56 protein-coding genes, 1 other RNA gene and 1 pseudogene (2 of these 58 running past the window's edge) are annotated in these 55,107 nt (G+C 69.7%); 25 read left to right on the top strand and 33 right to left on the bottom strand.

The genetic code is table 11. The features are described from left to right. From AC2SGK_RS02335 to AC2SGK_RS02290, 10 genes and pseudogenes are all read right to left on the bottom strand, one after another. Positions 1-1,674, bottom strand: partial view of a M10 family metallopeptidase C-terminal domain-containing protein gene (locus AC2SGK_RS02335; protein ID WP_488321992.1) — the 5' portion only. The gene continues 396 nt to the left of window position 1, outside the view; 1,674 of the gene's 2,070 nt are visible here — the first part of the coding sequence; it begins with the start codon at positions 1,672-1,674; its stop codon lies off the left edge, out of view. Positions 1,675-1,689: 15 nt separating this feature from the next. After that, positions 1,690-2,022 carry a hypothetical protein gene (locus AC2SGK_RS02330; protein ID WP_488321991.1) on the bottom strand — a complete coding sequence of 111 codons (333 nt, stop codon included), beginning with the start codon at positions 2,020-2,022 and terminating at the stop codon, positions 1,690-1,692. Positions 2,023-2,124: 102 nt separating this feature from the next. After that, positions 2,125-2,811, bottom strand: a complete 687-nt coding sequence (locus AC2SGK_RS02325) for an ABC transporter ATP-binding protein (protein WP_488321990.1) — start codon at positions 2,809-2,811, stop codon at positions 2,125-2,127. Then, positions 2,811-2,939 carry an ABC transporter ATP-binding protein C-terminal domain-containing protein gene (locus AC2SGK_RS02320; RefSeq protein WP_488322200.1) on the bottom strand — a complete coding sequence of 43 codons (129 nt, stop codon included), beginning with the start codon at positions 2,937-2,939 and terminating at the stop codon, positions 2,811-2,813. Before AC2SGK_RS02320 ends, AC2SGK_RS02325 begins: the two co-directional genes overlap by 1 nt. A gap of 99 nt (positions 2,940-3,038) precedes the next feature. Further along, positions 3,039-3,482: pseudogene (locus AC2SGK_RS02315) on the bottom strand (ATP-binding cassette domain-containing protein); the annotation flags it as partial. A gap of 65 nt (positions 3,483-3,547) precedes the next feature. Further along, a complete protein-coding gene (locus AC2SGK_RS02310; RefSeq protein WP_488321989.1) occupies positions 3,548-4,504 on the bottom strand; it encodes a branched-chain amino acid ABC transporter permease in 957 nt (318 codons plus the stop codon). Continuing rightward, entirely contained in the window at positions 4,501-5,418 is a 918-nt protein-coding gene (locus AC2SGK_RS02305; protein WP_488321988.1) for a branched-chain amino acid ABC transporter permease, read from the bottom strand. Before AC2SGK_RS02305 ends, AC2SGK_RS02310 begins: the two co-directional genes overlap by 4 nt. Before the next feature lie 4 nt (positions 5,419-5,422). After that, entirely contained in the window at positions 5,423-6,586 is a 1,164-nt protein-coding gene (locus AC2SGK_RS02300; protein ID WP_046000169.1) for an ABC transporter substrate-binding protein, read from the bottom strand. Between the two features lie 176 nt (positions 6,587-6,762). Continuing rightward, complete coding sequence (locus AC2SGK_RS02295) at positions 6,763-7,503, bottom strand: MipA/OmpV family protein (RefSeq protein ID WP_488321987.1); 741 nt, start codon at positions 7,501-7,503, stop codon at positions 6,763-6,765. Positions 7,504-7,645: 142 nt separating this feature from the next. Then, entirely contained in the window at positions 7,646-9,499 is a 1,854-nt protein-coding gene (locus AC2SGK_RS02290) for an ABC-F family ATP-binding cassette domain-containing protein (protein ID WP_488321986.1), read from the bottom strand. Between the two features lie 102 nt (positions 9,500-9,601). Here AC2SGK_RS02290 and AC2SGK_RS02285 point away from each other — a divergent pair, with 102 nt between their 5' ends. The 4 genes from AC2SGK_RS02285 (at position 9,602) to AC2SGK_RS02270 (ending at position 12,763) form a co-directional block, all read left to right on the top strand. After that, complete coding sequence (locus AC2SGK_RS02285) at positions 9,602-10,816, top strand: GTP-binding protein (protein WP_488321985.1); 1,215 nt, start codon at positions 9,602-9,604, stop codon at positions 10,814-10,816. After that, on the top strand, positions 10,813-11,433 hold the full coding sequence (locus tag AC2SGK_RS02280) for a DUF1826 domain-containing protein (RefSeq protein WP_488321984.1): 621 nt from the start codon (positions 10,813-10,815) through the stop codon (positions 11,431-11,433). The genes AC2SGK_RS02285 and AC2SGK_RS02280 overlap by 4 nt, the downstream gene beginning before the upstream one ends. Continuing rightward, positions 11,427-11,687, top strand: a complete 261-nt coding sequence (locus AC2SGK_RS02275; RefSeq protein WP_488321983.1) for a DUF6525 family protein — start codon at positions 11,427-11,429, stop codon at positions 11,685-11,687. Before AC2SGK_RS02280 ends, AC2SGK_RS02275 begins: the two co-directional genes overlap by 7 nt. A gap of 98 nt (positions 11,688-11,785) precedes the next feature. Continuing rightward, positions 11,786-12,763, top strand: coding sequence for a zinc-binding dehydrogenase (locus AC2SGK_RS02270; RefSeq protein ID WP_488321982.1), 978 nt, complete (start codon positions 11,786-11,788; stop codon positions 12,761-12,763). Here the strand turns inward: AC2SGK_RS02270 and AC2SGK_RS02265 are convergent. Together AC2SGK_RS02265 and AC2SGK_RS02260 are read right to left on the bottom strand one after the other, a co-directional pair. Further along, entirely contained in the window at positions 12,753-13,118 is a 366-nt protein-coding gene (locus AC2SGK_RS02265; RefSeq protein WP_488321981.1) for a YigZ family protein, read from the bottom strand. The two genes, AC2SGK_RS02270 and AC2SGK_RS02265, sit on opposite strands and share 11 nt — an antisense overlap. Further along, entirely contained in the window at positions 13,118-13,534 is a 417-nt protein-coding gene (locus AC2SGK_RS02260; protein ID WP_488321980.1) for a Fur family transcriptional regulator, read from the bottom strand. The genes AC2SGK_RS02265 and AC2SGK_RS02260 overlap by 1 nt, the downstream gene beginning before the upstream one ends. Positions 13,535-13,631: 97 nt before the next feature. Between AC2SGK_RS02260 and AC2SGK_RS02255 the strand changes: the two genes are divergently transcribed. The 11 genes from AC2SGK_RS02255 to AC2SGK_RS02205 all read left to right on the top strand — a co-directional run bounded on the left by AC2SGK_RS02255 (position 13,632) and on the right by AC2SGK_RS02205 (position 23,714). Then, positions 13,632-14,507 carry a metal ABC transporter substrate-binding protein gene (locus AC2SGK_RS02255; protein WP_488321979.1) on the top strand — a complete coding sequence of 292 codons (876 nt, stop codon included), beginning with the start codon at positions 13,632-13,634 and terminating at the stop codon, positions 14,505-14,507. Beyond that, complete coding sequence (locus tag AC2SGK_RS02250; RefSeq protein ID WP_488321978.1) at positions 14,500-15,354, top strand: manganese/iron ABC transporter ATP-binding protein; 855 nt, start codon at positions 14,500-14,502, stop codon at positions 15,352-15,354. The genes AC2SGK_RS02255 and AC2SGK_RS02250 overlap by 8 nt, the downstream gene beginning before the upstream one ends. Positions 15,355-15,421: 67 nt before the next feature. Next, complete coding sequence (locus tag AC2SGK_RS02245) at positions 15,422-16,279, top strand: metal ABC transporter permease (protein ID WP_488322199.1); 858 nt, start codon at positions 15,422-15,424, stop codon at positions 16,277-16,279. Then, on the top strand, positions 16,276-17,091 hold the full coding sequence (locus AC2SGK_RS02240; RefSeq protein WP_488321977.1) for a metal ABC transporter permease: 816 nt from the start codon (positions 16,276-16,278) through the stop codon (positions 17,089-17,091). The genes AC2SGK_RS02245 and AC2SGK_RS02240 overlap by 4 nt, the downstream gene beginning before the upstream one ends. Before the next feature lie 59 nt (positions 17,092-17,150). Further along, entirely contained in the window at positions 17,151-18,464 is a 1,314-nt protein-coding gene (locus AC2SGK_RS02235; protein WP_488321976.1) for a GH1 family beta-glucosidase, read from the top strand. A gap of 74 nt (positions 18,465-18,538) precedes the next feature. Further along, positions 18,539-18,703: a hypothetical protein gene (locus AC2SGK_RS02230; RefSeq protein WP_488321975.1), complete on the top strand. Its 165-nt coding sequence runs from the start codon at positions 18,539-18,541 to the stop codon at positions 18,701-18,703. After that, a complete protein-coding gene (locus AC2SGK_RS02225; RefSeq protein WP_488321974.1) occupies positions 18,703-19,884 on the top strand; it encodes a vWA domain-containing protein in 1,182 nt (393 codons plus the stop codon). The genes AC2SGK_RS02230 and AC2SGK_RS02225 overlap by 1 nt, the downstream gene beginning before the upstream one ends. Beyond that, entirely contained in the window at positions 19,881-20,462 is a 582-nt protein-coding gene (locus AC2SGK_RS02220; RefSeq protein WP_488321973.1) for a DedA family protein, read from the top strand. Before AC2SGK_RS02225 ends, AC2SGK_RS02220 begins: the two co-directional genes overlap by 4 nt. A 5-nt stretch (positions 20,463-20,467) precedes the next feature. Continuing rightward, positions 20,468-21,154 (top strand): M48 family metallopeptidase, encoded by a 687-nt coding sequence (locus AC2SGK_RS02215; RefSeq protein ID WP_488321972.1) that lies wholly within the window; start codon positions 20,468-20,470, stop codon positions 21,152-21,154. Between the two features lie 71 nt (positions 21,155-21,225). Further along, the gene (locus AC2SGK_RS02210) at positions 21,226-22,389 is read left to right on the top strand and encodes a hypothetical protein (RefSeq protein ID WP_488321971.1); all 1,164 of its coding nucleotides are present in this window, start codon (positions 21,226-21,228) and stop codon (positions 22,387-22,389) included. After that, positions 22,386-23,714, top strand: coding sequence for a cytochrome P450 (locus AC2SGK_RS02205; RefSeq protein WP_488321970.1), 1,329 nt, complete (start codon positions 22,386-22,388; stop codon positions 23,712-23,714). The genes AC2SGK_RS02210 and AC2SGK_RS02205 overlap by 4 nt, the downstream gene beginning before the upstream one ends. Here the strand turns inward: AC2SGK_RS02205 and AC2SGK_RS02200 are convergent. The 11 genes from AC2SGK_RS02200 to AC2SGK_RS02150 form a co-directional block, all read right to left on the bottom strand. Beyond that, the gene (locus tag AC2SGK_RS02200; protein WP_488321969.1) at positions 23,711-24,811 is read right to left on the bottom strand and encodes an ABC transporter ATP-binding protein; all 1,101 of its coding nucleotides are present in this window, start codon (positions 24,809-24,811) and stop codon (positions 23,711-23,713) included. The two genes, AC2SGK_RS02205 and AC2SGK_RS02200, sit on opposite strands and share 4 nt — an antisense overlap. Before the next feature lie 14 nt (positions 24,812-24,825). Next, positions 24,826-25,638: an ABC transporter permease gene (locus AC2SGK_RS02195; RefSeq protein ID WP_488321968.1), complete on the bottom strand. Its 813-nt coding sequence runs from the start codon at positions 25,636-25,638 to the stop codon at positions 24,826-24,828. Beyond that, complete coding sequence (locus AC2SGK_RS02190) at positions 25,635-26,507, bottom strand: ABC transporter permease (protein ID WP_488321967.1); 873 nt, start codon at positions 26,505-26,507, stop codon at positions 25,635-25,637. Before AC2SGK_RS02190 ends, AC2SGK_RS02195 begins: the two co-directional genes overlap by 4 nt. An 82-nt stretch (positions 26,508-26,589) precedes the next feature. Then, positions 26,590-27,360 carry a squalene/phytoene synthase family protein gene (locus AC2SGK_RS02185; RefSeq protein ID WP_488321966.1) on the bottom strand — a complete coding sequence of 257 codons (771 nt, stop codon included), beginning with the start codon at positions 27,358-27,360 and terminating at the stop codon, positions 26,590-26,592. Beyond that, positions 27,360-28,826, bottom strand: coding sequence for a cysteine--tRNA ligase (gene cysS / locus AC2SGK_RS02180; protein WP_488321965.1), 1,467 nt, complete (start codon positions 28,824-28,826; stop codon positions 27,360-27,362). The genes AC2SGK_RS02185 and cysS overlap by 1 nt, the downstream gene beginning before the upstream one ends. Positions 28,827-28,855: 29 nt before the next feature. Continuing rightward, a complete protein-coding gene (locus tag AC2SGK_RS02175) occupies positions 28,856-30,079 on the bottom strand; it encodes a glycosyltransferase (protein ID WP_488321964.1) in 1,224 nt (407 codons plus the stop codon). Then, positions 30,076-31,710 (bottom strand): ABC transporter ATP-binding protein, encoded by a 1,635-nt coding sequence (locus AC2SGK_RS02170; protein WP_488322198.1) that lies wholly within the window; start codon positions 31,708-31,710, stop codon positions 30,076-30,078. Before AC2SGK_RS02170 ends, AC2SGK_RS02175 begins: the two co-directional genes overlap by 4 nt. A 65-nt stretch (positions 31,711-31,775) precedes the next feature. Continuing rightward, positions 31,776-32,879, bottom strand: a complete 1,104-nt coding sequence (locus AC2SGK_RS02165) for an ABC transporter permease (RefSeq protein ID WP_488321963.1) — start codon at positions 32,877-32,879, stop codon at positions 31,776-31,778. Next, on the bottom strand, positions 32,879-33,961 hold the full coding sequence (locus AC2SGK_RS02160; RefSeq protein WP_488321962.1) for a microcin C ABC transporter permease YejB: 1,083 nt from the start codon (positions 33,959-33,961) through the stop codon (positions 32,879-32,881). The genes AC2SGK_RS02165 and AC2SGK_RS02160 overlap by 1 nt, the downstream gene beginning before the upstream one ends. 102 nt (positions 33,962-34,063) lie before the next feature. Beyond that, on the bottom strand, positions 34,064-35,920 hold the full coding sequence (locus AC2SGK_RS02155; protein WP_488321961.1) for an extracellular solute-binding protein: 1,857 nt from the start codon (positions 35,918-35,920) through the stop codon (positions 34,064-34,066). Positions 35,921-36,059: 139 nt separating this feature from the next. Continuing rightward, positions 36,060-36,593 (bottom strand): c-type cytochrome, encoded by a 534-nt coding sequence (locus AC2SGK_RS02150; protein WP_488321960.1) that lies wholly within the window; start codon positions 36,591-36,593, stop codon positions 36,060-36,062. A gap of 121 nt (positions 36,594-36,714) precedes the next feature. Here AC2SGK_RS02150 and AC2SGK_RS02145 point away from each other — a divergent pair, with 121 nt between their 5' ends. Beyond that, on the top strand, positions 36,715-37,563 hold the full coding sequence (locus tag AC2SGK_RS02145; protein WP_488321959.1) for a prephenate dehydratase: 849 nt from the start codon (positions 36,715-36,717) through the stop codon (positions 37,561-37,563). Here AC2SGK_RS02145 and AC2SGK_RS02140 read toward each other — a convergent pair. Continuing rightward, positions 37,554-38,012 (bottom strand): hypothetical protein, encoded by a 459-nt coding sequence (locus AC2SGK_RS02140; protein WP_488321958.1) that lies wholly within the window; start codon positions 38,010-38,012, stop codon positions 37,554-37,556. The two genes, AC2SGK_RS02145 and AC2SGK_RS02140, sit on opposite strands and share 10 nt — an antisense overlap. A 362-nt stretch (positions 38,013-38,374) precedes the next feature. Here AC2SGK_RS02140 and AC2SGK_RS02135 point away from each other — a divergent pair, with 362 nt between their 5' ends. Beyond that, positions 38,375-40,234, top strand: a complete 1,860-nt coding sequence (locus AC2SGK_RS02135) for a bifunctional 2',3'-cyclic-nucleotide 2'-phosphodiesterase/3'-nucleotidase (RefSeq protein ID WP_488321957.1) — start codon at positions 38,375-38,377, stop codon at positions 40,232-40,234. 47 nt (positions 40,235-40,281) lie between these two features. Continuing rightward, positions 40,282-40,378: signal recognition particle sRNA small type (gene ffs / locus AC2SGK_RS02130), an RNA gene on the top strand. A 7-nt stretch (positions 40,379-40,385) separates the two neighbouring features. Here ffs and chrA read toward each other — a convergent pair. The 4 genes from chrA to AC2SGK_RS02110 all read right to left on the bottom strand — a co-directional run bounded on the left by chrA (position 40,386) and on the right by AC2SGK_RS02110 (position 43,247). Then, positions 40,386-41,588 carry a chromate efflux transporter gene (chrA, locus tag AC2SGK_RS02125; RefSeq protein ID WP_488321956.1) on the bottom strand — a complete coding sequence of 401 codons (1,203 nt, stop codon included), beginning with the start codon at positions 41,586-41,588 and terminating at the stop codon, positions 40,386-40,388. Positions 41,589-41,718: 130 nt separating this feature from the next. Beyond that, positions 41,719-41,970, bottom strand: a complete 252-nt coding sequence (locus AC2SGK_RS02120; RefSeq protein ID WP_488321955.1) for an HAD hydrolase-like protein — start codon at positions 41,968-41,970, stop codon at positions 41,719-41,721. Further along, entirely contained in the window at positions 41,948-42,592 is a 645-nt protein-coding gene (locus AC2SGK_RS02115; protein WP_488321954.1) for a hypothetical protein, read from the bottom strand. Before AC2SGK_RS02115 ends, AC2SGK_RS02120 begins: the two co-directional genes overlap by 23 nt. A gap of 40 nt (positions 42,593-42,632) precedes the next feature. Beyond that, positions 42,633-43,247 carry a hypothetical protein gene (locus tag AC2SGK_RS02110; protein WP_488321953.1) on the bottom strand — a complete coding sequence of 205 codons (615 nt, stop codon included), beginning with the start codon at positions 43,245-43,247 and terminating at the stop codon, positions 42,633-42,635. 276 nt (positions 43,248-43,523) lie between these two features. Here AC2SGK_RS02110 and AC2SGK_RS02105 point away from each other — a divergent pair, with 276 nt between their 5' ends. From AC2SGK_RS02105 to recR, 6 genes are all read left to right on the top strand, one after another. Then, positions 43,524-43,985 carry a putative pterin-binding protein gene (locus tag AC2SGK_RS02105; RefSeq protein WP_488321952.1) on the top strand — a complete coding sequence of 154 codons (462 nt, stop codon included), beginning with the start codon at positions 43,524-43,526 and terminating at the stop codon, positions 43,983-43,985. Positions 43,986-44,346: 361 nt separating this feature from the next. Beyond that, a complete protein-coding gene (locus AC2SGK_RS02100) occupies positions 44,347-46,269 on the top strand; it encodes an ATP-binding protein (RefSeq protein WP_488321951.1) in 1,923 nt (640 codons plus the stop codon). A 107-nt stretch (positions 46,270-46,376) separates the two neighbouring features. Further along, the gene (locus AC2SGK_RS02095; protein WP_488321950.1) at positions 46,377-46,769 is read left to right on the top strand and encodes a LuxR C-terminal-related transcriptional regulator; all 393 of its coding nucleotides are present in this window, start codon (positions 46,377-46,379) and stop codon (positions 46,767-46,769) included. 73 nt (positions 46,770-46,842) lie between these two features. Continuing rightward, complete coding sequence (locus AC2SGK_RS02090; protein ID WP_488321949.1) at positions 46,843-48,630, top strand: DNA polymerase III subunit gamma/tau; 1,788 nt, start codon at positions 46,843-46,845, stop codon at positions 48,628-48,630. Positions 48,631-48,633: 3 nt separating this feature from the next. Next, positions 48,634-48,978: a YbaB/EbfC family nucleoid-associated protein gene (locus tag AC2SGK_RS02085; RefSeq protein WP_488321948.1), complete on the top strand. Its 345-nt coding sequence runs from the start codon at positions 48,634-48,636 to the stop codon at positions 48,976-48,978. 5 nt (positions 48,979-48,983) lie between these two features. Next, on the top strand, positions 48,984-49,583 hold the full coding sequence (gene recR, locus AC2SGK_RS02080) for a recombination mediator RecR (RefSeq protein WP_488321947.1): 600 nt from the start codon (positions 48,984-48,986) through the stop codon (positions 49,581-49,583). 100 nt (positions 49,584-49,683) lie between these two features. Here the strand turns inward: recR and AC2SGK_RS02075 are convergent, their stop codons facing one another. From AC2SGK_RS02075 to AC2SGK_RS02060, 4 genes are all read right to left on the bottom strand, one after another. Next, entirely contained in the window at positions 49,684-50,136 is a 453-nt protein-coding gene (locus AC2SGK_RS02075) for an Hsp20 family protein (protein ID WP_488321946.1), read from the bottom strand. A gap of 114 nt (positions 50,137-50,250) precedes the next feature. Continuing rightward, positions 50,251-51,546, bottom strand: a complete 1,296-nt coding sequence (glcF, locus tag AC2SGK_RS02070; protein WP_488321945.1) for a glycolate oxidase subunit GlcF — start codon at positions 51,544-51,546, stop codon at positions 50,251-50,253. Continuing rightward, positions 51,546-52,583: an FAD-binding protein gene (locus tag AC2SGK_RS02065; RefSeq protein WP_488321944.1), complete on the bottom strand. Its 1,038-nt coding sequence runs from the start codon at positions 52,581-52,583 to the stop codon at positions 51,546-51,548. Before AC2SGK_RS02065 ends, glcF begins: the two co-directional genes overlap by 1 nt. Further along, positions 52,573-54,030, bottom strand: coding sequence for an FAD-linked oxidase C-terminal domain-containing protein (locus AC2SGK_RS02060; protein ID WP_488322197.1), 1,458 nt, complete (start codon positions 54,028-54,030; stop codon positions 52,573-52,575). Before AC2SGK_RS02060 ends, AC2SGK_RS02065 begins: the two co-directional genes overlap by 11 nt. Positions 54,031-54,122: 92 nt before the next feature. Here AC2SGK_RS02060 and AC2SGK_RS02055 point away from each other — a divergent pair, with 92 nt between their 5' ends. Further along, positions 54,123-54,884 carry a DUF599 domain-containing protein gene (locus AC2SGK_RS02055; RefSeq protein WP_488321943.1) on the top strand — a complete coding sequence of 254 codons (762 nt, stop codon included), beginning with the start codon at positions 54,123-54,125 and terminating at the stop codon, positions 54,882-54,884. Here the strand turns inward: AC2SGK_RS02055 and AC2SGK_RS02050 are convergent. Continuing rightward, positions 54,802-55,107, bottom strand: partial view of an MFS transporter gene (locus AC2SGK_RS02050; RefSeq protein ID WP_488321942.1) — the 3' portion only. Its footprint extends 882 nt past the window's final position; the window shows 306 of its 1,188 coding nt (coding positions 883-1,188); its start codon lies beyond the right edge, outside the window — the gene reads right to left on this strand; the stop codon is at positions 54,802-54,804. The two genes, AC2SGK_RS02055 and AC2SGK_RS02050, sit on opposite strands and share 83 nt — an antisense overlap.

Genomic DNA, 55,107 nt, shown 5'->3' with positions numbered 1-55,107 from the left:
GCGCAGCAGGTCGTCTCCCGCACCGCCCAGCAGCAGGTCGCTGCCGCCGCCCGCCAGCATCACGTCATGGCCCGCATCGCCGCGCAGCGTGTCCCGTCCGGCTCCGGTGACCAGCAGGTCGTTGCCCAGGCCGCCCGACATCCAGTTCTCGCCCAGCATGTCCGACAGGCGGTCGTCGCCCGCCTCGCCCGACAGGCGGTCGTTGCCCAGCCCGCCGTTCAGCACGTCGGTGCCCGACCCGCCGAACAGCCGGTCGTCGCCCGTCATCCCGTCCAGCCGGTCGTTGCCCGCATTGCCGCGCAGGACGTTGGCGGCCGCGTTGCCCGTCACCCGGTCGTGTCCGCTGCCCGCGGCATAGGCCTCAATCACGGTGCCCGGACCGATCTGCAGGTTGCCGCGCAGCCCGTAGATGTCAGAGGCCGCCCCCGCCCGCAGATCGACGCGCTGCGCAGCGCGGTCGTTGGCGAAGTTCAGCAGATCGAACCCACCCGCGTCGTGAATGGTGATCGCGATCTCGCGCGCGTCGCGCACGCTGCCCTGCGCCACGCCGTTCTGGGCCGAGAAGATCCGCCCCAGCCAGCTGTCGCCCAAGGTATGCCCGACGCCGTAGGTGGTGTTGCCCGCCGTCAGCGACCCCGCCCCCGCCGCGCCGTAAAGGCGCTGGATCGCCAGGATGTCAGCCGGCATCAGCGTGCCTAGATAGGCGCGGTCGGCGGCAATGTTGGGATTCTCGTCCTGTCCGAAATAGGACATGACCGAAGCCTGCCAGCTGTCGTTCGAGAAGCGCGCGTCCCATTCGAAGCTGCCGCTGCCGTTGTAGTTGCCCTGATGGCCCAGCCCCAAGGCATGCCCGATCTCATGGACATAGACCTGGAAGGAGTAGGTGCCGATCTGGACGCCGTCCATGTTCAGCCAGTCGCGATCGACGTTGATGTCGGACCGCAGGATCCGCCCGTCCATGAGCGTCGACTGCGCGAAGGCGCCGTCCAGATGGTCCGAGAAGGTGATGTCGGCATTGCCGCGCCGCTCGACGAAGTCCAGGTCGGCGACGGCCTCCCAGGCCTGCATCGCGTCGCGTGCCAGCCGCCGTCCCGCCGCGTCCAGCCCCGACAGATCGACGGTGACGACGCCGTCCGCGCCCACGTCGAAGCGGCGCTGCGACTGGCCACGATCGTCCCAGTAGCCGCGCACCAGATAGTCGGCCAGCTGGGCCATGGGCGCCGCGGCGGGCGGGCGCACCAACTCGGCGGTAAGCTGATAGGAGCCGGTGCCGGAGGCGAATGCGCCGGCCGACAGGTAGTAGACGCCGTCCCGCGTCGGCGTGAAGGTCAGCAGGCTGTCGAAGCCGAGACCGCCGTCATCGTTCAACGCCAGAAGGCCGCCCTGCGGACCATGGAGCCGCAGCAGCGGGTCCGAGAGCGTGCCGCCGACCAGGTCGAACCGATAGGTCTGCCCGGCCTGCAGCCGGATGCCCACCCAGTCCTGATCGCCGGGCTGCCCGATCACGCCGAGAAAGCCGTCGCCCGGCGCGATGCGATAGGGGGTCCAGCCCCCGGTGGGCGCATCGCCCCCCTCGCGCAGCGTGGCGCGCAGCATGTCGATGCCGCTGCCCGAGAGCCCGTCCAAGGCACAGGACTTGTCCTGCGGCCGCAATGCCGCGCAAACCTGACACATGAATGTAATCCTTCCCTAATCGACCAGCCCGAACCGCAGAAGATCGCGGGCGAAGCTGCTGAAATCATCCGGTCGCAACGACCGGTCCGTCATCGTGAAATCCAGTCGCGGCCCGAAAGCGCCGGTTCCCCGCGCGATGCGTGCCGACAGCATGTCCGGCCCGGTCGCGATCACCTCCAGCCGGACCGCCTGCTCCCACGCCGCGTCGCGCAAGGCGGCGCAGAGGCGTTTGGACAGGGCGGCATCGGCACCCGGCCGCGTCGTGCAGGCGGGTCCCGCCGGTCGGTCGGCCGCGGCCAGGGTCATGGCCGACAGGCCGAGGCCGATGATCCGGGTAGTCAGGCGCATGGGCATATCCGCGGTCGATGCATGTGGTGGAACCGGCCCCGGCGGGCCGTCGCACAACCTTACCGGGACGGGGCCGGTCCGGTAAAGCGTCCGGATGCAGGATCAGACGCCCAGATGCCGTTCCGCAACGTCAGGATCGCTCAAAAGCTGTGCATTGTCGCCGGACCAGACGGTGCGGCCCTTCTCGATCACCACATGGCGGTCCGCAAAGCGGGTCAGGGCGGACAGGTTCTTGTCCACGATCAGGATCGCCTCGCCCTGATCCTTCAGGCGGGTCAGGCAGGACCAGATCTCGTCGCGGATCAGGGGGGCCAGGCCCTCGGTCGCCTCGTCCAGCACGATCAGGCGGGGGTTGGTCATCAGCGCCCGGCCGATGGCCAGCATCTGCTGTTCGCCCCCCGACAGCTCGCTGCCCTTGTGGCCCATGCGTTCGGCCAGGCGCGGGAACAGCTCCAACACGCGTGGCAGGGTCCAGTAGCCGGGGCGCGCGGTGGCGATCAGGTTCTCGCGCACGTCCAGGGTGGGAAAGACCTGCCGCCCCTCGGGGACGAGGCCCAGGCCCGCGCGCGCGATGCGGTGCGGCGCGGCCCGCGTCACGTCGCGCCCGTCGATGCTGACCCGCCCGCCCCGCGCCGCCAGCAGGCCGAATATCGTGCTGATCGTCGTCGTCTTGCCCATGCCGTTGCGGCCCAGCAGGGTCACCACCTGCCCCTGCCCGACCGACAGGTGGATGTCGTGGAGGACCTGCGCCTCTCCGTAACCGGCCTGCAGCCCCTCGACGACCAGCATCACGCATCCCCCAGATAGGCGGCGCGCACCGCCGGATCGGCGCGGACCTGATCGGGCGTGCCGGTCGCGATGATCCGGCCATAGACCAGCACGCTGACCCGGTCGGCCAGCGCAAAGACCGCGTCCATGTCATGTTCGATCAGCACCAGCGTCACCTGCCCCTTCAGGCCCGCCATGACCTGGACCAGGCGCTCGGCCTCGGCCCCGCTGGTCCCGGCCAGGGGCTCGTCCAGCAGCAGCAGGCGCGGGCGTGTGGCCAGCGCGATGGCCAGTTCCAGCGCGCGCTTCTCGCCGTGCGACAGGCTGCCCGCGCGGGTGTCGGCGCGGTCGGCCAGACCCACGCGGGACAGCGCGTCGCGCGCCTGCGCGTTCAGGTCCGCGTCTCGCGCGACCGGGGCGAAGAAGCGGAAGCTGCTGCCCGCATGGGCCTGCACGGCGGTGGCCACGTTCTCCAGCACGGTAAAGCCCGGCAGGATCGAGGTGATCTGAAAGCTGCGCGACATGCCCGCCCGGACCCGCGCGGGCATGGGTCGGCCCATCATCTCGGCCCCCGCAAAGCGGACCGAGCCGGCATCCGACCCCGCCTGCCCCGAGAGCTGCGCGATCAGCGTGGATTTCCCCGCCCCGTTCGGGCCGATGACAGCATGCAGCTCGCCCTCGCGCACCTCCAGGTCCAGATCGTCGGTGACCTTCAGCGCGCCATAGGCCTTGCGCAACCCGCGCACGGAGAGAAGGCTCATTTCCCGCGCCCCCCGGACAATCCCTTGAACAGCCCCGTCAGCCCGTCGCGCGAGAACAGCACGACCAGGATCAGCAGCGCGCCGAAGATCAGCCGCCAATGTTCGGTAAAGAGCGCCAGCCATTCCTCCAGCAGCAGCGCCAGCGTGGCCCCGGCGATGGCGCCCAGCAGGTTGCCGATGCCGCCCAGGACGACCATCACCACCAGCTCGCCCGAGCGGTGCCAGTTCATGTAGGAGGGCGAGACGAAGCTGGCCTGATTGGCCAGGATCACCCCGGCGATGGCCGTCATCGCGCCCGAGATGACGAAGGCCGTCAGCTGGAACCGGAAGGGGGTGAAGCCCACCGCCTGCATCCGCAGCGGGTTCTCCCGCGCGCCCGTCAGTACCCGTCCGAAGCGCGACCCGGTGATCGCAACACACAGCAGATAGAGCCCCGCCAGCATCGCCAGCGCCGCGTAGTATAGCACCCGGTCATCGGCCAGCCAGTCCCGCCCCAGCACGGTGGACCGCGCCGTCAGCGTCACCCCGTCGTCGCCCCCATAGGCCGACAGCGAGACGAAGAAGAAATAGGCCATCTGCGCGAAGGCCAGCGTGATCATGATGAAATAGATGCCCCGCGTGCGCAGGCTGATCGCCCCGGTGACCAGCGCGAACAGCGCGCCCGCGACCACCGCCACGCCCAGATGCGCGCCCAGATCGGTGATGCCCGCGCGGCTGAGGATCGCCACCGCATAGGCGCCAATGCCCAGATAGGCCGCGTGGCCGAAACTGACCATGCCGCCATAGCCCAGGATCAGATCCAGCGCCAAGGCCGCCATGGCGAAGGCCAGGATGCGCGTCGCCACGACGACCAGATAGGGGTCCCCCGTTACCGCCGCGATCAGCGGCAGGATGGCGAAACCGCCGAAGATCGCCCAGGCCGCAACCCGGCGGCGCATCAGCCAGCGGGTCATGGGCGCGCTCCGAACAGGCCCTGCGGCCGGGCGGCCAGGATCGCGGCCATCAGCACATAGACCAGCATCGGCGCCAGCACCCGCCCGGTCTGGGCGGCGGCCGAGGGCTCCATCACCGCGCGCAGGATGATCGGGCCGAAGCTGCGGCCCAAGGTGTCGACGATCCCCACCAGCAGCGCGCCCGCGAAGGCGCCCTTGACCGAGCCGATACCGCCAATGACGATCACCACGAAGGCCAGGATCAGCACGCTTTCCCCCATCCCCGGATCGACCGACAGGATGGGTGCCACCATCGCCCCCGCGAACCCCGCCAGCATCGCGCCGAAGGCGAAGATGACGGTGAACAGCCGCCCGATATCGACGCCAAGCGCGCCCACCATAGCGCGGTTGGTGGCGCCCGCCCGCAGGCGCATGCCGATGCGGGTCCGCGTGATGACCAGCCACAGCCCCACGGCGACCGCCAGCCCCGCCGCGATCACCACCAGCCGGAACACCGGATAGCGCAGCGCGCCCACCAACGGCACCGACCCCGACAGCGCGTCGGGCGGCAGAATCGACAGCGGCGACTGGCCCCAGATGATCTTGACCAGCTCCGTCACCACCATGACCAGCCCGAAGGTCGCCAGCACCTGATCCAGATGCGGGCGGTCATAAAGGCGGCGAAAGATCAGCGCCTCCAGCATCAGCCCGATGACCAGCGTCGCGGGAAGGGTCAGCAGGAGGCCCAGCCCGTAGCTGCCGGTCATGGACGCGAACATCACCACCAGATAGGCGCCGACCATGTAAATCACGCCATGGGCCAGGTTCACGAAATCCATGATCCCGAAGACCAAGGTCAGCCCGGCGGCGATCAGGAACAGAAGGACCCCCAGCTGCACCCCGTTCAGCAGCTGCAGCAGGAACAGGCTGGTCATCGGTTCAGTTCATCTGGCAGTTGGCGGCGTAGTTGTCCTGATAGTCGTCGAAGATCTTTTCCACAACCGAGGTGGCGAACTTGCCGTCCTCGCGCTGCACGACCGTGGTCAGGTAGAAATCCTGGATCGGGAAGTGGTTGGGACCAAAGCTGAAATCGCCGCGGACCGAGGTGAAGGGCGCCCCCTCCAGCGCCGCGATCAGCGCGTCGCGGTCGGTGCCGCCCGCCTCGCGCAGCGCGCCGTCGATCAGGCGGGCCGCGTCATAGCCCTGCATCGCATAGACGCCGGGCACATGGCCGTATTTCGCCTCATAGGCCGCCACAAACGCCGCGTTTTCCGGCGTGTCCAGATCGGGCGCCCAGTTAGATCCGGCAAAGAAGCCCAAGGCCGCCTCGGCCTGCGCGGGCAGCGTCGCCTCGTCCACGGTGAAGGCCGACAGGAAGGGGATGCCCTCCAGCCCGGCCTGGCGATACTGGCGCACCAGGTTCACACCCATGCCGCCCGGCATGAAGGCAAAGACCGCATCGGGCTGCATCGCGGCGATCTGGGCCAGTTCGGCGGAATAGTCCAGCTGGCCCATCTGGGTGAAGATCTCTCCCGCGACGCCGCCGGTATAGCTCTTCTTGAAGCCCGCCAGCGCATCCTGCCCGGCCTGATAGTTCGGGGCCAGCAGGAAGACGTTCTGGAACCCCTGCGCCTGCGCATGGGCGCCCATCACCTCGTGCATCTGGTCGTTCTGATAGGAGGTCGCGAAGAAGGCCTTGTTGCATTCCGCCCCGGCCAGGTTCGACGGGCCGGCATTCGGGCTGATCAGGATGCCGCCGCCCTGCGTCACCGGCTGCACGATGGCACCCGCGACGTTGGAGAAGATCGGCCCGACCACGATGTCCGCGCCGTTCCGCTCGACCAGTTCGCGGGCCTTGTTGGCGGCGACGTCGGGCTTCTGTTCGTCGTCGACCACGATGATCTCGGTGGGGATGCCGCCCAGATCGCCGATCTCCTCGGCGGCCAGCAGGAAGCCGTCGCGCGCCATCTCTCCCAGCACGGCGCCGGGGCCGGAGAGCGTCAGCAGCACGCCCACGGTCAGCGTGTCGTCCTGCGCCATGGCCGGGGCGGCCAGGGCGGTCGTTGCGGCAAGCGCCGCGATCAGCGAACGGGTCTGGGTCATGGTGCGGTCTTTCCCTGTTGGCGGGGACCGCGTTGGTCGCGGCCCGGTTCTGATGCCTTGACACCAGAACGCAACAGGCGGGCGCGACCTGTCAAGAAATTATTTCAGGCTTAAAACGTTTCGACGGGAAAAAGGGCCGCGCCGCGCGCGACCCCGATTCGATGACCATTGGCAGGTCAGAAGCCGAAGGAGAACCGGCGCGTCACGCCAAGGCGCAGCGAGGGCTGGTATTCGTCCTGGACCACCGGCGAATCGGCGGCGTCGCCGATCAGCTTGCCGTAACGCACCTCGCCCAGCAGGGCGGTCGTGTCGTTGATGGCATAGCGCGCCTCGAAGGTGATCGCGGCCTCGTTCAGGCCGCCGCCGGGCGCGGTCGCGGCCAGACCGCTGGCGGCGCTCTCGGCGGGCGTCACGCCGAAATAGGTGTTGTTGAAGTCGTCGTTGCCATAGACCAGCTCGGCACCCGACCACAGGGTCACGCGGTCGCTCAGCTCGGTGCGGTACTTCGTGCCCAGCTCTCCGGTCAGGCCCTCATGGCCGTCGAATCCGCGGCGCAGGCTGCCATAGGCCGTCACCGGCCCCGCGCCATAGCTGACCCGCAGGCCCAGCTCATAGGCGCGGTCGATGTCATCCAGCCCCGCAAGGGAGGCGTCGTCACCGCTCTCGCGCTTGCCAACCGTGCCGAAGGACGGTGCGATGGAGAAGCCCTGCTCGGGTGCCGTGCCGACCGGACCGAAGCCCGCATTGCGCCAGATGATCCAGGGCGAGACCTCGGCATCCTCAGCGCCCGGATAGGACGGGCCGACCGTCGCGCCCAAGCCCAGATCGACCGAATAGGTCCGCCCCCCGGCAATGCCGAAATCCTGCGCATGGGCGGGAACGGCGAACAGGACGGCAAGGGCAAGGGCGTATTTCATGGGGTCTGATCCGCGCGAATGGGGCTTTCGGGGCATGTAGTGCGCCTGCCCCCGGGCGCACAACCATCCGACGAATATCCTGTTCCATCCGCCGCATTTTCGCAACAGTTCCGCGATCACGGCCGCGTCAGGCGGAGGCCGGTCACCCCTTCTCGGCGGCTTCCAGCTTTTCCAGCGCGCCCATCCACAGCTCCTCGGCAAAGGACAGCGCGCGGACCGCCTCGGCCCGCTTCTTGCCCCATTTCTCGGCCTCGTAGGGATCGTTGTAGAGCGCGGGATCGGCCAGCTTGACGTCCAGCTTGGCAATCATCTCGGTCAACTTCTGCACCCGTTCCTCGGACTTGCGGGCCTCGGCGCGCAGCGCCAGAACGGCGTCGCGGCCGGGACGCTTGGGGGCAGCGGGCCTGGCAGCCTCGGCCGGCTTCTCGGCCGGGGCGTCGCCCGACAGCAGGAACTTGCGGTAATCGTCCAGATCGCCCTCGTAGGGGGCGACCGCGCCGTCCCTGACCAGCCACAGCCGGTCCGCGACCAGCCCCAGCAGGTGCATGTCGTGGCTGACCAGCACCACCGCGCCGGTATAGTCGTTCAGCGCCTCGGACAGCGCCTCGCGGCTCTCGATGTCGAGGTGGTTCGTGGGCTCGTCCAGGATCAGCAGATGCGGCGCGTCGATCGTGGCCAGCAGCAGCGACAGGCGCGCCTTCTGGCCGCCGGACAGGGCGCGCACCTTGGTCTCGGCCTGCGCCTCCATCAGGCCGAAGCCCGCCAGCCGCGCGCGCTGCTTGGCCTGCCCCTCGTCGGGCCGGACCGAGCGGATGTGGTCCAGGGGCGTCTCGTCCAGATGCAACTCGTCGACCTGGTGCTGCGCGAAATAGCCCACGCGCAGCTTGGAGGACCGCGTCACCCGCCCCTCCATCGGCGCCAGCCGGTCGGCCAAGAGCTTCGACAGGGTCGACTTGCCCTGCCCGTTGCGGCCCAGCAGCGCGATCCGGTCGTCCTGGTCGATGCGCAGGTTCAGTTTTCGCAGCACCGCGCGCTCGCCATAGCCGACCGACAGACCCTCCATCGCCACGATGGGGGGCGACATCTCCTCGGGCTGCGGGAAGGTGAAACGGAAGAACTTCGCCTCCTCGGGCGCGGTGATCGGCTCCATCTTGGCCAGCATCTTGACGCGGGCCTGGGCCTGGCGCGCCTTGGAGGCCTTGGCGCCGAAGCGGTCGACGAAGCTTTGCAGATGCGCGCGGCGGTCGGCCTGCTTCCTGGCTTCGGCGGCCTGCAGGGCGCGCTTTTCCGCGCGGATGCGCGTGAAGCTGTCATAGCCGCCGGTATAGAGCGTCAGCTTCTTGTCTTCCAGATGCAGGATATGGCCCACCGCGCGGTTCAGCAGGCCGCGGTCGTGGCTGATGATGATGACGGTATGCGGATAGCGCGCAAGATAGCCCTCCAGCCACAGCGCCCCCTCCAGGTCCAGATAGTTCGTAGGCTCGTCCAGAAGCAGCAGGTCGGGCTGCGCGAACAGCACCCCCGCCAGCGCGACGCGCATCCGCCAGCCGCCGCTGAAATCGCTGGTCGGACGCGCCTGATCGGCGGTCGGAAAGCCCAGGCCGTCCAGGATCGTCGCGGCGCGGGCCTCGGCCGACCAGGCGTCGATGTCGGTCAGGCGGGTCTGGATCTCGGCGATGCGGTTCGGGTCGGTCGCGGTGGCGGCCTCGGCCATCAGCGCGGTGCGCTCCACGTCCGCGTCCAGCACCGTCTCCAGGACCGACCGCCCGGTGGCGGCCGATTCCTGCGCGACGCCGCCGATGCGGGCCCGCGACGGCAGGCTGATGGCACCGCCGTCCAGCTGCGCCTCGCCCTTGATCAGGCGGAACAGCGTGGTCTTGCCCGCCCCGTTCGGACCGACGAGGCCGATCTTGTGGCCTTCGGGAATCGTGGCGGTCGCGCCTTGGAACAAGGGGCGGCCCTGGATGGAGTAACTGATGTCATCGATGCGCAGCATGGGGCGCGGCATGGCCTAAAGGGGGCGGGGCGTCAATGCCTGCTTGCATCGCGTAATGTTATACTATTACTTTACGCGGGTCCCGAACTGAAAGGTCTCGCCATGACCCCTGATCCCCGCCTTCCCGTCACCGTGCTCTCCGGCTTTCTGGGCGCGGGCAAGACGACGCTGCTGAACCGCGTCCTGAACAACCGCGACGGGCTGCGCGTCGCGGTGATCGTGAACGACATGTCGGAGGTGAACATCGACGCCGATCTAGTCCGCGCCGAGGGCGGCCTGTCGCAGACCCAGGAGACCCTGGTCGAGATGTCGAACGGCTGCATCTGCTGCACGCTGCGCGAGGACCTGCTGATCGAGGTGCGCCGCCTAACCGAGGCGGGCCGCTTCGACCACCTGCTGATCGAGTCGACCGGCATCAGCGAGCCGCTGCCCGTCGCCACCACCTTCGAGTTCGCCGACGAGGGCGGCGCCAGCCTGTCCGAGGTCGCCCGGCTGGACACGATGGTGACCGTGGTCGATGCGGTGAACCTGACGGCGGACTTCTCCAGCCACGACTTTCTCTCCGACCGGGGCGAGGTGATGGGCGAGGGCGACACGCGCACGCTGGTCGACCTGCTGACCGATCAGATGGAGTTCGCCGATGTCATCGTGCTGAACAAATGCGCCGATGCCGGCCCCGCCCGCGTGGATGCGGCGCGCAAGATCATCCGCGCGCTGAACGCCGACGCCCGCATCATCGAGACAGATCACGGCCGCGTCGCGCCGTCGGACATCCTGAACACCGGCCTGTTCGACTTTGACCGCGCGCACACGCATCCGATGTGGGCCAAGGAGCTTTACGGTCATGCCGACCACACCCCCGAGACCGAGGAATACGGCATCGCCAGCTTCGTCTATCGCGCCCGCCTGCCCTTCGAGCCGCGCAAGATCCACGAGCTGCTGAACGGCCCCCTGCCCGGCGTGATCCGCGCCAAGGGGCATTTCTGGGTCGCCACGCGGCCCGATTGGGTGGCGGAATTCTCGCTGACGGGCGCCCTGTCTTCGGTCCGGCCCCTGGGGCAGTGGTGGGCCTCGGTCCCGCGCGACCGCTGGCCCACCCATCCTGAAGGCCGCGCCTATCTGGACGCGCATTGGTCCGAACCCTTCGGCGACCGGCGGCAGGAGCTGGTCTTCATCGGCGCCGGCATGGACGAGGACCGCATCCGCGCCCGCTTGGACGCCTGCCTCCTGGGCGAGGAATGGGGCGACAACCCGGCGGGCTGGACCGCTCTGCCGGACCCCTTCCCCGCCTGGCGCCGCGCCGCGGAGGCGGCATGAACCGGCCCGTCGTCCTGCGCCCCGCCACGGGCATGACCGACGGGCACGACCCCCGCGTGCTGGGCACCATCGCGATGCCGGGTGTCGCGGTCGCGCTGTGGCACCCCCGGCCCGACCCCGACTGGCAGGCCTGGCTGGACGCGCTGCCGCCCGAACGCCTGCCGCGCCTGCGCCAGGTCCTGCGCCCCCGCGACGCGGCGGCGGCGCTGGCCGCGGCCTGCGACGCCGCAGCCCTGCCCGACGACCCGCAGCGACGGGCGCTGATCGCGCGCATCGCCGAGCTGACGCAGCTGGCCGCGCGGCACATGGAGGCGCTGATGGTCGCGCTGCGGGTCGATGTGGCCACCGGGCAGGCCTGCCCGAAATGGCATCTGGATGCGGTGCGCGCACGGCTGCTCTGCACGCTGCGCGGGGCGGGCACGCAGTTCGGCCCCGCGACCGGCCTGGCCGAGGTCGACCGGGCGCAGGCCATGCCCACGGGCAGCGTCGGCCTGTTCCGCGGCCGCGCCTGGCCGGGCGAACCCACCGGCATCCTGCACCGCTCTCCGCCCGCGATCGCGGGTCAGGTGCGGCTGCTGGTGGTCGTCGATCCGGTGGAGGAGGCCGCGTCATGCTGACCGGCCGGAACGCCAATCTGGGCCGCACCGCGCAGCGTCAGCGCCGGCGCACGCGCGATCCGATGGCCGCCTATGACGCGCTGCCCGCGCCGCTGCGGGCGTGGCTGGCGCGGGCGGCGCTGCCCTGGTCGCCCACCTCCTGCCTGCGCCTGTGGGAGCGGGGCCGGTCGCGCGGGCTGTCGGTCGAAGACCGCCTGGCCGCCCTGGACCGCGCCCAGACCCGCGCCCTGATGCGCGAGGCGCAGGCCGCCTGACCCAAAATTGACCCCGCGTCAACGCCCTCGCCTCTGGCGGCACAGGGGGTGGATGCCTAGGTCGGGGGTCAACGACTGACCGACCGAAAGGACATCCCATGCGCAGCATCATCCACGAGCGTTTCGGCGAACCCGCCGACGTGGTCCAGACCGCCGAGCGCGACCGCCCCAGCCCGGCCGAGGGCCAGATCCTGGTCCGCGTGACCCTGTCGCCGATCCACAACCACGACCTGTGGACCATCCGCGGCACCTATGGCGTGCGTCCCGACCTGCCCGCCATCGGCGGCAGCGAGGCCGTGGGCATCGTCGAGGAGACCGGCCCCGGCGTCGATCCCGCCCTGAAGGGCCGCCGCGTCGCGGCTGCCGGGGTTAAGGGCTCCTGGGCGGAATACGCCATCGCCCAGGCCGCCGGCGCCATCCCCGTCCCCGACGCCATGCCCGATGCGGCCGCGGCGCAGCTGATCGCCATGCCCTTCAGCGCCATCACGCTGCTGGAGTTCCTGCATGTCGGCAAGGGGGACTGGGTCGTCCAGACCGCCGCCAACGGCGCGGTGGGCAAGATCATGGCGGTGCTGGCCCAGTCGCGCGGCGTGCGCCTCTTGAACCTGGTGCGCCGCCCCGAGGCGGTCGAGGAGCTGACCGCGATGGGCATGACCGATGTCATTTCGACCAGCGACCCGGACTGGGTGGCCAAGGCGCGCGAGATCATCGGCGATGACGGCGCCCGCGCGGCGGTCGATTCGGTCGGCGGCGAGGTCGCGGCCGGTCTGGTCGATCTGCTGGGCACCGAGGGCCTGCCGGTCACCTTCGGCTCGACCACCGGCGATCCGCTGCAGCTGCCCGCCGGGCCGATCATCTTCAAGCACCTGTCCGTCAAGGGCTTTTGGGGCGCCAAGGTGATGCCCGCGACCCCGCCCGCCGACCGTCAGCGCATGTTCGGAGAGCTGATCGGCCTGGTGATGGAGGGTAAGCTGGAGCTGACCTCGGGCGGCGAATTCGGCCTGGACCAAGCAGTCGCGGCGATGGACGCGGCCCTGACCCCCGGCCGCACCGGCAAGGTGATGATCAAGCCCTGACGTCCAGCCCCGTCTCGCGCAGGTAATGGCGCACCGCATCGGCGACATGCCGGAACCGGTCCCCGCCCAGATGCTTGCCGCCATACCAGCGCGTGACGATGACCACATGATCCTGCAGGCCGGCGCGGTCCAGCATCTGCAGGATCAGCTGCCCCGCGCCGCTTTCGCCGTCATCGTCCTTGACGCCTTCGCCGCCCAGGATGGCGGCCCAGCTGTGATGGGTGGCCTGTCGGAACCGCTTGACCCGCGTCAGCTGGGCCAGCATCGCGGCCACCGCCGCCCGGTCGGCGGCAGGCCCGCCCGACACCGCATAGCGCGACCCCCGGTCGCTGATGATCCTGTCGAACACCTGCATCAGCGCCGCCGCACATAGAGCTCCAGCCGGTGATGGACGATGTCATAGCCCATCTCGGCGGCGATCTCGGCCTGCAGGCGCTCGATCCGGTCATTGGTGAACTCCATGACCTCGCCGCTGTCCACGTCGATCATGTGGTCGTGGTGGCGCTGATCGGCGGCCTCCCAACGGGCGGGCTCTCCCTGGAATTCCAGCTTGTCGATCACGCCCTGCGCCTGCAGCGTCGTCAGCGTGCGATAGACCGTGGCCAGCGACACCCCCGCCCCGGCGGTGACCGCGCGGGCATGAAGCTCGGCCGCGTCGGGGTGGTCCTCGGCCGCGGCGATCACCTGCAGCAGCGCAGCGCGCTGCCGCGTGACGCGGACCCCCGCATCCCGCAACGCCTGTTCCAACCTGTCCGCACGCCGTCTGGTCATGCGCGCATTCTGCCGCAGGCGCGGCCCAGTTGCAACTGGTTCTCAACTGTTGACAGTTGCGAACCGTTCGCAGATAAAGATGCCAATGGAGGATGCGATGTATCGATTCCTGACGCCGTTCCTGTTCCTGATCCCGACCCATGCGCGTGCCGACCAACTGCAGGTCGCCACCAGCTTCACCGTCATCGCCGACATGGCCCGCAACGTGGGCGGCCACCTGGCCGAGGTGCGGTCCATCACCCCGCCGGGGGCGGAGATCCACGACTATCAGCCCAGCCCGCGCGACATCATCGGCATCGCCGATGCCGATCTGATCCTGGTCAACGGCCTGAACTTGGACGGATGGGCGCAGCAATACCTGGACCGTGCGGGCGACGTGCCCATCGTCACGGTGACCGAGGGCATCGACCCCCTGCCGATCCGCAGCGGCGATTACGAAGGCAAGCCGAACCCCCATGCCTGGATGGCGCTGGATTCGGCGCAGATCTATGTCGACAACATCGCCGCCGCGATGGGCCGGGCCGACCCCGAGAACGCCGCCGCCTATGCCGCCAATGCCGAAAGCTACAAGCAGCAGATCGCCGACACGATCGGCCCCCTGCGCGACGCCGCCCGCGCCCTGCCCGAGGATCGCCGCTATCTGGTGACGTCCGAGGGCGCCTTCAGCTACCTGGCCCGCGATTTTGGCCTGACCGAGATGTATCTCTGGCCCATCAACGCCGAAGGCCAGGGCACGCCCCAGCAGGTCCGCGCCCTGATCGACGCCATGCGCGACACGGGCGCGCCGGTGATCTTCTCGGAGAGCACCGTCTCGGACCGCCCGGCCCGCAGCATCGCGGCGGAAACCGGGGCGGACTATGGCGGCGTCCTCTACGTGGACAGCCTGTCGGAGACGGACGGACCGGTGCCGACCTATCTGGACCTGCTGCGGGTGACCTCGCAGACCATCGTGGACGCGCTGTCCGATGGCTGATCCCCTGGGCATCGAGGTCCACGACCTGACCGTCGCCTATCGCAACGGCCACCGCGCCCTGGCGCAGGCCAGCTTCACCGTGCCGCAGGGCTCGGTGACCGCGCTGGTCGGCGTGAACGGCGCGGGAAAATCGACGCTGTTCAAGGCGCTGATGGACCTGCTGCCCCATGCGACGGGACAGGTGCGCATCCTGGGCCTGACCGTGCGCCAGGCCCTGTCGCGCAACCTGGTCGCCTATGTCCCGCAGGCGGAGGAGGTCGACTGGACCTTCCCCGTTCTGGTGCGCGACGTGGTGATGATGGGGCGCTACGGTCACATGGGCTTTTTGCGCCGCGCCCGACCTGCCGACCGCCAGGCGGTGACCGACGCGCTGGCCCGCGTGGGCCTGACCGATTACGCCACCCGCCAGATCGGAGAGCTGTCCGGCGGCCAGAAAAAGCGTGTCTTCCTGGCCCGCGCGCTGGCGCAGGAGGCACGGGTGATCCTGCTGGACGAACCCTTCACCGGCGTCGACGTGCAGACCGAACAGACGATTATCACGCTCTTGCGCCAGATGCGCGATGAAGGCCGGGTGATGCTGGTCTCGACCCATGACCTCGGCTCGGTCCCCGAATATTGCGACCGCGTCGTGCTGGTCAAGGGCACGGTGCTGGCCTCCGGCCCGACCGAGACCACCTTCACCCCCGCCAATCTGCGCCAGGCCTTCGGCGGCACGCTGCGCCATTTCATGCTGGGCGGCAGCGACCTGCATGACGACGCCGACGCCCGCAACGTCGATGTCTTCACCGACGACGAACGCCCGCTGATCTTCTACGACGACCGCCACCGGACGGGGGGCGGCGCATGACTTCTTCTTCACGCAAATATCCCACGGGGGTGCGGGGGTGTGAAACCCCCGCCTACGACGCCCGATGATGGAACTGGCCCTGACCCCCTTCACCTATGGCTACATGACGACCGCGATCTGGGTCTCGGCCCTGGTTGGCGGCGTCTGCGCCTTCCTCTCGGCCTATCTGATGCTCAAGGGCTGGAGCCTGATTGGCGACGCGCTCTCCCATTCCATCGTGCCGGGCGTGGCCGGAGCCTACATGCTGGGCCTGCCCTTCGCGCTCGGCGCGTTCCTCTCGGGCGGGCTTGCCGCGCTGACCATGCTGTTCCTGAACACCCGCACGGGGCTGAAACAGGACGCGATCATCGGCCTGATCTTCACCGGCTTCTTCGGCATCGGGCTGTTCATGGTGTCTCTGAACCCGGTCGCGGTGGACCTGCAGGCGATCACCATGGGCAACATCCTGGCCATCGCGCCGGGCGACGTGATCCAGCTGGTGCTGATCTCGGGCGTCTCGCTGGCGATCCTGCTGATGAAATGGCGCGACCTGATGGTGGTGTTCTTCGACGAGACCCACGCCCGCACCATCGGCCTGCATCCGAACCGCATGAAGGCGCTGTTCTTCACCCTGCTGGCCGCATCGACCGTGGCGGCGATGCAGACCGTCGGCGCCTTCCTGGTCATCGCGCTGGTGGTGACGCCGGGGGCCACGGCCTATCTGCTGACCGACCGCTTTCCGCGGCTAATCGCGATCTCGGTCGCGATCGGCACGACGACCTCGGCCATCGGCGCCTATGCCAGCTTCTTTCTGGACGGAGCCACGGGCGGCATCATCGTGACGCTGCAGACGCTGATCTTCCTCGCGGCCTTCACCTTCGCCCCCACCCACGGGCTGCGCGCCACGCGCAGGCGTGCCCGCGACGCCGTCAGGGCACGGCCATGAACGAGCTGATCCTGCCCTTCACCTTTCCCGTCATGGCGGATGCCGCGCTGATCGCGGTGATCGTGGCCATCCCGGCGGCGCTGCTGTCCTGCTTTCTGGTCCTCAAGGGCTGGGCGCTGATGGGCGACGGCATCAGCCATGCGGTCCTGCCGGGCATCGTGCTGGCCTATGCCCTGGGCGTGCCGCTGCTGGTCGGGGCCTTTGCCGCCGGCATGATCTGCGCGCTGTCATCAGGCTGGCTGGACGCCAACAGCCGCATCAAGCCCGACACCGCTCTGGGCGTCGTCATGGCGGGCATGTTCGCGGTCGGGCTGATCCTCTTCACGGTCTTTCCACCCGGCGTGCATCTGGATCACATCCTCTTCGGCAACATCCTCGGCATCGGGCCGGGCGACTTTGCCCAGGCCCTGCCCATCGCAGCCGCGGTGACGCTGGCGCTGCTGCTCAAATGGCGGGACTTCGCGCTGCTGGCCTTCGATCCGGTGCAGGCGCGGGTCTCGGGGCTGCGGGTGGGCTGGCTGCATTACGGGATGCTGGCGATGATCGCGGCCTCGGTCGTGGCGATGCTGTCAGCGGTGGGGATCATCCTGGCCGTGGGCCTGCTGATCGCGCCCGGCGCCATCGCCTTCCTGCTGACCCGCCGCCTGGCCGCGATGATGGCGCTGGCCTGCGCCATCGCGGTCGCGTCCAGCCTCGCGGGCATCTGGGCCAGCTTCTGGCTGGACAGCGCGCCCGCACCGACCATCATCGTCATCCTGACGGCCCTCTTCGTGCTGGCCTTCGCCTGGCGGCAGTTGGCCCCGCGCGCCTGACCCCTTCCCACCGCCCGCCGCACATGGCACCCTGTTACCGCCACCAGGAGGAGAGACCCATGCTGCCCCCCCGCACCGACTTTCCCGAAGGCTTCACCTTCGGCGCCGCCACATCGGCCTATCAGATCGAGGGCACCGCGGGCGCCGGCCTCTCCCATTGGGACACCTTCGCCGCCACGCCCGGCACCATCATGGACGGCACCGACGGCAGCCGCGCCTGCGATCACCTGACGCTCTGGCCGCAGGACCTGGACCTGGTGCGCGATGCGGGCTTCGGCGCCTATCGCTTCTCGACCTCCTGGGCGCGGGTGATGCCGGACGGGGTGACCGTGAACCCCGAAGGGCTGGACTTCTACGACCGCCTTGTGGACGGCATGCTCGAACGCGGCCTGCAGCCCTTCCTGACCTATCACCACTGGGACCTGCCCGCCGCGCTGTCGGCGCAGGGCGGCTGGCAGAACCGCGACGTTGCGGCACGCTTCGCGGACCTGTGCACCACCATCAACGCCCGCATCGGCGACCGCGTGGCATCCGCCGCCACGCTGAACGAGCCTTGGTGCATCGCCTGGCTGTCGCATTTCATCGGGGCGCACGCCCCTGGCCTGCGCGACATCCGCGCCGCCAGCCGGGCCATGCACCATGTCCTGCTGGCCCATGGCACCGCGATGCAGGCCCTGCGCGCGGAGGGTGCGCGGAACCTCGGCATCGTGCTGAACTTCGAGACCAGCCACGCGGCCGATGACAGCGCCGAGGCCGCCCGCGCGGCGGCGACCCAGGACGCGATCTACAACCAGTGGTTCATCCGCGCGCTGATGGGCCAGGGCTATCCCGACGCGGCGCTGGAGGGCATCGGCCCGCACCTGCCCGACGGCTGGCAGGACGACATGGCCCTGATCGCGCAGCCCTTGGACTGGCTGGGCGTCAACTACTACACGCGGCGTCTCTACACCGCGAATGACGGCCTCTGGCCGAGCGCCAGCGAAGCCCCCGGACCGCTGCCCAAGACCCAGATGGAATGGGAGATCCGCCCCGAGGGCCTGACCGAGTTCCTGACCCGGCTCAAGCGCGACCACACCGGCGACCTGCCCCTCTACGTGACCGAGAATGGCATGGCGCTGGAGGCGGGCGCCGACATCACCGACGACGCCCGCCGGGTGCAGTTCATCGCCGACCACCTGCGCGCGACCAAGGCCGCGATCGACCAGGGGGTCGATGTGCGGGGCTTCTTCTACTGGTCGCTTCTGGACAATTACGAATGGGGCTGGGGATACGGGCCGCGCTTCGGGCTGGTCCATGTCGATTACGACACGATGGTCCGCACCCCCAAGGCCAGCTGGCACGCCTTCCGCGACATGCTGACCCCCGCGGCCTGACCGCCCCCCGCGCCGGTTGCGGGTCGGGTCCGCGCGGGGTATCTGCGCCACAGCATGCCACGGGAAGGACAGCCATGATCGTCATCGCAGCCATCATCATCGGGGCCGCCCTGGGCTGGCGCCGCGCCGGGCAGCTGGGCGGCACGCGCGCCGACCGGGTGCAATACGCCATTGCCTTTGCCCTGGGACTGGCCATGATCGGGGTGTTCGCCACGATCATCATTCACCGGATGGCCTGATGTTCCTGCCCTTCCTCGACAGCCTGCGCCGGCACGGAGTTCCGGTCTCGCTGCGGGAATGGCTGGACCTGATGGAGGGCATGCGCGCGGGCCTGGACGGCACCACGGTCGAGGGGTTCCACGCGCTGGCCCGGATGGTGCTGGTCAAGGACGAACGCCATCTGGACCGCTTCGACCGCGCCTTCGCCGAGACCTTCTCGGGGCTGGAGACCATCCCGACCGAGGCGCTGCTGGACGAACGCACCCTGCCCCGCGACTGGCTGGAGAAGCTGGCCGAAACGCTGCTGACGGATGAGGAGAAGGCCCGGGTCCAGGGCAGCGGCAGCTTTCAGGCGCTGATGGAGAAGCTGCGCGAGCGGCTGGCCGAACAGAAGGGCCGTCATCAGGGCGGCAACAAATGGATCGGGACGGCGGGCACCTCGCCCTTCGGCGCCTATGGCTACAACCCCGAAGGCGTGCGCATCGGCCAGGACGACAGCCGCCACCGCCGCGCCGTCAAGGTCTGGGACCGGCGCGAGTTCCGCGACTTCGACGACACCGCCGAACTGGGCACCCGCAACATCAAGGTCGCGCTGAAGCGCCTGCGCCAATGGGCGCGCCACGGGGCGGCGGACGAGCTGGACCTGCCCAACACGATCCGCGCCACCGCCGATCACGGCTATATCGACGTGCGGACCCGGCCCGAACGGCGCAACGCGGTCAAGGTGCTGCTGTTCCTGGACGTGGGCGGCAGCATGGACGACCACATCCGCGTGGTGGACGAGCTGTTCAGCGCCGCCCGCGCCGAATTCAAGCACATGCAGCATTTCTACTTCCACAACTGCCTCTATGAGGGCGTGTGGACCGACAACCGCCGCCGGTGGGACGCGCAGACCCCCACATGGGAGGTGCTGCGCCGCTTCGGCCGCGACTACAAATGCATCGTGGTGGGGGACGCGTCGATGTCGCCCTACGAGATCGCGGTGCCGGGCGGGGCCAACGAACACTGGAACCCCGAAGCCGGGCAGGTCTGGCTGCAGCGCCTGGCCGAGACCTGGCCCGACCACGCCTGGCTGAACCCCGTCCCCGAGGCGCATTGGCGACACACCCAGTCCATCGGCATGGTGCGGCAGATCTTTCCCGACCGGATGCTGCCCCTGACGCTGGACGGGCTGACGCGCGCCATGCGGATGCTGGGATGATCGCCGACCTGGCCGCCCTGCTGCCGGTCTGGGGGCCGTGGCTGGTCGGGGCGATGGCCTTCCTGTCCTGCCTGATGGTGCCGATGCCGACCTCGGCGCTCTTGGTCGCGGCGGGGGCGCTGACGGGGACCGGCCATCTGGACCTGACGCTGATCGGGCTGGGCGCGGTGCTGGGCGCCAACGCGGGCGACGCGGCGGCGTTCCTGCTGGCGCGCCGGATGCGGCCGTGGCTGATGCGCGGCAGGCGGGGGGCGGTCCTGGCGCGCGCGCAGGCGCTGATCGCGCGGCGCGGCGCGGGGGCGGTGTTCCTGTCGCGCTGGCTGGTCACGCCGCTCGGGCCGGCCACCAACTATGTCGCGGGGGCGGCGGGGCTGTCGCTGGCGCGGTTCATGGCCGCCTCCATCCCCGGGGAGGTGATCTGGGCCGCGCTGCATCTGGGCGCAGGGCACCTGGCCGGGCGCGGCTTTCGCGGGGACGAGGCCGCGGCCCTCAAGGCGCTGGCGGCGGCCGCGGTGCTGGCTGCGGCGTTCTGGGCGGGGCGCAGGCTCTGGCGCGGGCGGTCTGGCGCCGCCATATAGGGGGCATGATGCGTTACCTGCCCTTCATCCTGCTGGCGCTCTATCTGGTCGCGATGTGGTTCTTCTCCGCATGGCGCCTGCGGCAGGAGCTGAACCAGAAGGCCACGCCCCTGACCCATCCCCGCCTGACGCCCATGCTGGAGCGGTTGGGCTGCGCGATGGACCTGCCCCCGATCCGCGCCCATGTCTATGAGGTCGAGCCGGTGAACGGCCTGGCCGCCCCCGACGGGCGAATCTTCCTGACCCGCGGCTTCCTGCGCAAGCTGGACGCCGGAGAGGTCACGCCCGAGGAGCTGGCCAGCGTCATCGCCCATGAGCTGGGCCATGTCAGCCTGGGCCATTCGCGCCGCCGGATGATCGACTTCGCGGGCCAGAACGCCATCCGCATGGCGCTGGCCGGAGTGCTGGGGCGCATCCTGCCGGGCGTCGGCGCCTGGATCGCCAACCTGATCGCCACCGCCGTCGCCGCCCGCCTGTCGCGCCAGGACGAGTTTGAGGCCGACCGGTTTGCCAGCGCGCTGATGATCAGGGCGGGCCTCGGCACCTCCCCGCAGAAGTCGCTGTTCCGCAAGCTGGAGGCGCTGACCGGCGCGGGCGGCGCGCGCCCGCCCGCCTGGTTCCTGTCGCACCCGCCCACCGCGCAGCGCATCGCCGCCATCGAGGCGCTGGAGGCGCGCTGGCAGGCGCGTTAGGCACGCCGCGGAAAGCGGTCTTGCCGGAGCGGGATTTCCCCCTATTGTTGCGGGGATAGCCCAGAGGCCCGATGCAACCGCCGTTCCGACGCCATGTCCTCTACCTGCCCGGTTTCGACCCGATCCCGCCGCGCCGCTATCGCGAGCTGTATCGCCGCGAGGGCGCCGATCAGGCCCGCATCTCGGGCCACCGGCTGCGCATCACCAAGGCGCGGGCCGAGGGCTTTGCCTGGGCCGTCCACGGCCGCGTCGAGGGGCGCGACACCGCCACCGTGATCGAGGTCGCCGTTTGGTCGGACATTGTGCAGGCCTCGATGCGGCGCAGCATCGCGGGCACATACCTGCAGCTGGTGCGCACCGCCTGGACCTATATCGCCACCGGGACCCTGTCGCGGCTGATGCGGCTGCGGCGCGGGCCGGTCATCGCGGCGCTCTATCCCATCGCGGTGCTGCTGGCGCAGCTGGCGCTGGCGGTCCTGGCGGGGGCGCTGGCCGCGTGGCTGGTCGGCGGCTGGCCGGGTCTGGCCTTGGGCGCGGCTGCGGCCTGGGGCGTGCTGGTGGCGGGGCGGAGGCTGGATGGCCGCCTTTTTGCCTATTACCTGATGCACGACTATGCCTTCACCGCGGCCCATCGCGGCGCCTATCCGCCCGCGCTGGAGGCGCGCCTGACCGCCTTCCGCGCCCGTCTGGACGCGATCCTGGACGACGGCCCGGACGAGGTGCTGGTCGTGGGCCATTCCTCGGGCGCCTATCTGGCGGTGTCGCTGCTGGCCGACCTGCTGCGCACGCGCCAGGCCCCCGGCCCGGCCCTGTCGCTGCTGACGCTTGGCCAGGTCGTGCCGATGGCGGCCTTCCTGCCCGATGCGACGCGGCTTCGCGACGATCTGGCCTGGATCTCGCGCAGCGACCAGCTGTTCTGGCTGGACGTGACCGCGCCGGGCGATGCCTGCTGCTTCGCGCTCTGCGATCCGGTGGCGGTCTGCGGGCTGGGCGGGGCGGATCAGCGGGGGCCGCTGGTCCTCTCGGCGGCCTACAGCCACACGCTGTCGCCCGAACGGCTGGCGGCGCTCAGGAACCGCTGGTTCCGGCTGCATTTCCAGTATCTCTGCGCCTTCGACCGGCCCGGCGATTACGACTATTTCGCCATCACCGCCGGCCCGCGGACGCTGGCGCAGCGGTTCGCGGGGCGCAAACCGTCGCCCGCGCGGATCACCCGGCCCGTGGGCGCGCGGTGACGCCCCGGCCCCGGGGCGCGGAGGGGCGCGGCACCCTGCGCGGGCTGATCCGGGGGTTCCGGCGTGACCTGCTGGGCGCGCTGCCCGAACGCCTCTACGGCGCTTGGATGGCCGAATTCCGCACCCCGCTGATCCACAGCTTCTTCTGCAACGATCCGGCGCTGATCCGGCTGATCCTGCAGGAGCGGCCGGGCGATTTTCCGAAATCGAACCGCATGCGCGAGGGTCTGGCGCCGCTTCTGGGCAACGGCGTCTTCATCGCGAACGGCGCGGATTGGGCTCGCCAGCGGCGCATCATCGACCCGGCCCTCGACGGCGGCCGGCTGCGCGACAGCTTTCCCGCCGTGCTGGCCGCCGCGCGCGCGGCCAGCCTTCGGCTGGAACAGGGCGAACAGGACATCGAGCCGCAGGCCGCCCATGCCGCCGCCGACGTGATCTTTCGCACGCTGTTCTCGCTGCCCGTCGAACATCGCATCGCCACGGATGTGTTCGAGGCGTTCCGCGACCACCAGGCCGCCCAGCCCCTGGTGAACCTGGCGGCCCTGCTGCCCCTGCCCGCCTGGATGCCGCGGCCCCATTCGCGCCGCACCCGCGCCACCGCCGCGCGCATCCGCGGGCTGATCGGCGATCTGGTGCGCGAGCGTCGCGGGGCCATCGCGGCAGGCACCGCGCCCGACGATCTGGCCACGCGGATCATGACAACCCCAGACCCCGAAACGGGCACGCCGTTTTCGGAGGCCGAGATGATCGACCAGGTCGCGGTGATGTTCCTGGCCGGGCATGAGACCAGCGCCTCGGTCCTGGCCTGGGCGCTGTGGCTGCTGGCCGCCCATCCCGACTGGCAGGAGCGCGTGGCGGCAGAGGCCGCGACCCTCGACGATTTCGCCAGCGTCGGCGGGCTGCGCGCCACACGCGCCGTGTTCCGCGAGGCGCTGCGCCTCTATCCCGCCGTCGCGATGGTCGTCCGCGAGGCCACGGCGCCGGAGACGTTCCGCGACCGCGCCGTGCCGCGCGGGGCGCAGTTGGTCATCTCTCCGTGGCATCTGCACCGGCACAACCGGCTGTGGGACCGACCCGACGACTTCGACCCCGCCCGGTGGGACACGCCCGAAGGCCGCGCCAGCGCCCGCGCGGCGTTCCTGCCCTTCCTGGCCGGGCCGCGCGCCTGTCCCGGCGCGGGGCTGGCGATGGTCGAGGGGGTGGTGATGCTGGCCGCGATCACCGCGCGGTGGCGGCTGGAGGTGACCGACCGCCAGCCGATGCCCGTGGCGCGGCTGACGATCCGGGCGCGCCACGGGATCTGGGTCAGGCTGACGCCGCGCTAGCGGAACAGGACAAGCGATCCGGGCGACCAGGCCAGCCGGGTCCGCGTGCCGACCTCCTGCACGTCGCGGCCAAAGACGTTGCGCATGGAGATGCGGACTGTGCGCGACTTGCCGTCGTCGCGGGCCACCCCGTCCAGGCGCAGGTCGTAATAGGTCATGTCGCCGTAATAGACGACCTCGTCGATGGTGGCGTTGGTCTCGCGCGGCTGCGTGTGGGTCGCGCCCGGACCGACCAGGGTCATCGTCTCGGGGCGGAAACCGATCACGTCCCCCTGGTCGTCCGGGTTGGCGCGGCTGATCTGGCGCTCGGGCAGCTCGACCCTGCCCAGGCCCGCGACATCGACGGTGACCGTGCCGCCCATCTCCGACAGGATCGTGGCCGGCAGGAAGTTCATCACCCCGATGAAATCGGCGACCCGGCGCGTGGCCGGCCGGGCATAGAGGGCCTCGGGGCCGTCCAGCTGCGCGATCTCGCCCTCGAACATGACGGCGATGCGGTCGGACATGACCAAGGCCTCCTCCTGGTCATGGGTGACCAGGACGAAGGTGATGCCGACCTGCCGCTGCAGCTTGATCAGCTCGACCTGCATCTGCTCGCGCATCTTGCGGTCCAGCGCCGACAGCGGCTCGTCCAACAGCAGCACCTTGGGCTTCAGGATCAGCGCGCGTGCCAGCGCCACGCGTTGCCGCTGGCCGCCCGACAGGGCATGGGCGGACCGCGCGCCGTATCCCTTGAGGCCGACCATGGCCAGCGCCTCCTCGACCGCGGCGGCCTTCTCGGCCTTGCCGCGCGGATCGCGGCGCAGGCCGAAGGCCACGTTCTCGGCGACCGTCAGGTGAGGGAAGATGGCATAGGACTGGAACACCATGTTGGTGGGCCGCTTGTTCGCGGGCACCTCCTCCATGCGCTTGCCGCCGATCAGGATGGCGCCGTCGCTGATGTCCTCGAAGCCCGCGATGGTGCGCAGAAGCGTGGTCTTGCCGCAGCCCGACGGGCCCAGCAGGGAGAAGAACTCTCCGGCCCGGATGGTCAGGTCGATCCCGCGCAGGGCGTGGTAATCGCCGTAATACTTGTGGACGCCCTTGCATTCGATCATAGGCTTGGCTTCGGTCACATCAACCCTCCGGTGGGCTTGCCGCCGATGCGGGCATTGCCCCGGCGGCGGAAATATTCGCCGATCGCCAGAAGGACGACCGACAGGATCACCAGCACCGTGCCCAACGCCATGATGACGGGGATCGCGCGCGGAAAGCGCAGCTGGCTGAAGATGTAGGTGGGCAGCGTCGGTTCGTTCCCCGCCAGGAAGAAGGCCAGGATGAACTCGTCCAGGCTGATGGTGAAGCTGATCAGCAGCGCGCTGATGATGCCCGGCATGACCAGGGGCAGCGTGACCAGACGGAACGCGCCCCATTTCGTCTCGCCCAGGTCATAGGCGGCTTCCTCCAGGCTGCGGTCCAGCGACGAAAAGGCGGTGGTCAGCACGGCGATGGCATAGGGCATGCAGACCAGCGTATGCCCCGCGATGACCGTCATCAGCGACAGCTGCACCCCCATGCCCAGCAGCACGACCAGCAGCGACATGGCCACGATGATCTCGGGCAGCACCATGGGCAGCATGATGAAGCCCATGATCCCGCCCTTGCCCGGAAAGACGAAGCGGGTCGAGGCGCGCGCCGCGAAGATGCCGAAGCAGGTCGCCAGGATGGACGAGGCCACCGCCACGGTCAGCGAATTGGTCAGCGCCCGGCGCAGCGTCGCGTCGCCCCACATCTGCCGGAACCAGTCGGTCGTCACCCCCTGCAGCGGAAAGGCGATGATCGTGCCGGAGTTCAGCGCGAACATCGGCAGCAGGATGATCGGCGCATAGAGAAACAGCAGATAGAAGATGGCATAGGCCTGAAGCCCGCGTCCCTGGCGGTTCATTGGCGCACCCTGAGGAAACGGCGGTTTAGGAACAGGAAGACCAGGCTGACCACCGCCACGATGGCCATGGCCGTCACCGCCAGCGCCGATCCCAGGGGCCGGTTGTCCAGCGCCAGCATCTGGACCTGGATCAGGTTGGCGATCATCGGGATCTTGCCGCCGCCGATGACCTCGGGCGTGACATAGTCGCCGACGGTCGGGATGAAGACGATCAGCACCGCCGCGATGACCCCCGGCATCGCCAGGGGCAGCGTCACCCGCCAGAAGGTCATCAGCCGGCTTTCGCCCAGATCGCGCCCGGCCTCCAGCAGGGAGCGGTCGATCTTCTCCAGCGCGACGAAGATCGGCAGGATCGCGAAGGGCGCATAGGCATGGGCCAGCGTCAGCACGATCGCGTTGGTGTTGTAGAGGATGAAGGTCAGCGGCTCGTCGATGATGCCAAGCCCCGTCAGGGACGAGTTGATGACCCCGTTGTATCCCAGGATCACCTTCCACAGGAATACCCGGATCAGATAGCTGGTCCAGAAGGGAATCGTGATCAGGAACAGCCACATGGCCTTCTTTTCGGGCCGCACGCAGAAGCTGACGTAATAGGCGACCGGAAAGGCCATCACCACGGTGGCCAGCGTCACGATGGCCGCCACCATCAGCGAGCGCAGCATGACGGTCCGCACGATCGGGTCGGTCAGCACCTGGGCATAGCTGTCCAAGGTGAATTCGCGCAGGACCTCCAGATAGCCGTCGGTCAGGAAGCTGTAGGCCAGGATGGTGACCAGCGGCGCGGCCAGGATGACCAGTGCATAGACGAATGGCGGCGCGACCAGGGACAGCCCTGCCCGCGCTTCGGCGTCAAACCTGGCCTTTGCCATCCCGATCCCTCTTTGCTGCCGCCCCGGCCTTTCGCAATTGCTGGCACAGGCCGGACGCAAGGAAAAGACCTTTCTGCCCGGCTCAGCGCCACCAACGCCCGGTCAGCGCCAGCCGCGCCAGCGATGCGCGCCGCTGGAACGGGGTGATCGGCGGGCTGTCGGCGAAGGGGTCCAGGCGGCCCGCGATGATCTCGGACAGCAGGCGAGGCACGCGAGGGCCCGGATAAAGCGCCGCCGCCGCCCGGCGCGGCAGCTTGCGGTGCATCCGCGCGGCCATGCGCAGCCCGTCGCGCGCCTGTTCGGCCAGGACCCGCGCGTCCTCGGGGCGGGCCGGTTCCAGCCCCAGCCGGACTGCCTGCAATTGCGGCAGCGCGCGCAGCCAGGCCGCCAGCCCCGCGCCACGCGCCTGACGGGCGACCACCTCGCGCGCGCCTTCCGTCGCTCCGCAGCGCCGCGCGGCCAGCCACATCAGCTGCCCCGCCGTCTCCTCGACATAGCGCGCGACCGCGTCGGGGGTGGCAAAGGGCTGGCGCTCGCAGTCGCGGCGGCGCGGTTCGGCAAGGGCGGCCAGCCCGCCCGCCTCCGCCCCCCAGGCCTTCCACAGCGGCGTCAGCACGTCGTGCAGCGGCGGCGCCTTGCCGCGGCCCATCTCCTCCAGCCGGTCGATCCACCATTGCAGCCGCATCTCGGCCAGCATCGGCTCGGCCGACTGGAAGGGCGCGCGGGCGACCTCCAGGTTCAGCGCATAGAGCGTGACCAGCGCCGGGCGGTCCTGCGGCTCGGCCACAAGCACCGCACCGAAGCGGTCGGGGTCATGCTGCCGCAGGCTCTCGGTGCAGGCCTCCAGGGTCATTAAGCTAGACCGTCCAAGACCGATTCATCGAAATCGCCCGGGATGGTAAATGAGGACGGTGCGCCGGGCGTATCACGGATCTCAATACCTGCATCCACCAACGCTTTCCGAATTCGATCGGCTGTCGCAAAGTCCTTGACCCGCTTCGCTTCGTCTCGGGCAATCAATACGGCAGCGACACGTTCGCGGGCGGGGTGATCGCCAAGGCTTCCTACACCCAATCGGGCGATGCTTCCGATTTCATCCCAATCCGACACGAAGCCCATCAATTCCAACGACGCGGCGAACGGCGCCATTTGCACAGCGCTTTCGCTGGTCTGGAACTTATGCAATGCGGCCATTGCCTCCGCAGCGTTTAAGTCATTAGCAAGTGCATTAACGACGGCATCCAAGGGCTTCCAGACGCCGCCGTCTTTTAGAACGTCTATCATCCGGCGACTATAGCCCGCCTTTACAAGAGCGAAAAACCACTCTTCGATATGCCGTTCGGCCTCCTGCGCCTTGGCCTCGGTCCAGTCCATCGGCTTGCGGTAATGCGTGGACAGCATGACAAAGCGGATCACCTCACCCGGCACGCCCCGGTCCAGCAGGTCGCGCACGGTGAAGAAGTTGCCCAAGGATTTGGACATCTTCTTCCCCTCGACCTGCAGCATCTCGTTGTGCAGCCAGACATTGGCAAAGCCTGCGCCGGGATGGGCGCAGCAGCTCTGGGCGATCTCGTTCTCGTGGTGCGGGAACTGCAGGTCGATCCCGCCGCCATGGATGTCGAAATGCGGCCCCAGCAACGCCGCCGACATGGCCGAACATTCGATGTGCCAACCCGGACGCCCCCGTCCCCAGGGGCTGTCCCATCCCGGCAGGTCGTCGGACGACGGCTTCCAGAGCACGAAATCCATCGGGTCGCGCTTGAAGGGCGCGACCTCGACCCGCGCGCCCGCGATCATGTCGTCGACCGACCGGCCCGACAGCTTGCCGTAGTCCGGGAAGGAGCGCACGTCGAACAGCACATGCCCCTCGGCCTCATAGGCATGGCCCTTGGCGATCAGGTCCGCGGTCATCACGATCATCTGGCCGATATAGGCCGTGGCTCGCGGCTCGTGATCGGGGCGCAGGGCGCCCAACGCATCCATGTCGGCGTGATACCAGCCGATCGTCTCCTCGGTCCGCTCGGCGATCAGCGCCTCCAGCGACAGCTCCGACCCGGCGTCGCGGCGGCGCTGCGCCTCGGCGTTGATCTTGTCGTCGACGTCGGTGAAGTTGCGCACATAGGTGACCGCGCCCGCGCCATAGACATGCCGCAGCAGCCGCACCAGCAGATCAAAGACAAGCACCGGCCGCGCATTGCCCAGATGCGCCCGGTCATAGACCGTCGGCCCGCACAGATAGAGACGCACGTTGCCTGCGTCGATGGGGACGAAATCCTCCTTGCGGCGGGTGCGGGTGTTGGTCAGCCGGATCTGGGTCATGGGGGCCTCGTCGTCGGGGTCGCACGGGTCTAGCGCATCAGGCCGTGGCTTTCCACCCAGGCAATCTGGCGCGGCAGCGACCGGGACGCCAGATCATAACCCTCAGTGATGGTGCGCCGCGCCGCCGCCCGGATCGCGGGCGCGTCCGGATCGCCCGCAAGCCCTCGGATCAGCGCCGCCGACAGGGCCTCGCGGTCGAAGAACCCGACCAGCCGGCCGTTGACGCCATCGGTGATCAGCTCGCGCACCGGCTCCGTGTCCGATCCCACGACATAGGCCCCCGCCGCCATCGCCTCGGTCAGCGACCAGGACAGCACGAAGGGATAGGTCAGATAGCAATGCACCCGCGCCACCCGGATCAGCGCCAGATAGTCGGCATAGGGCACGCGGCCCAGGAAATGCAGCCGCGACAGGTCCAGACGCCCGCCCAGCTCGGCCAGCATCTTGTCCTTCCAGCTGTTCGCGTCGCGCGGCCTGCCGCCGTAGCTGGTGCCGTCCGCCCCCACCAGCACCACCTGCGCGCGGGGCCGCGCCTCCATCACCTCGGGCAGCGCGCGCATGAAGCTGTGAAAGCCGCGATAGGGCTCCAGCGAGCGCGAGACATAGGACAGGACCTCGTCCCCCGCACGCAGCGTCGGCCCGTCGGGCAGGGTCAGGACGGCATCGGGGTCGGGCGACACGCGCGCCGTGTCGATGCCGTCATGGATCACGGTGATCTTGCCGCCCAGCTCGGGCGGAAAGCTGTCCGCCTGATAGCGGGTCGGCGCGATGGCCGCATCGGCCTGCACCAGCGCCTGGATCAGATGCGCGGACCGCGCCACGGTCATGAAGCGCGTCTCGTCCCGGTCGGGGCTGACCTCGGGGTCGAAGCCCACGTCATGGCCGCGGGTGCGGTACATCAGCTCGGCATAGACCAGCAGGCGCGCCTGCGGCCAGATCTCCTTCAGGAACAGCGTCTCGCCCCAGCCCGGATGGCCGATGATGACATCGGGGTGGAACCCGTGCCGGTCGCGCAGCGCCCGCGCCCCCCGCGCCGCCAGCAGACCGCGCTCGGCATGCTCGGCATAGCTGCGTCCCAGCGCGCTGGCGGTCTGCACCGGATCGGGCGCCTTGTAGCGCAGGATGCGGATCGGGCTGGTGCGCTCGTTCTTCTCGTCGGTCAGGGCCAGCACCTCGTGGCCGCGCGCGGCCAGGGCGGGTGCCAGATGCGGAAACTGGCCCGGAAAGTTCTGGTCGACGAACAGGATCCTCATGCGTGGATCGGAAAGGCCGCGCGCAGCAGGGCGCGGGTGTACTCCTCACGCGGGGCATCGAAGATCTGCGCGGTGCTGCCCTGCTCGATCACCTCGCCCGCGCGCATGACCATGATGTGATGCGCCATGGCGCGCACCACGCGCAGGTCGTGGCTGATGAACAGGAAGGCCAGCCCGTGCCGCTCCTGCAGGTCGCGCAGCAGGTCGACGATCTGGACCTGCACGGTCATGTCCAGCGCGCTGGTCGGCTCGTCCAGCACGACGACCTTGGGGCGCAGGATCATCGCGCGGGCGATGGCGATGCGCTGGCGCTGCCCGCCGCTGAACTCGTGCGGATAGCGGTGCATCATCTCGGGGTTCAGCCCGACCTCGGACATGATCTCGGCGACCATCCGGCGGCGGTCGCGGCCCGGCTCGACCCCGTGGACGCCCAGGCCCTCGGTGATGATCTGCTCGACCGTCATGCGGGGCGACAGGCTGCCATAGGGGTCCTGGAACACGATCTGCATGTCGCGGCGCAGGCGGCGCAGGCGCGGCCCGGACCAGCCCTGGATGTCCTGGCCCAGATAGAGGATCGGCCCTCGGCTCTCGATCAGCCGCATGATCGCCAAGGCCAGCGTCGTCTTGCCCGACCCGGATTCGCCCACCACGCCCAGGGTCTCTCCGGCGCGCAGGCTGAGCGTCGCGCCGTCCACCGCCTTCACATGACCGGTCACGCGGCGCAGAAGGCCGCGCTTGATGGGAAACCAGACCTTCAGGTCGCGCGTCTCGACCATCACCGGCGCTTCGGGCGGCACGGGCCGCGCCTGCCCCTGCGGTTCGGCCGCCAGCAGCTTGCGGGTATAGGGGTGGCGCGGATCGGCGAAGATCGCCTCGACCGGGCCCTGTTCCACGATCTCGCCGTCCTTCATCACGCAGACCCGGTCGGCGATGCGGCGCACGATGCCCAGGTCGTGGCTGATGAACAGCATCGACAGCCCTTCGGTCGCCTTCAGCTCGGCCAGCAGGGACAGGATCTGCGCCTGGATGGTCACGTCCAGCGCGGTCGTGGGCTCGTCCGCGATCAGCAGGTCGGGGCCGTTGGCCAGCGCCATGGCGATCATCACGCGCTGGCGCTGACCGCCCGACAGCTGGTGCGGATAATCGGCCAGCCGCGTCTCGGGGTCGCGGATGCCGACGCGGGTCAGCAGCTCCACGATGCGCGCCCGCGCCTTGGCGCCCTTCAGGCCCTGATGCAGCGCCAGGCTTTCCGAGAGCTGCTTTTCCAGCGTGTGCAGCGGGTTCAACGAGGTCATCGGCTCTTGGAAGATGAAGCTGATGTCGTTGCCACGGATCTCGCGCAGGGCGCGGTCGGGGGCGCCGACCATCTCGCGGCCCGCGTATCTCACCGACCCCTCGACCACGGCGGACGCGCCCAGAAGCTGCACCGTGGACAGCGCCGTGACCGACTTGCCCGAGCCGGATTCGCCGACGATGGCCACCGTCTCGCCCCGCGCGATGTGAAAGCTGACGCCCTTGACGGCGGGGATCACCTGCCCCTCGCTGCGAAAGCCGATGCGCAGGTCGGTGACGGCCAGCACCGCGTCCGACGGCGGCGCGGGCGCGGGGCGGGCCTCGGCCTCTCCGGGCATGGACCCGCCATGGCTCTCGGCCACGGCGGCGGGGGCGCCGGGGGCGGGACGGATGGGCAGATCGCTCATCGGAAGGTCTTTCGCGGGTCGAAGGCGTCGCGGATGCCCTCGAAGATGAACACCAGAAGCGACAGCATGATCGCAAAGGTGAAGAAGGAGGTGAAGGCCAGCCACGGCGCCTGCAGGTTCTGCTTGGCCTGAAGCGCCATCTCGCCCAGGGAGGCCGCACCCGCGGGCAGGCCGTAGCCCAGATAGTCCAGCGCTGCCAACCCGCTGATCGTGCCGGTCACCACGAAGGGCAGCATGGTCAGCGTGGCGACCATGGCGTTGGGCAGGATGTGGCGGAACATGATGACCCGGTCGCTGACCCCCAAGGCACGCGCCGCGCGGACATATTCGAAATTGCGCGCGCGCAGGAACTCGGCCCGCACCACGCCGACCAAGGCGGGCCAACCGAAGAGAATGGTCACGAAGACCAGCAACCAGAAGCTGCGTCCCAGGATCGCGAAGAGGATGATGATGACGTAGAGGCTGGGCGTCGAGGCCCAGATCTCCAGCACGCGCTGGAACACCAGATCGGTGCGTCCTCCGAAATAGCCTTGGATTGCGCCGGCCGCGATGCCGATGGTCGAGGCCACGACCGTCACGATCAGCGTGAACAGGATCGAGGTGCGGAACCCGTAGATCACGCGGGCCAGCACGTCGCGCGCCGTGTCGTCCGTACCCAGCCAGTGGTTCGCGTCCGGCGCGGAGGGCGCGGTGCCCACGTTGTTGATGGTGCGGTAGTGATAGGGGATCGGCGGCCAGACCATCCAGCCCTGCTCGGCCTTGGGCGCGTCGGTCGAGCCGGACTGCACGGCGGCCATGAACCCCTCGGGGTCGTCCCAGCATTCCTCGCGCCCGCCCGAGACGATCAGGCACTGCACCGCCTCGTCGCGATAGATCGCCTCGGTGCCGAAGTCGCCACCGAACGCGGTCTCAGGATAGAAATTGTACGCGGGCCAGTAGAGGTCGCCGCGATAGCTGACGACCACGGGTTTGTCATTGGCCACGACCTCGGCGAACATCGCGGTGACAAACAGCACGGCAAAGATCACCAGCGACCAGAAGGCGCGGCCATTCCGGCGGAAGTTGCGCCAGCGGCGGCGGTTCAGTTCCGACATCGCCATCAGCCGGCCCTCCGCTCGAAATCGATGCGCGGATCGACGAAGACATACATCAGGTCGGACAGGATGCCCACGACCAGGCTCATCAGGCCGAAGACGTAGAGCGTGCCGAAGATCACCGGATAATCGCGCTGGACCGCCGCCTCGAAGCCAAGCCGCCCCAGCCCGTCCAGCGAGAAGATCGTCTCGATCAGGATCGACGACCCGAAGAACACCCCCAGGAACATCGCCGGAAAGCCCGCGATCACGATCAGCATGGCGTTGCGGAAGACATGGCCATACAGGACGCGGCGCTCGGTCAGGCCCTTGGCGCGGGCGGTCATCACGTACTGCTTGTTGATCTCGTCCAGGAAGCTGTTCTTGGTCAGGAGCGTCAGCGTGGCAAAGCTGCTGATCGTGGCCGCGATCACCGGCAGGGTCGCGTGCCAGGCATAGTCCTTGACCTTGCCCCAGACCGACAGGTCCGCGAAATTGTCGCTGGTCAGGCCGCGCAGCGGGAATATCTGCCAGTAGCTGCCGCCCGCGAACAGCACCATCAGCACCACCGCGAACAGGAATGCCGGGATCGCATAGGCCATGATGATCACGCCCGAGGTCCAGGTGTCAAAGCGCGTCCCGTCCCGCGTGGCCTTGGCGATGCCCAGGGGGATCGAGATCAGATAGGCGATCAGCGTCGACCACAGGCCGAGCGTGATCGACACGGGCATCTTCTCGACCACCAGGTCCATCACGCTGATCGAGCGGAACCAGGACACCCCGAAATCGAAGCGGACATAGTTCCACATCATCGACAGGAAGCGTTCGACCGGCGGCTTGTCGAAGCCGAACTCGCGCTCCAGCTGGGCGATGAACTCGGGCGGCAGGCCGCGTGCGCCCTCGTATCCACTGTCGCCGGCCAGCTGCTCGGCACTGTCGGCGGTGGCGCCGGACAGGTTGCCCATCACGTCGCCCTCGCCCCGGACCTGGGCCGCGATCTGCTCGATCGGGCCGCCGGGGACGAATTGCGTCAGGGTGAAGTTCACGACCATGATGCCGATCAGCGTCGGAATGATCAGCAGCAGTCGCCGCAGGATGTAGGCGCCCATCAGCGCAAGCCCTTCCCCGTTCGGTGCGGCCCCCTTGGCGGGACCTTGTCGTTAACCGCGCTTGTCGGCAATCCGCGCCGGGAAATCAAGCGCATCGCAGGCTCAGCGCAGCTGACCCGCGGCGCGCAGCTCCTCGGCGCGGGCTTGGTCGTACCACCAGAAATCCGTCACCCCCAGGCCCAGGGTGGGCAGGGTCTCGGGGCGGTCATAGACGTCCCAGTAGGCGACCGTGGTCACGGGCTTGTACCATTGCGGGATCCAGAAGCGCAGGCTGCGCAGCGCCCGGTCCAGCGCGCGGATGGCGACGCGGTTCTCGGCATCCGTCGCGGCGGCGCTGCCGATCTCGATCAGCGCGTCGATGGCGGGGTTGGCCAAGCCCATCGGGTTGAACACGTCGTCGCTGTGCTCGGAGCCGAAGACCTGCGCCGTGCCGCCGCCGATGCCATAGCCGTTGCCCAGGCTGTCGCGCACGATGTCGAAATCATGGCTGCGGGTGCGGGTGGTCAGCTCGGACGGATCGACCCGTGACAGGACCGCGTCCACGCCGATGGCCCGCAGGTTCTCGACATAGGGGTTCACGATGCGGTCATAGCTCTGGTTGAAGTCCAGGAACTCGACCCGCAGCGTCTGGCCGGCGGCGTTGCGGCGGATGCCGTCGCTGCCGGTGGTCCAGCCCGCCTCGTCCAGCAGCGCGGCCGCCCGGCGCGCATTGCTGCGGTCCAGCTGGCGTTCCCCGCTGACGGGGCTGGTGACGGCATCGGCGGTCAGCACGCCGTCGGGCAGGTCGGCGGCCAGCGGCTCCAGCAGGGCCAGCTCCTCGGGGCTGGGCGGGCCCTCGGCCTTGAGGTCGCTGTTGTCCCAGAAGCTGTCCAGCCGGGTGTTCATGCCATAGAACAGCGCCTGGTTCGACCATTCGAAGTTGAACATCAGCCCGATCGCCTCGCGGACGCGGATGTCCTGGAACTTCTCGCGCCGCAGGTTGAAGACCCAGGCATCACCCGCCGCGATGTTGCCGTCGGGCAGCTCCTCCTTGACGACCGCACCCGAGGCCACCGCCGGGAAGGTGTAGCCCGTGGACCACAGCTGCTCGGACGGCTCGACGCGGAAGGTGTAGATGCCGGCCTTGAACGCCTCGAAGGCCGCGTCGAAATCGGCGAAATACTCGAAGCGCAGCGTGTCGAAATTGTGCCGCCCCACGTTGATGGGCAGGTCCTTGCCCCAATAGTCCGGGTTGCGGCGCATGGTGATCGACCGCCCGAAATCGGCGCTGTCGAAGACATAGGGCCCCGACCCCAGGAAGGGCACGGTGCTGGTCGCCTGGATGTCGCGGGCATTGGCCTCGAAATCGGCGCGCGAGAAGACGATCTGCGCGCCCATCTGCCCGATCACGTCGCGGCGCGGCGCATCCTCGCGGAAGGTGAACTTGATGCGGTGCGGGTCCAGAACCTCGGCGCTCTCGACCATGCGCTTGATCGCCTCGCTGAAGGACGGAAAGCCCTTGTCGCGCAGCAGCTCGAACGAGAACAGAACGTCATCGGCGGTCAGCGGGCTGCCGTCGCTGAAGCGCGCCTCGGGGCGCAGGTTGAAGATCACCCAGTCCCGGCTTTCGGGATATTCGATCGTCTCGCAGATCAGGCAGTAGTCAGAATAGGGGTCGTCCAGCACCGGCACCATCAGCCGCTCCAGCATGATCGTGGAGGGGGCGGTGGCCCGGCCGCGGAAGGTGAAGGGGTTGTAGCTGTCGAAGGTGCCGATGCCGTGCTGGGACATCTCTCCGCCCTTGGGCGCGTCGGGGTTCACATAGGGCAGGTGCGGGAAATCGGCGGGCAGCGCGGGTTCGCCGAAGGTCGCGATGCCATGTGTCTTGATGACCGTCGGATCGCCGGCCGCGTCCTGCGCCCAGGCTGGGACCGCGGCGATCCCAAGAAGCAGCGTGGCAAGGCGGGCGGCGTGGCGCATGTCGTCTCTCCGGTCTGGACCAGCCAGAGGCTAGGCCAGCCAGGGGCCGGGCTTCAAGCCGCGATTTCGTGAACGCTCATGGCAGAAACCCCGGCGCGCGGGCCGGGGTTTGCGGGGTCGTCACGACGGGTCGCGTCGATCAGGGATTCGATTCGAGATAGGCGATCAGGTTCGCGCGGGCCTGCGGATCGCGGATGCCGGCAAAGCTCATCGCGGTGCCCGAGACCAGGCCGCGCGGGTTCTCCAGGAACCGCTGCAGGTGGTCGTAATCCCAGGTCGGGAACTCGGCCGCATGCTCGGTCATCGCGCTAGAATAGCCAAAGCCAGCGACGCTGGCCGTGGCGCGGTTCACGACGCCGTTCAGGTGCGGGCCGACGCCGTCGCTGCCGTCCAGCGCGTGGCAGGACCGACACTTGGCCCATTCCCGCTCTCCGGCGGCGGCATCGGCCGAAGCCATCAGGGCCGCGAAGTCGATCTGCTCCTCCTCCGCGCCGCCACCCTCGGCGGTCTCGGGGACCGGGATGGAATAGGCCTGCGCGACCTCCTCATCGCCATGTCCCCCGCCATGCCCGACCGAGAACAGGCCGCTTGCGGCCCAGTTGGCCAGCATCAGGAACAGCAGCGCACCGATGAGGGCGCCTGCGGCCTTGGTCAGGGTCATGGTATTGAACATCGCGTGCGGTCCCCGCCTTGGTAAGCTCGTCAAGTCGTGCGGTATCTATCCGCTTTCGCTTTCGGGGATCAAGGTATAGTTACCCCGGCACGCTGAATTTTCGGACAGGTGGGGCCGCGCCATGACAACGAATCGCATCGCCTTCCAGGGAGAGCCGGGCGCCTACAGCCATGAGGCCTGCCGCGCCGCCCGCCCCGCCATGGAGACCCTGCCCTGCCGCACCTTCGAGGACGTGATCGAGGCCGTGCGCGCCGGAGAGGCCGATCTGGCCATGCTGCCGGTCGAGAACTCGACCTATGGCCGGGTGGCCGACATCCACCACCTGCTGCCCGAATCCGGCCTGCGGATCATCGACGAGGCCTTCGTGCGCGTCCATATCAGCCTGCTGGCCGTGCCCGGCACCACGCTGGATCAGGTGCGCGACGCGATGAGCCACACAGTCCTGCTGGGCCAGTGCCGGGGCTTCCTGCGCCGCCACGCCATCCGCGCGCTGACCGGCGCGGACACGGCCGGATCGGCCAAGGAGGTCGCGGCACGCGGCGAGCCCGCGCTGGCCGCCCTGGCCGCGCCCCTGGCCGCCGAGATCTATGGGCTGGAGCGTCTGGCCGACCAGATCGAGGACCGGCAGAACAACACGACCCGCTTCCTGATCATGGCGCCCGCCGCCGACCTGACCCGCCGGTCGGAGCGGATGCTGACCAGCTTCGTCTTCCGGGTGCGCAACATCCCGGCCGCGCTCTACAAGGCGATGGGCGGGTTCGCCACGAACGGCGTGAACATGACCAAGCTGGAGAGCTACATGGTCGACGGCGTCTTCACCGCGACGCAGTTCTATGCCGACATCGAGGGCCATCCCGAGGACGCCAACGTCGCCCGCGCGCTGGACGAACTGCGCTACTTCACCTCCAGCCTGGACATCCTGGGCGTCTATCCGGCCGATCCGCTGCGTGAGGCGCAGCGTCAGCGCTGACGGTCGCGCATCTGCTGGATGAGTTCCTCGATCCGGCGCTGATAGCGGCGGTCCAGCTGCCCCTTGCCCAGCTTGGCGGTCTGCAGCATCAGCCGGGCCTTCATGTTGCGGGGCCTGATCTCGGTCTCGACGATGGCGCGCGAGCGGGCGCGGCTCAGCGCGATGACGGTGACGGTAAGGCCGATGTCCAGCGCCTCGGAACGCCCGGCCATGGTCACGGTCTCGGGGCGGTCAAAGCGCGTCACCGCCAGGCGCAGCCGCCGCGCCTTGCCGCGCCAGTCGAAGCCGATGTCCCAGCCCATGCCGATGCCCGGCTCGCTCGATGGGTCCACCCGCGCGACCGAGGCCCCCCGCCCGATCATCATCCGTTCCAGCGTATCGAAGTTGCTGACGGCCTCGAACAGCCTCTCGGCCGGAAAGTCCGCATCGATACGCGTCGAGAACTTCATCTTTAACAACCTGCTGACAGGACCAGATACATCGGGGGAAAAATCCCCCTCATATCGCTGATAGTCCAGATCGGCCAAGGGGTTCAACCAACTCGTCAACATCGTGCAATCTCACTGCCTACATTTTTCCATACTGCCACGATCCCGCTCAGCTGTGACCCTGCCCAAATGTCCAATTCATCCATCGCCGCGACGGGCCGTCGGGGCGGATGGAAAAAATTCCCGTGGCGCGCCTCAATCTCAGGTTGTTGGCAGCCGCGACGATGCGTTAACCATGGGCCAAGAGACTGCCGCGGCCCTTCGGGGCGACTGTCACCTCCCGGATGCAGGGTCACCGTTTCACGATGCCTGACCGCAACACGATGCGCCTCCCCGACGGCGATCCGGCGCATCCCGCCCCGGACGGGATGGTGCTGCGGATCCTGGCGACCAGCGACATGCACATGCATCTGCTGCCCTACGACTATCTGGCGAACCGGCCGTCGGACCGCATCGGCCTCGCGCGCATCGCGGGCCTGATCCAGGCGCGCCGCGGCGAGGCGCAGGCCTGCCTGCTGCTGGATAACGGCGACATCCTGCAGGGCGGTCCGATGGGCGATCTGGCGGCGCGCCGCGACGTGCCCTTCGCGGGGACGCATCCGGCCATCGCGGCGATGAACGCGCTCGGCTATGACGCGGCGGCCCTGGGCAATCACGACTTCAACTTCGGTCTGCCCTTCCTGCGCCGGACGATGGCCAAGGCGCGCTTTCCGGTGCTGGCCGCCAACCTGACGGTGCATCGCGGGCCGGGCTTCGCCGCATCCTGCATCGTCACGCGCCACCTGACCACCCCGGACGGCACGCGCCTGCCGCTGCGCGTGGGCGTGATCGGCTTCCTGCCGCCCCAGACCGAGGAATGGGACCAGGACCTGCGCCCGCAGATGCGCAGCGACGACATCCTGGACAGCGCGACGGCCAAGATCCCGCGCCTGCGCGCGCAGGGCGCCGACATCATCGTCGCGCTGGCCCATAGCGGCATCGGCCCGCCCCACGCCGCCCCGCGGATGGAACATGCCGCCCACGCGCTGGCCGCGCTGACCGACGTGGACGTGGTCATCGCGGGCCACACGCATGAGGTCTTTCCCGCGCCCCGCTGGCAGGACCGGCCCGGCATCGACGCCCTGCGCGGCACGCTGTCGGGCAAGCCGGCGGTGATGCCGGGCTATGGCGGCTCGCATCTGGGGGTGATCGACCTGCGCTTTGCCCAAGGCGCGGACGGCCGCCCGACGCTCGCGGGCTTCTCCGCGCGGGCCGAGCCGGTGCCGGCGGAGATGCCCGCCGCGCCCCTGGTCGCGCGCCCCATCGCGGCCGCGCATCGCGCCACACTGCGCCAGCTGTCGGCGCGGGTTGGCCGGTCGGGATCGGCGCTGAACAGCCATTTCTCGGTCATGGGGCATGATTGCGGGCTGCGGCTGGTGAACCTCGCGCAGCGCTGGCATGTGCGGCAGCGGCTGACCGGCACGGCCCATGCGCATCTGCCGGTCCTGTCGGCCTCGGCCCCCTACCGGGCGGGCGGGCGGGGCGGGCCGCATCACTTCACCGACGTGCCGGCCGGGACGCTGACGCTCCGGCACCTGTCCGACCTCTACTCCTTCCCCAACCGCATCACCGCAATCCGCATCACCGGCGCCCAGCTGCGCGGCTGGCTGGAGCGGTCGGCCAGCCTGTTCAACCGCATCCCCCCCGGGTCGCGCGACATGCCGCTGCTGAACCGCGACTTTCCGGTCTACAATTTCGACGTGATCGACGGGATCAGCTGGCGGGTCGATCTGTCCGCCCCGGCACGATACCATCCCGACGGGCGGCTGGCCAATGACGGGGCCACGCGCATCCGCGAGCTGACCTGGCAGACCCGCCCCGTCACCGACGACCAGGAATTCGTCCTGGCGACCAATTCCTATCGCCTGGCCAGCTGCGGCCTGTTCAGCCCGCTGGTGTCGCGCAACACCATCCTTCTGGACCGCGACGCGCTGACCCAGGACGTGCTGCGCCGCTATCTCCGCCGCCAGCGGCAGATCCGCGTGCCGGCGCGTCCGAACTGGGGCTTCGTCGCCCAGCCCGGCAGCAGCGTCCTGTTCCAGACGTCCCCCGCCGCGCTGGCCCGCCCCCTGCCCGATCCCGAGCGGCTGCAGGCGGTCGGGCTGGACGAGGACGGATTCGCGGTGATGCGCCTGATGCTGTGATGCGGATGGGCTTGCATCGGCCGCGCGCCCGTCCTATCTATCGCCGCGAGAGGTTGGCGCGGGCAGGCGCCTCGCCAAATCGGTCAGGTTCGGAAGGAAGCAGCCGTAACGAGCCCCGCTTGGGTCGCAGTCCAGCCTCTCACCCTTTCCCTCATCCCATGACCTGCAGCGCGACGCCCCCGGCGGCCCCGGCCAGCACGACGATCCAGGGCGCGACCTTCCACGCGACCAGCGCAACGAAGCAGGCCAGTGCCAGAGCCAGGTCGCGCATGTCGCCAATGGCGGCGGTGAAGACCGGATCATAGAGCGCCGCGCCTAGGATGCCGACTACCGCGGCATTGGCGCCCTGCATCGCCGATTGCGCGCGCGGCATGGTGCGGAACCGGTCCCAGAAGGGCAGCGCCGCCACCAGCAGCAGAAACCCCGGCAGGAACAGCGCCAGAATCGCGATCGTCGCGCCCAGGACCCCGTTCGGCCATGGCTCCAGCACCGCGCCCAGATAGGCGGCGAAGGTGAACAGTGGCCCCGGCACGGCCTGCGCTGCGCCGTATCCCGCCAGGAACCGGTCGGGCGTGACCCAGCCCGGCCCCACCACCTCGGCCTCCAGCAGGGGCAGCACCACATGCCCGCCCCCGAAGACCAGCGAGCCCGCGCGATAGAAGCTGTCGATCACCGCCAGCCCCTGCCCCTGCCCCGCCACCAGCGGCAGGCCCAGCAGCAGCGCCGCAAAGACCGCCAGCGCGATCCCGCCCTGCCGCCGCGTGACCGGCACGGAGAGCCGCCCGCCCGCCGACGCCGTGCCGCGACCCAGGGCCAGGCCCGCCAGCGCCCCCGCGGCGATGGCGCCGACCATGCCCACCGCCCCCGGCAGCATGGCCAGCAGCACGACCGCCGCCACCGCGATGCTGCCCCGTTCGCGGTCCGGGCACAGGCTGCGCGCCATGCCCCAGACCGCCTGCGCGACGATCGCGACCGCGACGATCTTCAGCCCGTCCAAGGCGCCCCCCGCCACCGGCCCGCCGACCGAGGCCGCAGTCAGTGCGAAGACCGTCAGGATCAGCGCCGAGGGCAGCGTGAAGGCCAGAAAGGCCGCCGCCGCCCCGCCCCATCCCGCCCGCATCAGGCCCAGGGCAAAGCCCACCTGAGACGAGGCCGGCCCCGGCAGGAACTGGCACAGCGCCACCAGATCGGCATAGCCCTGTTCGGACAGCCAGCGGCGGCGCGTCACCAGTTCGTCCCGGAAATAGCCCAGATGCGCGATGGGGCCGCCGAAGGAGATCAGCCCCAATTTCAGGAAGGTGCGGAACACCTCGGACGGGGTTCCCTTGGGGCGGGAATCGGGGGCGGTCGTCATGGCGGTTGCATCCTGTGCGATGGGACCCCCGGCGCCGCCGCGGGCCTGACCCCTGCTAGATCAGCCGCACGCCCCGGTCAAACCGCAGGGCCCCGCGCGTGACAGCGGCATGACGGCGCCCCGCCGGCGGTCAGAGCGACGGCAGCACCACATCGGGCGCGATGGCACCGTCGCGGATGGCGCCCGAACCGCCGCGACCGGTCACCAGGATCGTGTCGCAGCCTGCAGCCCTGCCCCCCGGCACATCGACATGCAGCACGTCGCCCACCATCGCCACGCGCCCGCCAAGCCCCGCCGCCCGGGGCGTGTGACAGAGCTTGGCCGCGACATGCGGCACGATGCCGGTGCGCTGGTGCAGGTCATGCGCCCAGAGGCCCGGCACGGCCGACAGCGCGCCCGCGCGGGGGGGCGGTGAGGTCGGGTCCCGCGACGACGACCGGCCGGGGCCGGGCGCGCAGGCAGGCCACCAGCCGGTCCTGAAGCACTGCGTCCCACCGCGCGGCCGACAGAAGGACGATGCCCCGCGCCGCCGACCAGTCCCCGTCCGCCAGCAGGTCGTGGACCCGCCCCCCGGCATCGGCCAGCGCGTCGCCCGGCGCGGTGATCGCGCCCCAGCCCCACCCGCCCAGCATCGACAGCGCCGCGGTCCGGGCCGACAGCACCTCTCCGTCGCGCAGATCGAGGCCCATCCGGCGGAACCGGGCCAGGGCGGCCTGCGGCGCGCACCCCGCATCGGTGGCCGGGACGCGGAACGGCCTGCCCGTCGCGCGCGGCGCCGCAAGGCAGGCCACGGCACCGGGACGCGCCGCGTCGCCCTCGGTCAGCACACCGTCATCATCGAACAGGAAGCCGTCGTAGTCGTCAGCCACCTCCATCAGGCAGGCGGCCTGCCGGATCGGGCCGGGCAGTCGCGCGGAGGGCAGGCGGTCGCGGATCGCCCGCCGCATCGTGCGGAGACGGTCCGGCGCCAGCAGGTCGCAGGCGGCAATGGTCAGCGCTGTCATGATGATCCTCCGGGCGGATGCCGCCCTTCAGCGCGCCGTCTCAGCGTGCGGCCGGTAGAAAGTCGGCCAGGACGTGACGCAAGGCGCCAAGCGCGGCCTCGTCGCGCAGTTGGGCGGGCATGGCGCAGAGGCGATAGCCGGTGAGGGCCTCGCGACCGAAACCCTGCGCCAGCGCCGGGGCCAGGATGCCGTCGCAGAGCTCCGGGGCGTCGGGGGCGTGCAGCATGACCGTGTGGGCCGCGCCCTTCAGCCAGATCGCCGCGCCCAGGGTGCGGCCCATCACCATCAGCGGATAGGGGTCGCGCCTGCCGAAGGCGTCCAGGCCATGGCCTTGGGTGACTAGGGTGATCTCGCTGCGGCCGACGGCGGTCAGGATATCATCGGACACCGTGATGCGGCCCATGATGCGCCCGTGGTCCAGCATCTCCTGCAGGCCGGGCTTGTGCAGGTCGCAGCGGCCCTGCTCCAGCGCCCCGGTCTTGTCGGGGTCGCCGTCGACGCCGACGACCCGGCATCCCAGGCTGGCCAGCGTCGCCGTCATCATCAGCCCCGCCCGGCTGAGCCCGAAGACCGAGATGACGGGCAGGCTGGGAAAGGTCGTGACGGGGAAGGCCGGAAACGACGTCGAGGTCTGGGGGAACCGCTGGTGGAACATGGCACTCACTCCGTTTGCTGTGGGTTCCTTGTGCCATGCCGGGGCCGCGGCGTCGCGGCGGCGGACGGATACCCGCGGCGCGCATCGGCATAGCCGACCCCCTGCGAAAGGATAGGTGCCCCCCGCGGCTCCTTCGATGCGAAGGATTTTATCAACCTTTTCCTGCGATCCTCGCCTTTCGGATAGGTCCCTATCCCGAAGCGCCGGCGCCCGCCGCGCGCCGGGCTGGCACAATGCTCGCGAGGACGCCCTGAACCCCGAAGGAAAGGACATCGCATGACGATCGTCGCCCCGCTGATCCTGCTGCTGGCCTGCCCCGGCCCCGCCCTGGCCGAAGGACCGCTGCTGTCGGTCACAGGCCCCAAGGCCACCCGCACCTACGACCTGGCCGCGCTGGAGGCCTTCGCGCCCGAACGATTCACCACCTCGACCATCTGGACCGAGGCTCCGGCCGAGTTCACCCGCGTGCCGCTGCGCCGCATTCTGGCCGATGCGGGCATCACCAAGGGCGCGGTCATGGCGACCGCCATCAACGACTATGCCGTCCAGATCCCCCTGGACGAGATGACCGACGACCATCCCATCGTCGCCTATCGGGTGGACGGCCGGACGCTGGCGGTGCGCGACAAGGGGCCGCTGTGGATCGTCTATCCCTATGACAGCGATCCGGAGCTGCGCTCGGAGGTCGTCTATTCGCGCAGCATCTGGCAGCTGGACCGGCTGGCGGTGGCCGAATGACGACAGGCTGGGCGATCCGTCCGCAGGGACTGTCGCGCGGCGTCTATGCGCTGTCGGCGCTGTTCGGGCTGGCGGTGGCGGCGCTGGCGGTGACGATCTGGATGTTCCAGATCGACGCCCGCCGGCAGATCGACCAGCTGGGGCACCGCCAATTCGGACAGCACCCAATGGTTCCTGGCCCAGACCGAAGTCGAGATCCTGTCCCTCCAGCGCGCCCTGTCCGAGATGGAGGACCCCGCCGCCGCGACCGCAGCCGTCCGGCGGCGGGGTCGGCGGCGTCCAGACCCTGCGGCACGGAGAGGGATTCGCGGCGCCGCGCGCCAGCGGCGACATCGGGACGCATCTGTCCCTGGTCCAGGCCATGCTGGACGCGGCGATCCCGCTGATCGACGCGCCGGACGCGGTGCTGGCCGCCGCCGCGCCCGAGATCGGGCCGCAGGTCGCGCTGGCCGTGCCCGAGCTGCGCAGCATCTCCCTGGAGGGGGTACGACTCTTTGCGCAGGATTCGGACAGCCGGCGCGAGGCGGTGGCCGCGGCGCTGACGCGGCTGTCGTTGCTGGTGGTGCCGCTGTTCCTGGTGCTCAGCGGGACGCTGGCGGGGCTGTTCTGGATGTTCCGCGCCGCGCGCATGCAGACGCAGCGGATCACCGCGGCCCGCAGCCGGCTGCACTCCCTGGTCGAGGCCTTGATCGACGCCATCTTGGTGGCGCAGACCGACGGCCGGTTCCAGGGCTACGACAGCGCGGCGCAGCGCATCTACGGCTATAACGCCAAGACCGCCATCGGCGCGGATGTGGTCGAGCTGCTGACCCCGCCCGATCAGCGCGCGACGGTGCGCGCGCTGCTGGCCCAGATCCGCGGAGGGGCGCGGGACGCCGGCGGTCGGGGCATCATCCGCACCACCGCCCAGCACCAGTCGGGCCGGATCATCCTGGTCGAGCTGTCGCTGTCGGTCACTGCGGATGCGCGCGACACGACGCTGGACGCGCGCAAGACCCGCTATCTGGCAGCGATGGAACATTCCGGGCAGATGCTGCTGCGCCATATCAACGACGTGCTGGACGCATCGCGCGCGGGGCGCGACCGGATCGACCTCACGGCGGTGCCGGTCGATCTGGCCGCGCTGCTGGCCGAGGCGGTCGAGAGCCTGCGCCAGCAGGCCGAGGCCCGGGGCAACGGCCTGGCGCTGGACTGTCAGGGCGCGTCCGGGCGGCTGGTGCCGGCCGATCCGACGCGGGTCGAGCAGATCGCCGTGGACCTGATCGGCAACGCCATCAAGTTCACCCACGGCGGCCAGGTCGCGGTCGAGCTGGAGCAGCGCGACGACATGGTCGAGCCGCGCGTGACGGATACCGGCATCGGCATGGCCGAGGAGGACCTGGGCCGGATCTTCGACGAGTTCGTGACCCTGGATCCGACCTTCGACCGCAAGGTGCAGGGGGCCGGGCTGGGCCTCAGCATAGCCAAGGGCTTGGTCGAGGCGATGGGCGGGACGATCGACGTGGCCAGCGAATCGGGCCAAGGGACGGCCTTCATGGTCGCGCTGCCCCTGCCGCGGGCGGAGCGGGCCGCGCCGGAAGGCGGGCCGCGTGCCGCGGGCCTAACCCGCGGTGCGTGTCTCGACGTGCTGATGGTCGAGGACAATCCGACCAACCGCCTGGTCGCCGGAGAGATGCTGCGCCTGGAGGGATGCACGGTGACCGAGGCCTGCGACGGGCGGGAGGGGGTGCGCGCGGCGGCGCTTCGCCGGTTCGACCTGATCCTGATGGACATCAGCATGCCCGGCCTGAACGGCGCCGACGCGACCCGCCGCATCCGCACCACGGGACCGAACCGCGCCACCCCGATCGTCGCCCTGACCGCGCATGCGATGGACGAGGATCTGGCCCATTTCCGGGAGGCCGGGATGGATCAGGTGCTGGTCAAGCCCCTGCAGCGCGCCGAGCTGGCCCGGATCCTGCACGCCACCCCGGCGGCGGGTGCCCCGCCCGGGCTTGGCGTGGCCGCGACCCTTGGCCCCGAGGGCGCGCGGGCGCTGATGGACCGGATCGCGGCCGAGTTGCACGACGGCCTGACATCCCTGGAGGCGGGGATGACGCCGCGCGAGGCCTGCGCGCTGGTCCATCGCATGGCGGGCAGCGCGGCCGTCGGGGGCTTGGGCGACATTCGCGCGGCGCTGATCCGGCTGGAGGAGGCGCTGCGCAGCGCCCATCCGAGGGGCACGCCGCCGGACTGGTCGGAGTTGCGGAAAATGCTGGACAGTTTGCCCACCACGACCGCCTGAAAAGCTGGCATGCAGGAATGACGGATGTGCCCCTTAGCGGGTCAGTCGGGCGCGTTGACGCGAAAGGTCGAGGGGAATGCGGGTTCTGATCGCGGATGCAGGCCGCGATGGGCGCGGCGCCCGTCGTGATGCTGACGGGGATCGCCTCGGCGCAGGTCGCGCGGCAGGCGCTGCAGGCGGGCGCGCGGGGCTTTCTGCCCAAGACGCTGACTGGACGGTCCCTGGCGGACGCGATCCACTTCATCGTCGCGGGCGGGGTCTTCGCCCCCTACGACCTTATGGCCGCCGAGGAGCCAAAGGCCTCGGGCCCGCTGACCCGGCGCGAGAATCAGGTCCTGTCCGGCCTGTGCCAAGGCAAGTCCAACAAGAAGATCGCGCAGGACCTGGACCTGCAGGAGGTCACGGTCAAGCTGCACGTCAAGACGCTGTGCCGCAAGCTGGGCGCGCGCAACCGGACCCATGCGGCGATGATCGCGCTGGACCGCGCCCTCATCGCCTGAACCCGCGTCGCGGCCCCACCCGGTTGTGGCCCCCGCCCGCGCCCGCTAAGGTGGCGCGACGCCCGAGGGACCGATGACCGACACCAAGCCCGCCTATCAGGTTCTGGCCCGGAAGTACCGGCCCGAGACCTTCGCCGACCTGGTTGGCCAGGACGCGATGGTCCGCACCCTGAAGAACGCCTTCGCCGCCGACCGGATCGCGCAGGCCTTCATCATGACCGGCATCCGCGGCACCGGAAAGACCACGACCGCGCGCATCATCGCCAAGGGCATGAACTGCATCGGCCCGGACGGCCAGGGCGGCCCCACCACCGAACCCTGCGGCATCTGCGAGCATTGCGTGGCCATCGCCGAGGGTCGCCATGTGGACGTGATGGAGATGGACGCGGCATCGCGCACCGGCGTGGGCGACATCCGCGAGATCATCGAATCGGTGCATTACCGGGCGGCATCCGCGCGCTACAAGATCTACATCATCGACGAGATCCACATGCTGTCCACCAGCGCGTTCAACGCGCTGCTGAAGACGCTGGAGGAGCCGCCCCCGCATGTGAAGTTCATCTTCGCCACGACCGAGATCCGCAAGGTTCCGGTCACCGTCCTGTCGCGCTGCCAGCGGTTCGACCTGCGCCGGATCGAGCCCGAGGTGATGATCGCCCTGCTGCGGCGCATCGCCACGGCCGAGGGCGCGTCCATCGCAGACGATGCGCTGGCGCTGATCACGCGGGCGGCGGAAGGCTCGGCCCGTGACGCGACCAGCCTTCTGGACCAGGCGATCAGCCACGGGGCGGGCGGCGCGGAGACCGGCGCCGACCAGGTGCGCGCCATGCTGGGCCTGGCCGACCGGGGGCGGGTCATCGACCTGTTCGAGATGGTGATGCGGGGCGACGCGGCCGCGGCCCTGACCGAGCTTCAGGGACAGTATGCCGACGGCGCCGATCCGGTCGCCGTGCTGCGCGACATGGCCGAGATCACGCATTGGATTTCGGTCGTGAAGATCACGCCGGACGCGCTGGAGGACCCGACGATCGCGCCGGACGAACGGGCGCGCGGCAAGGATCTGGCCGACCGCCTGCCGATGCGGGTCATGTCGCGCATGTGGCAGCTGCTGCTCAAGGCGCTGGAGGAGGTCTCGGCCGCGCCCAACGCGATGATGGCGGCCGAGATGGCGGTGATCCGCCTGACCCATGTGGCCGACCTGCCCGACCCCGAGACGCTGATCCGCCGCGTCCAGCAGGCGCAGGCCGCAGGCGAGTTCGCCCGCGGACCTGCGGTGGCGGGCACGCAGGCCGGCCAAGCCCCGCAGGCGATGCGCCGCGCCCGCGCCGCGACGGCGGTCCGGGCGCACGGCTCCGCGGCGCAGGCCCTGGCCGTGGCGCCCGAGCTGGTCGAGGGCTTTCCCGATTTCGCGTCGGTCGTCGAGCTGATCGCGCGCATGCGCGACATGACGCTTCTGGTGCTGGTCGAGCGGCACGTCGCGCTGGTGCGCTACAGCCCCGGCCGGATCGAGTTCCAGCCCCGCGGCAACGCGCCTGCCGATCTGGCGCAGCGTCTGGCCGAGCGGTTGCGCGGCTGGACCGGCGGCCAGCGTTGGGCCGTGACCGTAACGAACGAGGACGGCGCCCCGACCATCGCGCAGCTGCGCGAGGCCGAGGAGCGGGCCGCCCGCGACCGCGCGATGGCGCTGCCCATCGTGCAGCAGGTTCTGGCGGCCTTTCCCGGCGCGACGCTGACCGGCGTCCGGCGCCTGGACCCGCAGGCCGCCGAGATCGAGGCCGATGGCGCCGACGACCCGCACGGCCAGACCGCAGGCCCCGTGGCCGAGGTCGAGGAATGGGACCCCTTCGAGGATGAGGACTGAGCGATGATCAAGGGATTGGGCGGCTTTGGCGACATGGCCAAGATGATGAAGGCCGCTAAGGACATGCAGGACAAGATGGGCCAGATGCAGGAGGAGATGGCCCGCATCACCGTGACCGGGGAATCCGGCGCGGGCCTGGTACGCGCGACCTGCACCGCCAAGGGAGAGCTGACCGCGCTGGAGATCGACCCGTCGATCTTCGTGCCGTCCGAGAAGGAGGTGGTCGAGGACCTGATCCTGGCCGCGATCAAGGAGGCGCAGCGCGCCGCCGAGGAGCGGATGCAGTCCGAAATGGCCCGCATGACCGAGGGTCTGGGCCTGCCCCCCGGCATGAAGCTGCCCTTCTGACGCCCATGGAGCAGGGCGGCGACGACATCCAGGCGCTGATCGCGCTGATGGGCCGGCTGCCCGGGCTGGGCCCGCGATCGGCCCGGCGCATCGTGCTGCAGCTGGTGCGTCGCCGCAGCCAGCAGATGGCGCCCCTGGCCGCCCTGATGGAGCGCGTGGCGCAGACCGCACGCGAATGCGTGGTCTGCGGCAACATCACCGACCGCGAGGCCTGCGCGATCTGCACCGATCCGGCCCGCGCCACCGGAGAGATCTGCGTGGTGCAGGACGTGGCCGATCTCTGGGCGCTGGAACGGGGCCGGGCGTTTCGCGGCCGCTATCACGTTCTGGGCGGGACGCTCTCGGCGCTGGACGAGGTCGGCCCCGACGATCTGCGCATCCCCGTCCTGCTGGCCCGCATCCAGGAGGAGGCCATCGGAGAGGTCATCCTGGCGCTGAACGCCACCGTGGACGGGCAGACGACCGCGCACTATATCGCCGATGCGCTGGAGGGATCGGGCGTGACCGTGACCGGCCTCGCCCAGGGCGTGCCGATCGGTGGCGAACTGGACTATCTCGACGACGGAACCATCACCGCGGCCCTGCGTGCGCGCCGCAGGCTGTGACCGCAAAAAGGCCGCGTCGGGTGACGCGGCCTTTCCATCGGATGGCGGGCGGCCGGGGGGTCCGGGGGGCTGGCCCCCCGGCCGTCGCGGGACGCAGCCTTCAGGAGGCCAGCTTGCCCACCGCGGCGCTCTTGGCGATCTCGATCCGGCGCGGCTTCAGCGCCTCCGGGATCTCGCGGACCAAGTCGATGTGCAGCATGCCGTCGGCATGGCTGGCGCCATCGACGCGGACATGGTCGGCCAAAGCGAACTTGCGCTCGAAGGCGCGGGTCGCGATGCCGCGATGCAGGTAGGTGCGGCCGTCATCCTCGGTCTCGGGCTTGCGGGCCGAGACGATCACCGCGCCATCACGAACCTCGACATTGAGATCATCTGCCGCGAAGCCGGCCACGGCGATCGAGATGCGATAGGCATCCTCGCCGGTCTTCTCGATGTTGTAGGGCGGATAGGTCGTCGTCGCCACGTCGGCGGACAGGGCCCGGTCCATCACGTCTGCCAGACGGTCGAAACCGACGGAGGCACGATAGAGGGGGGTCAGGTCGAAATTACGCATGGGTCACATCCTGTTCAAAGCGATGTCGATGTCGCCCCCCGAAACCGGGCGGGCTGGAAAACCGACGCCGTCATGGCCGCCGGTTTCCTGAATCTAGGCCGCCCGAACCGCGTTTCAAGACCCCAATGCGGCCGGTTTCGGCCCGCCCGTGGCCCAGTCCAGCAGTTCGACCGTATGCACCACCGGCACCCGCGTGCCGCCGCCGATCTGCATCATGCAGCCGATGTTCCCCGCCGCGATCACCTCGGGCGCGATGGCCTCCAGCGTCTCGACCTTGCGCGCCTTCAGCTCGGACGACAGCTCGGGCTGCAGCAGGTTGTAGGTGCCTGCCGATCCGCAGCACAGATGCGGGTTAGCGGGCTCCAGCACGGTGAAGCCCATGCCCGACAGCAAGTCCTTGGGCGCCGCCTTGATCTGCTGGCCGTGCTGCAGCGAGCAGGCGGAATGATAGGCGACGCGCATCCCCTGCCCCTGATCGCCCGACCGCGCGGGCAGGCCCAGGCCCAGCAGGAACTCGGTCACGTCGCGGGCCAAGCCCGCCACGCGCCGCGCGTCGGCCTCCATCGGGTCGCCCTTGAACAGGTGGCCGTAATCCTTGATCGTCGTCCCGCAGCCCGAGGTGTTGATGATCACCGCGTCCAGCGCGCCCCCCTCTTCGGCCGCAAGCAGGCGGCGGATGCTGTCGCGGGCCCGCGCCTTGCCGTCGGCCTCCTGCCCCATATGCAGGGTCAGCGCGCCGCAGCAGCCGAAATCCTGCGGGATCACGACCTCCACGCCCGCGCGCTGCAGCAGGCGGATGGTGGCGTCGTTGATGTCGGTGTTCAGCGCCCGCTGCGCGCAGCCGACCATCAGCGCGACCCGCGCGCGGCGGGTGCCTTGGGCCGGGAAGGTCTGACCGACGTCGTTGCGGCTGGCCGCAGGGATGGACTTCGGCGCCATGTCCAGCATCGCGCGCAGGCGCCGGTCGGGCATCAACCCCTTGAAGGGCCGCGCGATCCGCGCGCCCATCAGCGCCAGCCGGAACCGGCCCGGATGCGGCAGCACGAATGTCAGCACCCAACGCAGCAGGCGGTCCATGACCGGGCGGCGATAGGTCTCCTCGATATGCTCGCGGGCATGTTCCAGCAGATGCGCGTAATGCACGCCCGAGGGACAGGTCGTCATGCAGGAGAGGCAGCCCAGGCAGCGGTCGATATGCTTGACGGTCTTCTCATCCGCGGGACGGCCGGATTCCAGCATCTCCTTGATCAGGTAGATGCGGCCGCGGGGGCTGTCCAGCTCATCCCCCAGCACCTGATATGTCGGGCAGGTCGCCGTGCAGAAGCCGCAATGCACGCAGGTCCGCAGCACCTTGTTCGACCGGGCGGTCATCGGATCGGACAGCTGTTCAGGCGAGAAATGGGTCTGCATCAGTCCTGACTTCCAAAAAGGCCGCGCGGGTCGAAGCGCGCCCGCAACTCGCGCTCCAGCCGGGCGGTCAGCGCGTCGGGGGCGGGCAGGATCGCGGGCGCCCCGGCGATCCGCCGGGCATGGCCCGAGAAGGCGGGCAGATCCGGCGCCTGCCCCTTCGGCATCGCGACATGGATCAGCGCGCCGCCCCAATCCAGCGACAGCGGGTCGGGCAGGTGGGCAAGCAGCGCGGGCGCCTCGCTTGGCCGGCAGATGATGCGCCAGGTGTCGAGGGCGGGATCGTGGATATTTGCGTGAAGAAGACCCCAGGCATCCGGATCGCCCTCGGTCACCGTGCCGAAGGCCTGCAGGCGCGCGGTCAGGTCGGCCGCGCGGGCCTTGACCGAATTGGCCAGCCCCTCCAGCCGGATCAACGCGCCCTGGCCGGGCCGCCAGGCCGCGCCCGAGACGTCGAAGGGCCCGCCAAGCGCGCTGGACAGCGCCGGGATGGCCGCCGCCGCGTCCAGCTCCGCCAGCGCCAGCGTCGCGGTCGCGGGTGGGATCGGGGCGGTGCGGAAGCTGATCTCGGTCAGCGCGCCCAGGGTGCCGCGACTGCCCGCCATGAGCTTGACCAAGTCATAGCCGGTGACGTTCTTCATCACCCGCCCGCCATTGCTGACGACCTGTCCCTGCCCGTCGACGAAGCGCACCCCGATCATCGCGTCGCGCGCGGCCCCGGCCTGCACGCGGCGCGGGCCGCTGGCATTGGTCGCGGCCACGCCGCCGATGGTGGAACCGGGGGCGCCCGACGGCTCGAAGCCCAGCATCTGTCCTTCGGCGGCCAGGATGTCCTGCACCGCGCTGAGGGGCGTGCCCGCGCGCACCACCAGGGTCAGCGCCTCGGGCTCGTAGAGCGTCACGCCGGTCAGGGCGGTCATGTCCAGCCGCGCGCCCTGCCCCGCACCGGGCCAGTGGCGCGTGGCGCCGCCGGTCACGGACAAAGGTTCGCGGGCATCGCGGATGATCTGCGCAAGCTGCGCCTCGGTCTCAGGCCGCATCGGCGGGCCGGTTCAGGCGGCGGTCGCGCCGGGGGGCGCTGACATCCAGCGGAAAGACCTTGGCGGCATTCAGCAGCCAATGCGGGTCGAAGGCGTCCTTGACCAGCATCTGCGCCTCAAGATCCGCAGGGGCGAACTGTTCGCTCATCAGGTCGCGCTTTTCGATGCCCACGCCATGCTCTCCGGTCAGGCAGCCGCCGACCTTGACGCAGAGGCGCAGGATGTCGGCGCCGAAGGCCTCAGCCAGGTCCAGGTCGCCCGGCTTGTTGGCATCATAGATGATCAGCGGGTGCATGTTGCCGTCGCCCGCATGGAACACGTTCGACACGGCCAAGCCGTATTGCCGCGACAGATCGCCGATGCCCGCCAGGACCGTGGGCAGGGCCGTGACCGGGATGGTGCCGTCCAGGCAGATGTAGTCGCCCATGCTGCCCATCGCGCCGAAGGCCGATTTCCGGCCCTTCCAGATGCGGGCGGATTCGTCGTCCGACCGGCTCTCGCGGAACTCGACCGGGTCGAAGGTCATCGCGATCTCGCGGATCAGGGCGAACTGCTCGGCGATCTCGGGGGGCGTGCCCTCGACCTCGACGATCAGCAGCGCCTCGCAGTCGGGATAGCCCGCGCCCGAGAATTCCTCGGTGGCCTTGATGCAGGGCGCGTCCATGAACTCGATCGCAACGGGGATGATGCCCGCGCGGATGATCGCGGCGACGCAGGCGCCCGCCGTCTCGGCCGCGTCGAAGCCGATCAGCGCGGGGCGCGCGCCGGCGGGCCTGGGCAGGATGCGCAGCGTCGCCTCGGTCACGATGCCCAGTTGGCCCTCGGACCCGCAGACGACACCCAGAAGATCAAGCCCCGGCCCCTCGCCCATCGGGCCGCCCAAGCGCACGACCGACCCGTCCATCAGCACGACCGTGACGCCCAGCAGGTTGTTGGTGGTGACCCCGTATTTCAGGCAATGCGCGCCGCCCGAATTCATCGCGATGTTGCCACCTATGGCGCAGGCCAGCTGGCTGGACGGATCGGGCGCATAGAAGAAGCCCAAGCCGTCCACCGCGCCCGAGACAGACAGGTTCGTGCGCCCCGCCTGCACCCGGATCAGCCGGTCCTCGGGGGCGATCTCCAGAACCTCGGTCATGCGCGACAGGCCGATGACGACCGCGTCCGCGGTGGGCATGGAGCCGCCCGCCAGGCTGGTCCCCGCGCCGCGCGGCACAACCGGCACGCGCAGGTCGTGGCACAGGCGCAGCAGGCGCGACACCTCGTCCGTGCTGCGCGGCAGCACCACGGCCAGCGGCGCGCAGCGATAGGCCGACAGCGCGTCGCATTCATAGGCCCGCGTCTCGGCCGGGTCGTCGATGACCGCGCCGGGCAGGGCCGCCCTCAGCGCGTCGGTGATCGCCTGCCTGCGCGACAGGACCGTCGCGTCGGGTGGGGGCATCTGCATCATGGCCGGTTTTCCTCCCTGCCGTGTCTTTTGCACGATAGGCAGCCCGTCGGGGGGTTTCAAGCCGAAGGCGGCGGCCCTAATGTCGCGTCATGACCCTGACGGCCGACATTCTCGACTCTTCCGTGGCGCTGGCCGACCTGGCGGCGCTGATGCTTCTGTTCGCGGCCTGGCTGGGCATCGGCTGGATCATCGAGCGTCCGCCCGCGGGACGGCCTTCGGTCTCGGTGCTGATGATCCGCTTTCGCCGGGAATGGATGCGCCATTTCGTCAGCCGCGAGCCGCGCATCTTCGACGGCAACATCCTGGCCAGCCTGCGCGAGGGCACGGCCTTCTTCGCCAGCGCCTGCATGATCGCCACGGGCGGCCTGCTGGCGCTGATCGGCAATGGCGAACGGGTCCGCGCCATCGCCAGCGGCCTGGAGCTGAACCCGGCCGAGACCGGGTGGGAGCTGCGCCTGCTGGTGCCGATGTTCTTCGTGGTGAACGCCTTCCTGAAATTCGTGTGGGCGCACCGGCTGTTTGGTTACTGCGCCGTGATGATGGCGGCGGTCCCGAACCGCCATGACGACCCCGAGGCGATGGAGCGCGCCATGCAGGCGGCCGACCTGAACATCACCGCCGCGCGCAGCTTTAACGCGGGGCTGCGCAGCGTCTATTTCGCGCTGGCGGCGCTGTGCTGGCTGACCGGGGCCTGGACGCTGCTTCTGGGCACGGCGGTCGTGCTGTGGGTGACGTGGCGGCGCGAGTTCGCCTCGACCTCGCGGCAGGTCATTCTGCGGGCGCTGCCGCCACCCGTGCTCTCCGGTCCTGCCGGATCGCGATTGTCAGAACGACGGCCCCCGCAGCCGTAAGCGCGACGCCCACCAGCCCCGGCGCGCGCCAGCCCCAGCCCGCCGCCAGCGCCAGCCCGGCCAGGAACGGCCCAAGCGCGTTGGCGGCGTTGAAGGCCGCGTGGTTCATGGCCGCGGCCATGTTCTGCGCGGACCCCGCCACGTCCATCAGCCGCGTCTGCAGCGGAATGACCAGCCCGGCCCCGGCCGCGATGAGGAAGGACGAGAGCACCATCAGCGGCCA

The sequence above is a fragment of the Paracoccus sp. NIOT.M2S5SZ12 genome (genome assembly GCF_057748165.1).
The sequence above is the reverse complement of the archived record's forward strand: the minus strand, read 5'-3'. Positions and strand labels throughout refer to the sequence as shown.

Coding starts and splice junctions, on each gene's coding strand:
- AC2SGK_RS02330 (WP_488321991.1), bottom strand. CDS start 2,022: ATGCGCCTGACTACCCGGATCATCGGCCTCGGCCTGTCGGCCATGACC.
- AC2SGK_RS02325 (WP_488321990.1), bottom strand. CDS start 2,811: ATGCTGGTCGTCGAGGGGCTGCAGGCCGGTTACGGAGAGGCGCAGGTC.
- AC2SGK_RS02320 (WP_488322200.1), bottom strand. CDS start 2,939: ATGGACGCGGTCTTTGCGCTGGCCGACCGGGTCAGCGTGCTGGTCTAT.
- AC2SGK_RS02310 (WP_488321989.1), bottom strand. CDS start 4,504: ATGACCCGCTGGCTGATGCGCCGCCGGGTTGCGGCCTGGGCGATCTTC.
- AC2SGK_RS02305 (WP_488321988.1), bottom strand. CDS start 5,418: ATGACCAGCCTGTTCCTGCTGCAGCTGCTGAACGGGGTGCAGCTGGGG.
- AC2SGK_RS02300 (WP_046000169.1), bottom strand. CDS start 6,586: ATGACCCAGACCCGTTCGCTGATCGCGGCGCTTGCCGCAACGACCGCC.
- AC2SGK_RS02295 (WP_488321987.1), bottom strand. CDS start 7,503: ATGAAATACGCCCTTGCCCTTGCCGTCCTGTTCGCCGTTCCCGCCCAT.
- AC2SGK_RS02290 (WP_488321986.1), bottom strand. CDS start 9,499: ATGCTGCGCATCGATGACATCAGTTACTCCATCCAGGGCCGCCCCTTG.
- AC2SGK_RS02285 (WP_488321985.1), top strand. CDS start 9,602: ATGACCCCTGATCCCCGCCTTCCCGTCACCGTGCTCTCCGGCTTTCTG.
- AC2SGK_RS02280 (WP_488321984.1), top strand. CDS start 10,813: ATGAACCGGCCCGTCGTCCTGCGCCCCGCCACGGGCATGACCGACGGG.
- AC2SGK_RS02275 (WP_488321983.1), top strand. CDS start 11,427: ATGCTGACCGGCCGGAACGCCAATCTGGGCCGCACCGCGCAGCGTCAG.
- AC2SGK_RS02270 (WP_488321982.1), top strand. CDS start 11,786: ATGCGCAGCATCATCCACGAGCGTTTCGGCGAACCCGCCGACGTGGTC.
- AC2SGK_RS02265 (WP_488321981.1), bottom strand. CDS start 13,118: ATGCAGGTGTTCGACAGGATCATCAGCGACCGGGGGTCGCGCTATGCG.
- AC2SGK_RS02260 (WP_488321980.1), bottom strand. CDS start 13,534: ATGACCAGACGGCGTGCGGACAGGTTGGAACAGGCGTTGCGGGATGCG.
- AC2SGK_RS02255 (WP_488321979.1), top strand. CDS start 13,632: ATGTATCGATTCCTGACGCCGTTCCTGTTCCTGATCCCGACCCATGCG.
- AC2SGK_RS02250 (WP_488321978.1), top strand. CDS start 14,500: ATGGCTGATCCCCTGGGCATCGAGGTCCACGACCTGACCGTCGCCTAT.
- AC2SGK_RS02245 (WP_488322199.1), top strand. CDS start 15,422: ATGGAACTGGCCCTGACCCCCTTCACCTATGGCTACATGACGACCGCG.
- AC2SGK_RS02240 (WP_488321977.1), top strand. CDS start 16,276: ATGAACGAGCTGATCCTGCCCTTCACCTTTCCCGTCATGGCGGATGCC.
- AC2SGK_RS02235 (WP_488321976.1), top strand. CDS start 17,151: ATGCTGCCCCCCCGCACCGACTTTCCCGAAGGCTTCACCTTCGGCGCC.
- AC2SGK_RS02230 (WP_488321975.1), top strand. CDS start 18,539: ATGATCGTCATCGCAGCCATCATCATCGGGGCCGCCCTGGGCTGGCGC.
- AC2SGK_RS02225 (WP_488321974.1), top strand. CDS start 18,703: ATGTTCCTGCCCTTCCTCGACAGCCTGCGCCGGCACGGAGTTCCGGTC.
- AC2SGK_RS02220 (WP_488321973.1), top strand. CDS start 19,881: ATGATCGCCGACCTGGCCGCCCTGCTGCCGGTCTGGGGGCCGTGGCTG.
- AC2SGK_RS02215 (WP_488321972.1), top strand. CDS start 20,468: ATGATGCGTTACCTGCCCTTCATCCTGCTGGCGCTCTATCTGGTCGCG.
- AC2SGK_RS02210 (WP_488321971.1), top strand. CDS start 21,226: ATGCAACCGCCGTTCCGACGCCATGTCCTCTACCTGCCCGGTTTCGAC.
- AC2SGK_RS02200 (WP_488321969.1), bottom strand. CDS start 24,811: ATGATCGAATGCAAGGGCGTCCACAAGTATTACGGCGATTACCACGCC.
- AC2SGK_RS02195 (WP_488321968.1), bottom strand. CDS start 25,638: ATGAACCGCCAGGGACGCGGGCTTCAGGCCTATGCCATCTTCTATCTG.
- AC2SGK_RS02190 (WP_488321967.1), bottom strand. CDS start 26,507: ATGGCAAAGGCCAGGTTTGACGCCGAAGCGCGGGCAGGGCTGTCCCTG.
- AC2SGK_RS02185 (WP_488321966.1), bottom strand. CDS start 27,360: ATGACCCTGGAGGCCTGCACCGAGAGCCTGCGGCAGCATGACCCCGAC.
- cysS (WP_488321965.1), bottom strand. CDS start 28,826: ATGACCCAGATCCGGCTGACCAACACCCGCACCCGCCGCAAGGAGGAT.
- AC2SGK_RS02175 (WP_488321964.1), bottom strand. CDS start 30,079: ATGAGGATCCTGTTCGTCGACCAGAACTTTCCGGGCCAGTTTCCGCAT.
- AC2SGK_RS02170 (WP_488322198.1), bottom strand. CDS start 31,710: ATGCCCGGAGAGGCCGAGGCCCGCCCCGCGCCCGCGCCGCCGTCGGAC.
- AC2SGK_RS02165 (WP_488321963.1), bottom strand. CDS start 32,879: ATGGCGATGTCGGAACTGAACCGCCGCCGCTGGCGCAACTTCCGCCGG.
- AC2SGK_RS02160 (WP_488321962.1), bottom strand. CDS start 33,961: ATGGGCGCCTACATCCTGCGGCGACTGCTGCTGATCATTCCGACGCTG.
- AC2SGK_RS02155 (WP_488321961.1), bottom strand. CDS start 35,920: ATGCGCCACGCCGCCCGCCTTGCCACGCTGCTTCTTGGGATCGCCGCG.
- AC2SGK_RS02150 (WP_488321960.1), bottom strand. CDS start 36,593: ATGTTCAATACCATGACCCTGACCAAGGCCGCAGGCGCCCTCATCGGT.
- AC2SGK_RS02145 (WP_488321959.1), top strand. CDS start 36,715: ATGACAACGAATCGCATCGCCTTCCAGGGAGAGCCGGGCGCCTACAGC.
- AC2SGK_RS02140 (WP_488321958.1), bottom strand. CDS start 38,012: ATGAAGTTCTCGACGCGTATCGATGCGGACTTTCCGGCCGAGAGGCTG.
- AC2SGK_RS02135 (WP_488321957.1), top strand. CDS start 38,375: ATGCGCCTCCCCGACGGCGATCCGGCGCATCCCGCCCCGGACGGGATG.
- chrA (WP_488321956.1), bottom strand. CDS start 41,588: ATGACGACCGCCCCCGATTCCCGCCCCAAGGGAACCCCGTCCGAGGTG.
- AC2SGK_RS02115 (WP_488321954.1), bottom strand. CDS start 42,592: ATGACAGCGCTGACCATTGCCGCCTGCGACCTGCTGGCGCCGGACCGT.
- AC2SGK_RS02110 (WP_488321953.1), bottom strand. CDS start 43,247: ATGTTCCACCAGCGGTTCCCCCAGACCTCGACGTCGTTTCCGGCCTTC.
- AC2SGK_RS02105 (WP_488321952.1), top strand. CDS start 43,524: ATGACGATCGTCGCCCCGCTGATCCTGCTGCTGGCCTGCCCCGGCCCC.
- AC2SGK_RS02100 (WP_488321951.1), top strand. CDS start 44,347: ATGCTGGACGCGGCGATCCCGCTGATCGACGCGCCGGACGCGGTGCTG.
- AC2SGK_RS02095 (WP_488321950.1), top strand. CDS start 46,377: ATGGGCGCGGCGCCCGTCGTGATGCTGACGGGGATCGCCTCGGCGCAG.
- AC2SGK_RS02090 (WP_488321949.1), top strand. CDS start 46,843: ATGACCGACACCAAGCCCGCCTATCAGGTTCTGGCCCGGAAGTACCGG.
- AC2SGK_RS02085 (WP_488321948.1), top strand. CDS start 48,634: ATGATCAAGGGATTGGGCGGCTTTGGCGACATGGCCAAGATGATGAAG.
- recR (WP_488321947.1), top strand. CDS start 48,984: ATGGAGCAGGGCGGCGACGACATCCAGGCGCTGATCGCGCTGATGGGC.
- AC2SGK_RS02075 (WP_488321946.1), bottom strand. CDS start 50,136: ATGCGTAATTTCGACCTGACCCCCCTCTATCGTGCCTCCGTCGGTTTC.
- glcF (WP_488321945.1), bottom strand. CDS start 51,546: ATGCAGACCCATTTCTCGCCTGAACAGCTGTCCGATCCGATGACCGCC.
- AC2SGK_RS02065 (WP_488321944.1), bottom strand. CDS start 52,583: ATGCGGCCTGAGACCGAGGCGCAGCTTGCGCAGATCATCCGCGATGCC.
- AC2SGK_RS02060 (WP_488322197.1), bottom strand. CDS start 54,030: ATGCAGATGCCCCCACCCGACGCGACGGTCCTGTCGCGCAGGCAGGCG.
- AC2SGK_RS02055 (WP_488321943.1), top strand. CDS start 54,123: ATGACCCTGACGGCCGACATTCTCGACTCTTCCGTGGCGCTGGCCGAC.